The sequence below is a fragment of the Desulfobacter sp. genome, assembly GCA_028768525.1.
Classification (GTDB): domain Bacteria; phylum Desulfobacterota; class Desulfobacteria; order Desulfobacterales; family Desulfobacteraceae; genus Desulfobacter.
Genome location: CP054837.1, coordinates 3,220,001 through 3,277,671, shown reverse-complemented (window position 1 = coordinate 3,277,671; position 57,671 = coordinate 3,220,001). Strand labels below are relative to the sequence as shown.

39 protein-coding genes (2 of these 39 running past the window's edge) are annotated in these 57,671 nt (G+C 57.0%); 15 read left to right on the top strand and 24 right to left on the bottom strand.

The genetic code is table 11. The features are described from left to right. Both HUN04_14630 and ald read right to left on the bottom strand, forming a co-directional pair. On the bottom strand, positions 1-1,079 hold the 5' portion of the coding sequence (locus HUN04_14630; protein ID WDP90859.1) for a sigma 54-interacting transcriptional regulator. It extends 511 nt beyond the left edge of the window; the window shows 1,079 of its 1,590 coding nt (coding positions 1-1,079); its start codon is at positions 1,077-1,079; the stop codon falls past the left edge of the window. Positions 1,080-1,306: 227 nt separating this feature from the next. Next, positions 1,307-2,419, bottom strand: a complete 1,113-nt coding sequence (gene ald, locus HUN04_14625; protein WDP90858.1) for an alanine dehydrogenase — start codon at positions 2,417-2,419, stop codon at positions 1,307-1,309. Positions 2,420-2,999: 580 nt separating this feature from the next. Here ald and HUN04_14620 point away from each other — a divergent pair. Genes HUN04_14620 through HUN04_14605 form a run of 4 tightly spaced genes read left to right on the top strand, consistent with a single transcriptional unit; the run spans position 3,000 to position 9,552 of the window. Further along, positions 3,000-7,145 (top strand): response regulator, encoded by a 4,146-nt coding sequence (locus tag HUN04_14620; protein ID WDP90857.1) that lies wholly within the window; start codon positions 3,000-3,002, stop codon positions 7,143-7,145. Beyond that, complete coding sequence (locus HUN04_14615) at positions 7,142-7,963, top strand: protein-glutamate O-methyltransferase CheR (protein WDP90856.1); 822 nt, start codon at positions 7,142-7,144, stop codon at positions 7,961-7,963. Before HUN04_14620 ends, HUN04_14615 begins: the two co-directional genes overlap by 4 nt. Beyond that, positions 7,960-8,565 carry a chemotaxis protein CheB gene (locus HUN04_14610; GenBank protein ID WDP90855.1) on the top strand — a complete coding sequence of 202 codons (606 nt, stop codon included), beginning with the start codon at positions 7,960-7,962 and terminating at the stop codon, positions 8,563-8,565. Before HUN04_14615 ends, HUN04_14610 begins: the two co-directional genes overlap by 4 nt. After that, a complete protein-coding gene (locus HUN04_14605; protein WDP90854.1) occupies positions 8,566-9,552 on the top strand; it encodes a diguanylate cyclase in 987 nt (328 codons plus the stop codon). Positions 9,553-9,682: 130 nt separating this feature from the next. On the opposite strand, the gene HUN04_14600 is transcribed toward HUN04_14605, so the two are convergent. Continuing rightward, positions 9,683-9,949, bottom strand: coding sequence for a hypothetical protein (locus tag HUN04_14600; GenBank protein WDP90853.1), 267 nt, complete (start codon positions 9,947-9,949; stop codon positions 9,683-9,685). A 601-nt stretch (positions 9,950-10,550) separates the two neighbouring features. On the opposite strand from HUN04_14600, the gene HUN04_14595 reads away from it, so the two are divergent. Next, positions 10,551-11,102 carry a hypothetical protein gene (locus tag HUN04_14595; GenBank protein ID WDP90852.1) on the top strand — a complete coding sequence of 184 codons (552 nt, stop codon included), beginning with the start codon at positions 10,551-10,553 and terminating at the stop codon, positions 11,100-11,102. Between the two features lie 139 nt (positions 11,103-11,241). On the opposite strand, the gene pncA is transcribed toward HUN04_14595, so the two are convergent. Further along, a complete protein-coding gene (gene pncA, locus HUN04_14590) occupies positions 11,242-11,868 on the bottom strand; it encodes a bifunctional nicotinamidase/pyrazinamidase (GenBank protein ID WDP90851.1) in 627 nt (208 codons plus the stop codon). 170 nt (positions 11,869-12,038) lie between these two features. Here pncA and pncB point away from each other — a divergent pair, with 170 nt between their 5' ends. Next, positions 12,039-13,214 carry a nicotinate phosphoribosyltransferase gene (gene pncB / locus HUN04_14585; protein ID WDP90850.1) on the top strand — a complete coding sequence of 392 codons (1,176 nt, stop codon included), beginning with the start codon at positions 12,039-12,041 and terminating at the stop codon, positions 13,212-13,214. A gap of 19 nt (positions 13,215-13,233) precedes the next feature. Here the strand turns inward: pncB and HUN04_14580 are convergent, their stop codons facing one another. Genes HUN04_14580 through HUN04_14570 form a run of 3 tightly spaced genes read right to left on the bottom strand, consistent with a single transcriptional unit; the run spans position 13,234 to position 17,487 of the window. After that, complete coding sequence (locus tag HUN04_14580) at positions 13,234-14,352, bottom strand: MinD/ParA family protein (protein ID WDP90849.1); 1,119 nt, start codon at positions 14,350-14,352, stop codon at positions 13,234-13,236. 2 nt (positions 14,353-14,354) lie between these two features. After that, complete coding sequence (locus HUN04_14575; protein WDP90848.1) at positions 14,355-15,338, bottom strand: hypothetical protein; 984 nt, start codon at positions 15,336-15,338, stop codon at positions 14,355-14,357. After that, complete coding sequence (locus tag HUN04_14570) at positions 15,331-17,487, bottom strand: HDOD domain-containing protein (protein WDP90847.1); 2,157 nt, start codon at positions 17,485-17,487, stop codon at positions 15,331-15,333. Before HUN04_14570 ends, HUN04_14575 begins: the two co-directional genes overlap by 8 nt. Before the next feature lie 200 nt (positions 17,488-17,687). Between HUN04_14570 and HUN04_14565 the strand changes: the two genes are divergently transcribed. Further along, positions 17,688-18,149, top strand: a complete 462-nt coding sequence (locus tag HUN04_14565) for a ferritin family protein (protein WDP90846.1) — start codon at positions 17,688-17,690, stop codon at positions 18,147-18,149. 59 nt (positions 18,150-18,208) lie between these two features. Further along, complete coding sequence (locus tag HUN04_14560) at positions 18,209-19,807, top strand: YdiU family protein (protein ID WDP90845.1); 1,599 nt, start codon at positions 18,209-18,211, stop codon at positions 19,805-19,807. 144 nt (positions 19,808-19,951) lie between these two features. Here the strand turns inward: HUN04_14560 and HUN04_14555 are convergent, their stop codons facing one another. The 4 genes from HUN04_14555 to HUN04_14540 all read right to left on the bottom strand — a co-directional run bounded on the left by HUN04_14555 (position 19,952) and on the right by HUN04_14540 (position 25,015). Beyond that, the gene (locus tag HUN04_14555; protein ID WDP90844.1) at positions 19,952-21,655 is read right to left on the bottom strand and encodes a hypothetical protein; all 1,704 of its coding nucleotides are present in this window, start codon (positions 21,653-21,655) and stop codon (positions 19,952-19,954) included. A 74-nt stretch (positions 21,656-21,729) separates the two neighbouring features. Continuing rightward, positions 21,730-22,695 carry an NAD(P)H-dependent oxidoreductase gene (locus HUN04_14550; protein WDP90843.1) on the bottom strand — a complete coding sequence of 322 codons (966 nt, stop codon included), beginning with the start codon at positions 22,693-22,695 and terminating at the stop codon, positions 21,730-21,732. 36 nt (positions 22,696-22,731) lie between these two features. Then, entirely contained in the window at positions 22,732-24,021 is a 1,290-nt protein-coding gene (locus tag HUN04_14545) for an MFS transporter (protein WDP93298.1), read from the bottom strand. 31 nt (positions 24,022-24,052) lie between these two features. Continuing rightward, complete coding sequence (locus HUN04_14540; GenBank protein WDP90842.1) at positions 24,053-25,015, bottom strand: zinc dependent phospholipase C family protein; 963 nt, start codon at positions 25,013-25,015, stop codon at positions 24,053-24,055. A gap of 281 nt (positions 25,016-25,296) precedes the next feature. On the opposite strand from HUN04_14540, the gene HUN04_14535 reads away from it, so the two are divergent. Next, positions 25,297-26,160, top strand: a complete 864-nt coding sequence (locus tag HUN04_14535; GenBank protein WDP90841.1) for a substrate-binding domain-containing protein — start codon at positions 25,297-25,299, stop codon at positions 26,158-26,160. Between the two features lie 79 nt (positions 26,161-26,239). Here the strand turns inward: HUN04_14535 and nrfD are convergent, their stop codons facing one another. The 11 genes from nrfD to HUN04_14480 form a co-directional block, all read right to left on the bottom strand. Then, positions 26,240-27,412, bottom strand: a complete 1,173-nt coding sequence (gene nrfD / locus HUN04_14530; protein ID WDP90840.1) for a polysulfide reductase NrfD — start codon at positions 27,410-27,412, stop codon at positions 26,240-26,242. Positions 27,413-27,599: 187 nt separating this feature from the next. Next, positions 27,600-30,803, bottom strand: a complete 3,204-nt coding sequence (locus HUN04_14525; GenBank protein ID WDP90839.1) for a hypothetical protein — start codon at positions 30,801-30,803, stop codon at positions 27,600-27,602. 200 nt (positions 30,804-31,003) lie between these two features. Then, positions 31,004-32,857, bottom strand: a complete 1,854-nt coding sequence (locus HUN04_14520) for an acyl-CoA dehydrogenase (protein WDP90838.1) — start codon at positions 32,855-32,857, stop codon at positions 31,004-31,006. Between the two features lie 18 nt (positions 32,858-32,875). Next, entirely contained in the window at positions 32,876-34,027 is a 1,152-nt protein-coding gene (locus tag HUN04_14515; GenBank protein ID WDP90837.1) for a CoA transferase, read from the bottom strand. A gap of 12 nt (positions 34,028-34,039) precedes the next feature. Continuing rightward, entirely contained in the window at positions 34,040-34,477 is a 438-nt protein-coding gene (locus tag HUN04_14510) for a YiiD C-terminal domain-containing protein (protein WDP90836.1), read from the bottom strand. Positions 34,478-34,492: 15 nt separating this feature from the next. Continuing rightward, positions 34,493-35,635, bottom strand: a complete 1,143-nt coding sequence (locus HUN04_14505; GenBank protein WDP90835.1) for an acyl-CoA dehydrogenase family protein — start codon at positions 35,633-35,635, stop codon at positions 34,493-34,495. Positions 35,636-35,644: 9 nt separating this feature from the next. Then, complete coding sequence (locus tag HUN04_14500) at positions 35,645-36,781, bottom strand: acyl-CoA dehydrogenase family protein (GenBank protein ID WDP90834.1); 1,137 nt, start codon at positions 36,779-36,781, stop codon at positions 35,645-35,647. A gap of 7 nt (positions 36,782-36,788) precedes the next feature. Next, complete coding sequence (locus HUN04_14495; protein WDP93297.1) at positions 36,789-38,330, bottom strand: acyl--CoA ligase; 1,542 nt, start codon at positions 38,328-38,330, stop codon at positions 36,789-36,791. A gap of 136 nt (positions 38,331-38,466) precedes the next feature. Continuing rightward, positions 38,467-39,687: an acetyl-CoA acetyltransferase gene (locus HUN04_14490; GenBank protein ID WDP90833.1), complete on the bottom strand. Its 1,221-nt coding sequence runs from the start codon at positions 39,685-39,687 to the stop codon at positions 38,467-38,469. Positions 39,688-39,697: 10 nt separating this feature from the next. Beyond that, a complete protein-coding gene (locus tag HUN04_14485) occupies positions 39,698-42,433 on the bottom strand; it encodes an SDR family NAD(P)-dependent oxidoreductase (GenBank protein ID WDP90832.1) in 2,736 nt (911 codons plus the stop codon). Positions 42,434-42,472: 39 nt separating this feature from the next. After that, complete coding sequence (locus HUN04_14480; protein WDP90831.1) at positions 42,473-44,239, bottom strand: SDR family NAD(P)-dependent oxidoreductase; 1,767 nt, start codon at positions 44,237-44,239, stop codon at positions 42,473-42,475. A gap of 392 nt (positions 44,240-44,631) precedes the next feature. On the opposite strand from HUN04_14480, the gene HUN04_14475 reads away from it, so the two are divergent. Together HUN04_14475 and HUN04_14470 are read left to right on the top strand one after the other, a co-directional pair. Further along, the gene (locus HUN04_14475) at positions 44,632-45,264 is read left to right on the top strand and encodes a TetR/AcrR family transcriptional regulator (protein ID WDP90830.1); all 633 of its coding nucleotides are present in this window, start codon (positions 44,632-44,634) and stop codon (positions 45,262-45,264) included. A 109-nt stretch (positions 45,265-45,373) separates the two neighbouring features. Continuing rightward, on the top strand, positions 45,374-46,105 hold the full coding sequence (locus tag HUN04_14470; GenBank protein ID WDP90829.1) for an amino acid ABC transporter substrate-binding protein: 732 nt from the start codon (positions 45,374-45,376) through the stop codon (positions 46,103-46,105). Between the two features lie 8 nt (positions 46,106-46,113). On the opposite strand, the gene HUN04_14465 is transcribed toward HUN04_14470, so the two are convergent. Next, the gene (locus HUN04_14465; GenBank protein WDP90828.1) at positions 46,114-46,689 is read right to left on the bottom strand and encodes a YkgJ family cysteine cluster protein; all 576 of its coding nucleotides are present in this window, start codon (positions 46,687-46,689) and stop codon (positions 46,114-46,116) included. A gap of 93 nt (positions 46,690-46,782) precedes the next feature. Here HUN04_14465 and HUN04_14460 point away from each other — a divergent pair, with 93 nt between their 5' ends. The 4 genes from HUN04_14460 to HUN04_14445 all read left to right on the top strand — a co-directional run bounded on the left by HUN04_14460 (position 46,783) and on the right by HUN04_14445 (position 54,396). Beyond that, positions 46,783-49,440, top strand: a complete 2,658-nt coding sequence (locus tag HUN04_14460) for a hypothetical protein (protein WDP90827.1) — start codon at positions 46,783-46,785, stop codon at positions 49,438-49,440. Positions 49,441-49,557: 117 nt separating this feature from the next. Further along, on the top strand, positions 49,558-52,128 hold the full coding sequence (locus HUN04_14455; GenBank protein WDP90826.1) for an MMPL family transporter: 2,571 nt from the start codon (positions 49,558-49,560) through the stop codon (positions 52,126-52,128). Beyond that, on the top strand, positions 52,125-53,012 hold the full coding sequence (locus tag HUN04_14450; protein ID WDP90825.1) for an outer membrane lipoprotein-sorting protein: 888 nt from the start codon (positions 52,125-52,127) through the stop codon (positions 53,010-53,012). Before HUN04_14455 ends, HUN04_14450 begins: the two co-directional genes overlap by 4 nt. 13 nt (positions 53,013-53,025) lie before the next feature. After that, entirely contained in the window at positions 53,026-54,396 is a 1,371-nt protein-coding gene (locus HUN04_14445; GenBank protein WDP90824.1) for a hypothetical protein, read from the top strand. 85 nt (positions 54,397-54,481) lie between these two features. Here the strand turns inward: HUN04_14445 and HUN04_14440 are convergent, their stop codons facing one another. Then, a protein-coding gene (locus HUN04_14440; protein ID WDP90823.1) for a class I adenylate cyclase crosses the window boundary here: on the bottom strand, positions 54,482-57,671 show its 3' portion. 659 nt of this gene lie beyond the right edge of the window; only the last 3,190 of its 3,849 coding nucleotides appear in the window; its start codon lies beyond the right edge, outside the window; its stop codon occupies positions 54,482-54,484.

The window sequence follows — 57,671 nt, the reverse complement described above, 5'->3', positions numbered from 1 at the left end:
TCCACCCGCTGCTCAAGGTTCTTGTTGGTGGCCGTGATGATCCTTGCGTTGATGGGGATTTCCTTTGATCCCCCCACCCGGCGCACCGCCCCCTCCTGGATCAGGCGGAGCAGCTTGGCCTGGGAGGCCAGGGACATGTCCGCAATTTCATCCAGGAATACCGTGCCCTCCCGGGCCGTCTCAAACAATCCGGCCTTGCCCTCTTTTTTGCCCCCGGTAAAGGTGCCGCTTTCATATCCGAAGAGTTCGCTTTCCAAGAGGGGATCGGGAAGGGCGGCGCAATTGATGGGCACAAAGCTGCCCGACCGCCGGCTCGCCGTGTGGATGGCCCGGGCGAACAATTCCTTGCCCGTGCCCGAAGCGCCCCGGATGGCAATGGGCGCACCGGTGACGGCCACCTTCTGGGCAAAGGTGATGGCGGCCTTGATCACGGAATTTTTACCGATAATGTCGCTGAAGCCGATCTGGGCGGGTTCGGAAAAGCTTTTGGCCATTTTCTTGATTTCATGCATGTCCTTTGCAATTTCCACTGCGCCGACGATCATGCCCGAGGAGTCCCGCAAGGGGCGGCAGGTGGAGATATACTGATACCTGCCCTGGGAGGTGATCAGGTTCTGCTTGACGTTTTTCAGGCTCTGGCCTTCCAGACTCTCCAGTATGGCGTACTGGGGCAGGTCGATATCCCGTATATTCCGCCCGATGACCTGATCGGGGGAAAGGTTGTACACCTGGGCCGCGACCTTGTTGATGGTGGTGATCCGTCCCTCCCGGTCTATGGAAATCACCCCGTCGCTGATATTGTCCAGCACCACCCGGAACCGGTCCTCCCGCTCTTCCTGGGGCAGGGTGTCGATTAAATTGACCTCCTGGAAATTCGCTGTACCCTTGAGGCCCTCTATCACCGTATCCAGTTCATCCTGGAGCAGCCGGCCTTCAATTTCCATGAATACAACGGCGGTGTCGTCCTTTCGGACCACCTCCATAAACACGATGTTTAATCCGCTGGCGGCAACGATCTGGGAAACATCGGCCACAATGCCGATGCGGTCCTTGTAGCGGAGCCTGAGTTTGAGCTTCATCCGGTTTTCCTTTCGGGCGGCAGCACAGTCTTCCCCCGGCAGAGGCCGGCAGGGCAATTATTAAGGAACTAAAGGATTTAAAGGGATTAGTCAAATATTGGAAAAAAAATTTATCCGGAACGGATACCGGATTTTAAAACAAAGACAAAAAAAGCAAACGCCCGGCACGAAAGGACTGTACCGGGCGCTTTTTTATTCAGGAGCGGCAGATACCGCCGTCAAACAATCTAAAGGAAGTTTTCAACGGGGGTGTACTCAAGGTCAAAGGCCTCTGCAACGGCCTTGTATACGATCTTGCCATTAATGACGTTGGCGCCCAGTTTGATTTCCTTATTGTCCTGCATGGCTTTTTTCCAGCCCTTGTTTGCAATTTCAATGGCATAGGGAAGGGTGGCATTGGTCAGGGCCCGGGTGGAGGTCCTGGCAACGGCACCGGGCATGTTGGCCACACAATAGTGGATAACGCCCTCTTCCTCGTAAACCGGTTCCGCGTGGGTGGTGGCCCGGGAGGTTTCAAAGCAGCCGCCCTGGTCAATGGCAACGTCCACAATAACAGAGCCTTTTTTCATGGTCTTGAGCATTTCACGGGTGAGCAGCTTGGGCGCCTTTGCGCCGGCAACCAGGACGGCGCCGATGACGGCATCGGCCTTGGCGACCAGTTCAGCCAGGATGGCGGGGTTGGACATGACAGGGAAGCAGTTGGCGGGCATGACGTCGTCAAGGTAGGCCAGCCGTTCCAGGTTGGTATCCAGAATATAGACTTTTGCGCCCAGGCCGCAGGCCATCTTGGCCGCATTGATCCCAACCACACCGCCGCCGATGACCACCACAGTGGCGGGCTCGACGCCGGTGACCCCGCCCAGAAGAACGCCCATGCCCCCCTGGGGCATTTCAAGGTATTTGGCGGCTTCCTGGGTGGCCATGCGGCCGGCGACTTCGGACATGGGCACCAGCAGGGGCAGGGACCCATTGTCTTTTTCAATGGTTTCGTAGGCGATGCAGACGGCGTTGGATTTGATCAGGCCATGGGTCTGCTGTTCGTCGGCCGCCAGGTGAAGGTAAGTAAAAACAATCTGGTCTTCGCGGATCATATCGTATTCAGAAGGCTGGGGTTCCTTCACGTGCATGACCATGTCACACTCGGCAAAAACCTGTGCAGGGGTATCCGCGATGGCGGCACCGGCAGCAATGTATTCGGAGTCGGGAAACCCGGCGCCGGCACCGGCATCTTTTTCAACCATTACCTCATGGCCGTTCTGTTTCATGGCGATAACGCCGGCAGGGGTCATACATACTCTTTTTTCCAGTACTTTGATTTCTTTTAAAATACCTACACGCATGTTTTTTCTCCTTGTTCTGATTTCACTTTATGCCGCCCGGAACGGGTGGACGCCTTTAATGCCGACTTAAAGAGTGCAAAGAGCAGGCCGGGCCCGCCAAAAAGGGCAGTTTTCCCACACCGCCCCTCGAAAAGAAATTGATTTAATCTTTAATTTCAGTTAATTACAAACACCTCCCCAATGAAAAACTGACCGTATTCCCCGCGGCGGGGCCGATCCAGCCGGCCTGCCATGGCAGAAAACTGGTAATTTTAATTACCGTTTTATTATTTTATTCAATTTTTTCAAGTACTCAAAGGGCATTCAGAGGCTTGTAACGAAACCAACCATTGGTAATATTTATTACCAGTCTATATATATGATCCGGCACACCCACCAGGGTCCTCCCCCCTGCCATCCGGAGCCAGCCATATCTCCTGCCAAGGCGGCATGAATGACCCTGCGCCAGGGGCCGGGGGACCGGTGTTCCCATATCCCCCTGCCCCGCTTTGATTGCTTGTATTTCCTGAATATTTTGTGTTATGTTTCCTAGGTTTTTGCGGCCGATACCAATAGTGCAATTGAATTTAAGGATATCCACATGCTGTCAAAGCTCAATAACATGCCCATCCGCCCCAAACTGGTCCTCGCCTTCATACTGACCGGCATCCTCCCCCTCATCATCACCGGATACTACGCCTCCACCCTGGCCACGGACGCCTTAATGGAAAAGTCCTTCAGCCAGATGGAAGCTGTGCAGACCCTGAGAAGCGCCTATATCGAAGCCGTGTTTCAGGAACGGTTCGGCGAGCTTAAGCGTCTGGCCAGGAGCAACCAGATGCTCTCCATGAGCCAGAACCTCATCCGCTACCATGACCGGAAAGGGGTTTCGCCTGATTTCATTTCAAGGGTGTATAAAACCACCATCGAAGAGAACCTGGACCACCTCCAGCGTTTTTCAGACGCATTCGGATGCACGGACCTCCTCATCATCGGCCGGGACTACGGACGCATTCTTTTTGCGCTGAATGACCAGAATATCATCGGCCAGCGGATGAACCAGTCCTCCTGGTCCGGCACCCGGCTTGCCCTGGCCTATAAATCGATTCTGACCACAGACCATGGGGTGGTACTGGATTTCCACCCCTTTGAGCCGGACAGGGGCAGGGAAACGGCCTTTTTTGCCGAACCGGTGATTGATGCCGACGGCCGGATGGTCTCCATTGTGGTGGCAAAACTGGCACCGGACTTCATCGAAAAATTCATGGAATCCAGAAAAGGCCTGGGCACCACCGGTGAATCCTATCTCCTTGAATACAACCTCCTTGAAAAAACATTTGAATTGAGAAGCGCCCTGAAAACCATGGGCGACGGCGCCTATGTCCTGGGCTTCAGCCTGGACAAAGTGCTGGATTACTGGACAGATGCCGCTGAGTCGGGACTTGAAGGCGGCGCAGGGATTTACGCGGACTCCGCCGGCAACAGCGTTCTGGCCGCCTACAAAAAACTGAATATCCAAGGGCTGAACTGGTACCTGATTTCAAAAATAGACAAATATGAGGTGGAAAATACGGTCAGAAAAATTCTGGGCAAAACCATGGGCCTTTCCATTGTGCTCATGGCCCTCATCGGGACCTGTGCCTACTTCATTGCCCGGACCATTTCCAATCCCATCATCAAAGGTGTCGCCTTTGCCCAGGACATTGCACGGGGCAATTTCAACACCGCCATAGAGATCCGGCAGCGGGATGAACTGGGCAAGCTGGCCGGCGCCCTGAACCACATGGCCGGCACCCTCAGGGATTCGGACTGGCTCAAACAGGGAAAGGAAGGCCTGGACCGCACCCTGCGGGGCGAACTGGACGAAAGGGAACTGGGCCGGCGGTTCGTCACCTATATCTCCAAACACACCGGAGCGGACCTGGGCGCCCTTTATGTATTTGACCAGGACCGCCTCCATCTCTATGCCTCCTACGCATTTTCCGACCGCCGGGGCAACTTCAACAAACTGAAACCCGGAGAAGGCCTGGTGGGCCAGGCCGCCCTGGAGAAGGAAATTATCATGTTCACCGACGTGGACTCTGAGGCCCCCCCAATCAATTACGGGGCCGGAGAGAAGCCGGCCAAAGCCTACATGGTCGTCCCCCTGGTCTATGAAAACGACTGCCTGGGGGTGGTGCTCCTGGGCGCCCAGACCCAATTCACCGACCTGGCAAAAAGCTACATTGAGCAGATCACAAAAAGTTCAGCCATCCTCCTGAATACAGCCAAATCCCGCCGGACCATCAACCATCTCCTCCAGGAAGCCCAGGACAGCCAGAAGGAACTGGCCCAAAAGAATAAAACCCTGGAAGAACAGACCAATGCCCTCAAGGAATCCCAGGCGGAACTCCAGGCCCAGCAGGAGGAATTGAGAGTGGTCAACGAAGAGCTGGAAGAACAGACCCGGGCCCTCAAGGAATCCGAGGCCGAACTCCAGTCCCAGCACGAGGAACTCCAGGTCACCAACGAAGAGCTTGAGGAGCAGGCCCATGCCCTGGAGGAGCAGAAGGATAGCATCAACGCCAAGAATATCGAACTCCTGGAAGCCCAGGAATCCATCCAGAGCAAGGCCGAAGAGCTGGAAATCGCCAGTAAATACAAATCCGAATTCCTGGCCAATATGTCCCATGAGCTGAGAACCCCCCTGAACAGCATCCTCATCCTCTCCCAGCTCCTGTCAGGGAACAAGGACAACACCCTCACCGAAAAGCAGATCGAATCGGCCCGGGCCATCCACTCCTCCGGAGAGGACCTGCTCACCCTGATCAACGAAATCCTGGATCTCTCCAAGGTGGAGGCAGGCAAGGTGGAACTCATGCCCGAGGACCTGCCCCTGCAGACCCTGATTGCCGACCTGGAGCGGATTTTCAGGAACCTGGCCGAAGACCAGGAGATTGATTTCACCATCAACACCCACGGATCCGTATCCGTGGAACACACCATGTACACCGATCCTTTGCGCCTCCAGCAGGTTTTAAGGAACCTGCTGACCAACGCCTTTAAATTCACGGACAAGGGCCGGGTCAGCCTGGCCATATCCCGGCCGGCAGCAGACCTGTGCAGCCCCCATGGCCTGGACCCGGAGACCGCCCTTGCCTTTGCCGTTGAAGATTCCGGGATCGGCATCCCCAAGGAGCAGCAGGCCGTGATCTTTGAAGCCTTCCAGCAGGCCGACGGCAGCACCTCCAGAAAATACGGGGGCACGGGCCTGGGGCTGTCCATTTCCAGAGAGCTGTCCAAACTTCTGGGCGGATTCATCACCCTGGACAGCGAACCGGGCAAGGGGTCCGTATTCACCGTGGTCATTCCGGAACGGATAGAAAAAACCGGGGACCAGGAGGCACCGGCCCAGGCTCCGCCGCAGCCCGCAGCCCAGGCGGCCCCTGCCCAGGCAACGGACCAGGCAACGGACCAGGCAACGCCCCCGACGCCGGCCCCCCAGACAGCCCCGACGCCGGCCCCCCAGACAGCCCCGACGCCGGCCCCCCCGGTCATCCGGGATTTTGTGCCGGATGACAGAAAAGAGACGGCCCCGTCGGACAAGAGCCTGCTGATCATTGAAGATGATCCCAGTTCCGCCAAGATCATGAGGGATTTCGCCAGGGAGCGGGATTTTAAGTGCATCATTGCCGATGACGGGGAAACCGGACTTCATTTTGCCGACTATTACAGGCCCAGCGCCATTATGCTGGACATCGGCCTGCCCGGCATTGACGGATGGACTGTCCTGGAACGGCTCAAGGCCAACACCGAACTGCGCCACATCCCGGTCCATTTCATGTCCGCCGCCGACGCCTCCATGGATGCCATGCGCATGGGCGCCGTGGGCTTCCTCACCAAGCCGGTGACCCTGGAAAAGGTGGAAGACACCTTTTCCAAAATCGAAAACATCATCACCCGGCCGGTGCGCAAGCTTCTGGTGGTGGAGGACGACGAGGTACAGTCCCAGAGTATCCGGGACCTCATCGGCAACGGAGACGTTGAAACCGATATCGTTCCCACTGGCGCCCAGGCCTTTGAGGCCCTGACCTCGGGCCATTACGACTGCATGATCCTGGATCTGGGGCTGGGGGACATGTCCGGATTCGATCTGCTGGATCAGATCCGCCAGGACCCGGCCTGCGCCGGCATACCGGTGATCGTCTACACGGGCCGGGAACTGACAGAAGAGGAGGACCGTCAGCTTCGCCAATACACGGAAAGCATCATCATCAAAGGGGTGAAATCCCCGGAACGGCTCCTGGAAGAATCCGCACTCTTCCTCCACCGGGTGGAGGCGGACCTGCCCAAGGAAAAACAGAAAATGCTCAAGATGGTCCACGGCAGGGAAAAGGTCCTGGCCGACAAAACCGTTCTCCTGGTGGACGACGACATGCGCAATGTCTTTGCCCTCAGCTCGGTGCTGGAAGAAAAGAACATGAACGTCATCATCGCCCGGGACGGGGTGGAAGGGGTGGAGCAAACCAATGCCCACCCGGAAATCGACATCATCCTCATGGATATCATGATGCCCAAAATGGACGGATACGAGGCCACGGCCGAGATCCGGAAAACCCATAAAACCCTTCCCATCATCGCCCTCACCGCCAAGGCCATGAAGGGGGACCGGAACAAATGCATCGACGCAGGCGCCAGCGACTACCTGGCCAAGCCTGTGGATACGGATAAACTCATTTCAATGCTAAGGGTATGGCTCTACGCATGACAAAAGACAATGAAGCCATAGAAATCCGGCTCCTCCTCGAGGCCATCCACCTCAAGTACGGGTTTAATTTCAAGGACTATGCCAATGCCCACACCAAGCGGCGGCTGAGAAACCGGCTGGAACGGAGCAGCCTGGACAATTTCTCCCAGATGACCCGCCGGGTCCTCTACGACGAAAATTTTTTCAACACCCTGCTCATGGACCTTTCCATCAACGTGACCGAGATGTTCAGGGACCCCTGGTTTTACAAAAAAGTGAGGGAGGAGCTGATCCCCCGGCTTAAAACCTACTCCTTTATCAAAGTCTGGCATGCAGGCTGCTCCGCCGGCCAGGAAGTCTACTCCATGTCCATCCTCCTGGAAGAGGAAAAGATGAAAAAACGGGTCCAGGTCTACGCCACGGACTTCAACGAGATGATCCTTGAAAAGGCAAAGGCCGGGATCTACCCCCTGGATGTGATGAAAACCTATACGACCAACTATCAGCAGGCCGGGGGGACCAAAGAGTTTTCAGACTATTACGCGGCGGACAATGAAAATGTCATCATCCGGCGGTTCATCAGGGATAAAATTCTGTTTTCCTCCCACAACCTGGTCACCGACGGGGTCTTCGGGGAAATGCATATGATCTTTTGCAGGAACGTACTCATCTATTTCAATAAAAAACTGCAAAACCATGTCCTCAGACTCTTTTACGACAGCCTGATCCCCGGGGGATACCTCTGCCTGGGCTCCAAGGAAAGCCTGAAATTCACGGAAATGGCCGATAAATTCGATGTCGTCTGTAAAAAGGAAAAAATTTATAGAAAAAAACGATGATCACCTCCCAGTCTCCATACCGGACCCAATACACGGCCCTGGCAGTCGGCGTCTCCGCCGGCGGGCTCAAGGCCCTGTCCGCCATACTGCCCCGCCTTTCCCCGGCCATGGAACCGCCCGTCATCATTGTCCAGCACATGAGCCCGGATTCCGATGATTTTCTGATCCATCACTTTGACAAATTGTGCCGCCTCAGGGTAAAAGAGGCTGAAGATAAAATGCCGGTGGAAAGAGGCACCATTTACTTTGCCCCGGCCAATTATCATCTTCTGGTGGAAGAGGACTTAAGCTTTGCCCTGTCCACGGAAGCGCGGGTCCAGTATTCAAGGCCCTCCATCGACGTGCTGTTTGAAACGGCAGCCGAAGCATTCGGGGAGGGCCTGGCCGGGCTCATCCTCACCGGGGCCAATACAGACGGGGCCAGGGGGATTACCGCGGTCCGCCGGCACGGGGGATTTGCCATTGCCCAGTCCCCGGATACTGCCGAAGCCGACGCCATGCCCCTGGCAGCCATTGCCGCAGGTGTGGATGCTGTTGTAGATCTTGATGATATTGCACCCTTTATCAACCGGTTGATGTCCGGAGGAGGCAGCCAGGAATAAATGAAAAACCCAAGTATTCTCATTGTTGATGACCGGCCCGAGAACCTTCTCACCCTTGAACAGGTACTTGAATCTCCGGATGTGGATATCATCCGTGCCGAATCCGGCCACGAGGCTTTGGAAAAGACCCTGGACCACGAATTCGCCCTCATTCTCCTGGATGTACAGATGCCCGTCATGGACGGTTATGAAACCGCCACCCTGCTCCGTGGAAACAAGCGGACCAAAAACATCCCCATTATCTTTGTCACCGCCGCCAACAAGGAAGAGGCCCATGTCTTCCGGGGGTACGGTTCCGGTGCCGTGGACTATCTGTTCAAACCCCTGGCCACGGACGTGCTCACCTCAAAGGTAAAAATTTTCCTGGAGCTACACAACCAGCGCCAGCTGCTGGAGGAAAAAACCCGGGAGCTGGATGCCAAGGTGGTGGAGCTGGAAACCCTGAAGCAGGAGCTGGAAGAGTCCAATGAAAAGCTCAGGCAGCTCTCCTCACTGGACGGCCTCACTGACCTGCCCAACCGGCGGTTTTTCGATGAAACCCTGGTCCGGGAATGGCAGCGGGGCCGCCGGCGCAAAACCCCCCTGACCCTGATCATCGCAGACATCGACCATTTCAAGGCCTACAACGACGCCTACGGCCACGTCATCGGAGACGACTGCCTGAAAAAGGTGGCCGCCGGCCTGGACAAAAGCATCCTCAGGGATGTGGATGCCATCGCCCGGTACGGCGGCGAGGAATTTGCCGCCATCCTCCCGGAAACCAACAAGGAGGGCGGCACCCTCATTGCAAAACGGATGCTGGAAACCATCAACAAGCTGAACATCACCCACGAACACTCCCCCACGGCGGCCCACGTCACCATCAGCCTGGGGCTGGCCACCATCATTCCGGGCCGGGAGAGCAACGCCACCCGCCTGATCCAGTCGGCGGACCAGGCCCTGTACAAAGCAAAGGAAGCCGGGCGGAACCAGTTTGTGTCGGATTGATTGGCTCATTGAATTTTCACTGAATATCAAACAACCTGTAACGGTCTAAAACGGCCAGATCCAACACCGGCCCGGGGTGGCCTGCCGCTCCGCAGGGCGAAGCAACGATTTTTGTTGTTTCATCTTTTTGCTAACTGATCGGTCTCTGAGCCACAATACTGTCCAATAATTTTGAAATCGAGAAATGTTCTGAATCAGCTCGGATCGCTTCCACAAAATTAGAATTTTCAAGAATGATGTGAACCAAATTTTCAGAGGTTGTATGGGCATCTGCACCCAACTTTGAGGAAATTGAGTGTTTAATTGTTTCTGCGAATGATGGTTGTAATGTTCTAAACCATGGAAATTTTATTCCTGGATGATCATTTTCAAAATGTTCTATTTTAAACTGCTCCATATCTGCAATATGCTCAATTGGGTAAAAAAAACACTCTTAATTACAAGGATTAATATGCTGATGTGCAAAGTGTCAATCAAGAAAACCTGATTTTTATGGTATTGTTTATATAACAATCTTATAAAAATACAGGATGCGCTCAAATTCCTTTTTCAATTAATCGAACGCTGCAACAAACGGAATCGCTGTTTCGCCCTCTGAGGCCCGTGATGTGCTGCGGCGGAGCCTTCAGGCGGGATTCCGTACAGCCTCTTAATGGAGAGAAGCGGTTAAAAGGAAAAGATGTCTGACCGAAGGGAGTTCTTTTCCTTGAGCGAAACGGAATTTAGAGGCTGTCGGAATTCTTCGTCCTGCGGAGCCGCAGTACATCACGGGCCGGTGTCTGGTATCCCATCAGCCTGATTCCGGCAATTTTACAGCGGTTAAACACCCCATATGTTTTTCTTGGGTTTTTATTCGCCGCCGGCCCTTGACACGGATTCCGTCTTGCTTATCTTAACTGTCTTTTATATGATATAGCCTGAATCCATCGGCATTATTATCAGTTAGAACGAAAACGATTTTCTTAAGTATACCAACCTTTAACAAAGGAGTGATACGCATGAACACCGATCCTTCTCAATTCACTTTGTACACCGGCGGCCACAGGGGCGCTGAAGCGGAATTCGGCAAACTGGCGGAAAAATACGGAGTAAAAGAAGTGACCTTTTCCTTTGAAGGCCATAATCTGGCACGGGAGTCCGGCATCCGGATCCTGAACCAGGAAGAACTGGAAAAAGGCAATATCTCCATGGATATCGTATCCACCCGCCTGAGCAGATCCTTTTCCAAGGGCAATAAAATCCGGAAGGTCATCCAGTCCATTTTCCACATGGTCAACAACGGCTATGACATTTTTACCGTGGGATGGATACTGCCGGACAAAACCGTAAAAGGCGGCACCGGCTGGGCAGTTGAGCTGGGCAAATTGTTCAACCGCCCCATTTTCGTCTACGAACAGGACCGCAAAGCCTGGTTTTCCTGGATAGATAACGACTGGCAGGCGGTGACCCCGGTGATCCACCACAAAACCTTTGCCGGCACCGGCACCCGGAACCTCACCGAGGATGCCATTGCCGCCATGGAGGACCTGTTCAAACGCTCCTTCACCTAATGTCTGAACGAAAATCCACAAGGCTGAAATCCTCGCGTGCAAAAGTACGCTCCGGTTTCAGCCTTGCTTGGCTCTGACCTTTTGGTTACGCCTTGCATCTGGACAATGTTTCGTCCAAACAAGGCATTTCTGTCAAAGGTTAAATTATTTCCACTCCAGCCGCTTGCATTTCCTTTAAAGCGGCCTGGGTGGTTTCCTTTGCCACCCCCCGGCATAGATCCGCGACCAGCCGCACCTCAAACCCTAAAGTAATGGCATCCATGGCCGTGGCCCTGGCGCAGTAATCCGTGGTCAGACCGTAAATAATCAGCTTGGTTATATTCCGGTCCTTCAACTGCTTTTCCAGCCCTGTGGCCTGTCCGCCGTCGTCAAAAAATCCGGAATAGGAATCAAAGGCCGGGTCCGTCCCCTTGGGAACAATGGCCTCAAATAGGGAATTGTCCACCAGTACCCGGGCATTGGCCGTATCCTGGATGCAGTGGGGGGGCCAGAGGACCTGGGGTCGCCCGTTGATCTTTACGATATCAAAGACACCGGCATCCTTATGGTTGGTAAAAAAGGAGATATGGTTTTCAGGATGCCAGTCCTGGGTGGCAAAGACTGGAAATCCAAGCGCCCTCAGCCTGCGGGTTTCTTCTTCCACCTGGTTAAGATAGGCCTGGTCAGTCCCCTTCACCGCCAGGCTCCCCTGCCGGCATTCCATGAAATCCCCCTGGATATCCACCACAATCACGGCGGTATACGCTTCTTTTTTCTCAATGTGCATGGTTGCTGTCTTGTCCCCCGTCTTTGGTCTAATTGGGTTTATGCTTAAGTTTAAGGCGGTTCCCATGGCGATTCAACCCCAAATCACCGGCCGCTCCTTTTATACTTTTACAAATCCGCTGCCACAGGCTATATTCCAGGCAAGATATTGAACACACGGAAAGATACCCCATGATCCTCAGCATCCTTGATAATGATTTATATAAATTTACCATGCAGCAGGCGGTCTGCCGTCTCTATCCCCATGCCCGGGCCGAATATGAACTGACCAACCGGGGGGCCACCCCTTTCCCCCCGGGCTTTGCAGATGCCGTGCAGGGAGAAATCCAAAAAATGGCAGACCTGGCCCTGGACAGCAAACAGAAGAAGTGGCTGGCCCGCACCTGCCCCTTTTTCAGCCCGGACTACCTGGACTTTCTTTCAGCCTATGCCTTTGACCCCGCCCAGGTCTCCATTACCCAGGAAAAAGGTAACCTCTCCGTTATTATCAGGGGACGCTGGGCAGAGACCATCCTCTGGGAAGTCCCGGTCATGGCCGTCATCAGCGAGACCTATTTTACCATGACCGGCCAGCCCCCCGCAGCCAGGGACGAGATCCGCCGGAAAAATATGGAAAAGGCCAAGATCCTGGCTGAAAACGGCGTCTCATTTGTGGATTTCGGCACCCGGCGGCGGTATTCCGCCGCCAACCACCGCCGCCTGCTCAGGGACATGCTCGATGTCCCCGGACACACACTGGCCGGCACCTCAAATGTCCACCTGGCCATGGCATTCGGCATTGCTCCGGTGGGCACCCTGGCCCATGAATGGATCATGTTCCACTCGGCCCTGGACGGATGCACCCGGGCCAATGCCCTGGCCATGGCGGCCTGGACAAAGATTTACCCCGATGTCCTGGGCATCGCCCTGACCGACACCTATACCACGGATAATTTTCTGGAGGATTTCACGGAAGAATGGGCCCGGCAGTTCACCGGGGTCCGCCAGGATTCGGGGGATCCCCTGGCATTTACCCGGAGAATGCTGGCCCACTACCAACGGCTGAATATCGATCCTCTGGAAAAGACCATTGTCTTTTCCGACGGCCTGGATGTGGACAAGACCCTGTCCATCCACAGATTCTGCAATGGCAGAATCCGGGACGCCTACGGCATCGGCACCAGCCTGACCAATGACGTGGGGGTGACGCCCTTAAATATCGTCATCAAACTGAAACGCTGCGCCCCCTGTTTGGATGCCGGCCCGGACACCGACTGGCAGGACACCGTCAAACTCTCCGACGATCCGGGCAAGCACACCGGGGAAACAAAGGCCATCAACCAATGCCTGGCGGAATTGGATCTGTAAAACAGGCGATAAACAAAATTTAATTGATCTTGGAATTTCCTGCCAGCCACCCCTCAAAATCCAATTCAATGGGGCTGGGCTGCGGCGTTTCTTCCACACTTTCCGGCGGCGGTTCCATGGGCACAGGCACGAACACATGGGGTTCAGCCACCACGGAGGCGGCAGGGGGCGGTGTTTCGGCAGGCTCGGGATGCCGGCCCAACATTTCCTTGACCTCGCGCATCTCATCCAGCAGCCGGCCCATTTTATCCTCAATGGTACCCAGGCGGCTTTCCAGGGCCTGCCGCTGGGCGTCGCTATCCTTTCCTGACTGGGAGGCCGGGGAGGCATCGGTGTGGGGACGCTTCCGGTTTAAGAAATCCAGGCACTGGTCCCAGAATGCTTCCACGGGCATGCCTTCCCCTGGATTCTTGACCAGTTTCAAGGCCATGGCCCGGACACAGCGGGATGCCGGGGTATCGGGAAAAAGTTTCATAAAGGGGATCTGGGAGACCACGGCAATGGGCACATTGGGATCCTTGACCAGCACCCCCAGGGGGGCCAGTTTCACTGCCAGGAATTTTTGAACTGTTTTTTTGAGCTTGGAATAGGCCAGCTTGGCGGCCTCTGCCGACTGGACCTGGTTGATCACCACCCGGATCCGGGGCATGCTATTGCTGCGGGCAAGCACCTTGAGCAGGGAATAGGCGTCGGTGAGGGAGGTGGGTTCGGTGGTGGCCACCAGAATCATCTCGTGGCAGGTCCGGCAGAAGGCAAGCACCTGGGCGGATATGCCGGCGGAGGTGTCCAGAATAAAATAATCGTAGTCCGGCAGTTCCAGAAATCCCCGGATCATGCGTTCTGCCTGGGAAGCGGTGAGGTCTGCCAGTTTTTCCACCCCGGAACTTCCCGGGATAATATCAATGCCGTTGAAATTCCGGATCATGATCTCAGCCAGCTTTTTTTCGCCGGTGAGGATTTCGGCCAGTCCGTATTCCGGATACAGCCCGGTGAGGATATTGACATTGGCCAGGCCGAGGTCGGCGTCAAAGAGGCAGACCCGGTATCCGGCCTTGGCCAGGGCCAGTGACAGGTTCAGGCTGATACTTGTCTTGCCCACGCCCCCTTTGCCCGACGCGACGGTGAGCACCTTTGCCATGATTATTCCCCCTTGGTTCCAGGCAGGGCCGTCACCACCGTGCGGCCGTCTTTGTGTTTCAAGGAAAATTCAACGGATCTGCAGTTGAACTTTTCCGCAATTTCCCTGTGGTTTCTCCGGATGAATTCAAAAAAAAGGATCCGGCGTTCCATATTTATATCCGAGTCCATAATCGTGCCCGGGGTGGCGGCGGCCGAGCCCAGCCCGCAGCAGGTTTCATAGCGCTCAAACAGGGCGTTCAGCGCCTCTTCATCCCGGTCGGGGTCAATGACGGTAACGGAAAAATCAAAGGGATCGGACAGTTCGCCGCCCTTGTTCCTGGGCGCCCCGTTCACCGGCTCGGCAGCGGGGTCGGCAGAGAGCCAGGAATCTTTGTAAATCAGTTTATAAAACCAGGTAAATCCGGAAAAAGTGATGAAAACCGGGGTAAACCGGTATTGGGGAAATCCCCGGTCCAGATCCCTTAAAAAAACCAAATTGGCCGGATCCGTGATGCCCATGACCAGATTATTGCCCGACAGCTGCAGGGGGACCATCTTGTGCCGGGCGGCCCGGACCCGGTCCAGGACACCGGCCAGAAGCGTGCGGCTATCCTCGCTGAATACAATATCGCTCACGGACCTGAAGGGGATGTGAAAAAGTTCGAACAGGATCTGCTTGAGCTGGGCCTTGGACAGGACCCCGGCCTCCAGGAGCCCGGAAATAAAAGGGATTTCCTTCTGGGCGGCATGGGCCTCCACTTCTTCCAGCCGGGCCTCGGGGGCAATATTTTTCTGGACAAGAAAATCCTTGACCGAGACCACCTTCTTGTATTTTTCCAGGACGCAGTAATTGTCCATGGGCGTGACCAGGTTCAGGTCGCAGAGCACCTTGCCGAAAAGCCGGTCTTTTGACCGGGAATCTTTGCTCTGGATGGACAGGGCCTGGTCCACATCTTCGGGACAGACCAGTCCTTCATCCACCATGATATCTCCGATTCTAGCCATGGGCCGCCTCTTTTTCAGAACGGGTCACGCCCTGGTCCGGGGCCAGGGGCAGGAAGACGGAAAATGCAGTGCCCCCTCCTTCCTGGTCGTCGCAGGTAATCCGGCCCTGCATCTCCTTGACGATGGAGTGGACAATGGCAAGGCCCAGCCCGGAATTGGTCCCGTTCTTTTTGCTGGAGTTATAAGGTTCGAACAGCCGTTCCCGGATATGGGGCGGAATCCCCGGCCCGTTATCTTCTATGCGGATTTCCACATACCCTGGTATTTTTCTTTTTTCATCAATCATCACCTTGGCGGACCCGGGCAGCAGCCGGGTGCTGATATGAATATCACCGCCTTTCACCATGGCCTCGGCCGCATTTTTCACCAGGTTAATCAGGATCTGTTTCAGGCCGTTGCCATCCATCCGGACGTCGGGGACCTCCTTGTCAAACTGGGTATGGGCGGAAATCTGGCGGGGCAGGAGCAGGGATTTTTTCAATACATCCATCACCCGCGCCACCACCTGGTTCAGGCTGATGACCTCAAGGCCGCCGACCTTGGGTTTTGAAAAGGAGGTCAGCCCTTCCAGCAGGGTTGAAACCCGGTACATCTCTTCCCCCACCACGGAAAGTTCCTCCTGGGCCGGATGCTTGTCCGGCAGCTTGAGTTTGAGGCTTTCCAGATAATTTTTAATAATGGCAATGGGGTTGTTGATTTCGTGGACCACCTTGTCCGTGAGGGCGGCATAGGCTTCCATTTTTTTATCGTTCATGTCCCTGGCATAGGCCCGGTGGAATTCGATATTTTCCAGGCAGATCCCGGTCTGGCGGGAAAACAGCCCCACCACCCCCTGGCTGTTGTTCAGTTCTTCCACAAGGCCCTCGTCCACGCCCAGGGCAATGGCGCCCACGGCGCGGCCCGAGGCTGTGATGGGGATGCAGTACAGCCCCTCGGTTTCCAGCAACCTGATGATCTGGGCATCGGAAACCGCAAGCTCATCCCGGCCGAACCCGGTCTGGACCAGCCCGGTGTTCATGGCCCTGACCAGCAGGCTGGACGTATTGTCCACGGGCAGGGCAATGCTGCGCACGATATTATGGTGGCGGTCTTCTCTGCCGGTGATGCCGGTGAGTATTTTCTTTTCCCTGTCCAGAAGAAAGAAAAAGACCCGGGGCACATGGAAGATGATTTCCAGCCCCTTTTGCACGGCATCCAGTACGGCGGGCACATCCCGGGCCTCCAGCAGGCTGTCCATGGTGCCGTAAAACAGGGACAGCTCCTTGATTTCCCCGGCAACGGCCCGGTCCTGTTCCTGTGTTTCCCTGACCTTGTCCCGGTCGGGTTCTAGGTTGACCCCCAGCTGCCTGGCCATGGTTTCGACCTCGTCTTCGGCTTCGGTGAGGATCTGGCCCAGGCGGAGTTCGGGGATATCTGTAAGCCTGAGGATATCCGGCATCCGCTCCATGGCCCCGGACCCGGCCAGGGCATTGGCTGCATATAAAATTCTGACATGGAGGAGTTCCCCCTGGATCCTGTCCAGGGACTCGTTCATGAACATCACCGCATCGGAGGTCATGGGGTTCAGGTTCCACTGGCCGAAAAGCCAGGCCGAGACCTGGGGGGTATCCACCCCGAACTGGCCGGTTTCGGCATCGCCAAGGGGCTTGCCGGCGGCTGTCTCATGGAGTACGGCTTCATAGGCCTTGGGAAAGGTGCGCATGAGCACCAGGCAGCCGATATCGTGGAGGAGCCCGGCCAGAAAATATTCATCCGGTGCGGTCTGGCTTTCCTCGGCGGCGATACGCCGGGCCAGGATGGCGCATTTATAGGAATGATACCAGAACCGGTTAATGTCAAACCGCGGCAGCGCCTTGGCCATCTTGAAAAAATGCATGGCAGAGGAAGAGATGGCGATGTTGCGGATGGTATCCAGGCCCAGGTAAACCACGGCCGTCTTAATGGTGTTCACCTGCTTGGGCAGGTTGACATAGGGGGAGGCGATGATCTGCAGCAGCTTTGACGCCAGGGCCGGATCTGCGGCAATGATCCGGGTCAGCTCGTCAACATCCGATTTTTCATCGCTGCAGGCCCGGACCAGCTTCAGCATAACCTGGGGCAGGTGGGGCAGATGATTGGCGGTTTTTATTTTTTCAAATATCTTTTCCATATCCTTTGGCGACCCTTTGAAGAGATATCCTTTTCTCTTTGATTATTGTTCTATAGGGGGTTTGTGGTGATAAATCAACATTTTTACTAAAAAAGGACACAATATAACGGGATTTCATGATCAAGTATTTCAAATCCCCTGCCGATTATATATAATTCCCTCGAATTTCATAACCGCCGGACCAGCATAAGGACACCGCCATGTTTACCCTCAACGACCTCTTGGATATTGCAGTTAAAATGGAAGAAAACGGTAAAAGCGTCTATTCAAGGGCCCTGGAAGATACGGACAACAGGCAGCTTAAAGAATTGCTCAAATGGATGGCCCGTGAGGAAGACTGCCACGCCTCCTGGTTTCTTAACCAGAAAGCAAAAATAGCCGGGGGACAGGAGGACCTTGAAGTCATGCTCCCGGACGTGCTCAGGGAAATGATGGGGGACAACACCCTTTCCCTGGATGAGGTGGATTTTTCATCCATCACCACCCGGGAACAGATGATCAAGACCTTTATCATGTTTGAAAATGACACCATCCTTTTCTACGAATTCCTAGAAACTTTTATCGACTCCGCCGGGGTAAAGGCGGGGCTGAAAAAAATCATCGCCGAAGAAATTGACCACGTAAAAAAACTGACCCTCATGCTTCCCCCGGTTGAAGACTGAAAAACCAGTCTTATATTGTTAGGCAACCCTTACAACAAACATAACACCGAGGGACTGCCATGACACCCCACCCGCCCCCAGCACTGTCGTCCATACTGAATTTTGACAACCGGTTTACCCGCTGCCTGCCCGGGGATTCCGAGCCGGGCAATTTCCGCCGCCAGGTCCAAGGCGCCTGTTATTCCCGGGTGCTTCCCACCCCGGTAAAGGCACCGGAAACCCTTGCCGTCTCCGGGGAGGCAGCACAGCTTTTGGACCTGGATGAACAGGACTGCGGGTCACGGGAATTCACCCAGGTCTTTTCCGGCAACCGGGTCCTGCCGGCCATGGATCCCTTTGCCATGTGCTACGGCGGCCACCAGTTCGGCAACTGGGCCGGCCAGCTGGGGGACGGCCGGGCCATCAACCTGGGAGAGGTGGTCAATGCCGCGGGGGAGCGGTGGATGATCCAGCTCAAGGGCGCCGGCCCCACCCCCTACTCAAGGACCGCCGACGGCCTGGCCGTGCTCCGCTCCTCCATCCGGGAATTCCTCTGTTCCGAGGCCATGTTCCATTTGGGCATCCCCACCACCCGGGCCCTGAGCCTTACGACCACCGGCCAGCCCGTGGAGCGGGACATGTTCTACGACGGCCATCCCAGGGAGGAACCGGGCGCCGTGGTCTGCCGCCTGGCCCCCTCCTTCACCCGGTTCGGCAATTTTGAAATCCTGGCCGCCCGGGGGGAGACCGCCCTGCTCCGACAACTCATGGACTACACCATTGAAACCGACTTTCCCCACCTGGCGCCAAAGGATTATACGTCCTGGTTCATGGAAATATCCCGGCGGACCATGGAGATGGTGGTCCACTGGATGCGGACGGGATTCGTCCACGGGGTGATGAACACCGACAATATGTCTGTCCTGGGCCTGACCATCGACTTTGGCCCCTACGGGTGGCTGGATGACTACAATCCCCTCTGGACCCCCAACACCACAGATCTGCCCGGCCGCCGCTACTGCTTTCAGAACCAACCCCGGATCGCCCTGTGGAACCTGGGCCGTCTGGCCGGGGCCATCCTGCCGGTGACGGGCAGTCCCGGGCCCCTCCAGGAGATCCTGGATGATACCGTCAAGGAATTCACCCATACCCACCGCAATATGCTGGCCGCCAAACTGGGCCTCAACCGCCACGACCCGGCAGCTGACGCGGAACTGGTATCCTCCTTGTTCGCCCTGCTCACTGCCGTGGAGACCGACTACACCCTCTTTTTCAGGGGGCTCTCCCGATTCGACCCGGCCAAGGACACAGATCCCGCCACCCTTCCGGACTGGCTGTCCCCGGCCCTCTACCGGCCGGAACAGGCCGGCCCGGATTATCTGGACCGGCTGGGCCAATGGCTGAAAATCTACGGGTTAAGGCTGAAAGAGGAAGGCCGCCCCCCCGAAGAGAGGAAAAAAGAAATGGACCGGGTCAATCCCAAGTATATCCTGAGGAACTATCTCAGCCAGCAGGCCATCGACAAGGCTGAAAAAGGCGATTTTTCACGAATCCACGAACTGCTTGAACTGGTCCGCCGTCCCTACGACGAACAGCCGGACAAGGAAAAGTTTGCAGCCAGGCGCCCGGAATGGGCCCGGAATAAGCCCGGCTGCTCCATGCTCTCCTGTTCTTCCTGAGTTTTTAACCGGGCTGAAAATGCAAATGATCGAATCCATGCCGTCCTGGCGATCCGCTCATTTACACCGCTCTGTCCCTTTACCCTGCCGGCCTGGCCCCCCGGGTTCAACAACCCGGGCCGGCCGGCAGACGGCATTAAATCATTACTCGCCCTTGTGAATAACCATCTGGGGAAAGGGAATTTCCCAGTCATTGAGTGTGGCGGCATCCACGCACCAGCGCTGGATCGCCCGGTTCAGGCGGTTGTACAGGGGGGCCATCTTGCCCTTGAAGTCGGCGATAACCACCATGTCCAGGGAACAGGCCCCGGCTTCGGCAAATTCCACCCTCAGGTTCAGCAGGTCGTCGGTATAGCCCTCGGCCCCAATCTGCTCCTGGATATGGGACTGGAGCAGTTCGGGAATGCGGGATGTGGCCGCTTCCTGGTGGTTATAACTGATGCCGAAGGGGATTTTCAGCCTGAAGTTCACGGAAAGATTCAGGGGCGTCATGCCAAGAAAATCTGCGGTGAGGTAGGTCTTCCGGGCACCGCCCCGGAGTACCAGGTCCACGGTTTCATGGGAAAGGTGGGTCACCCCGCCCCGGGTGCCGTCGGAGAGGATCACCCAGTCGTCCTTGCGGCAGGGGAACCAGGCTTCGGAAGGGTGGTACTCCCGGGAGGTCTTGTTCATGAGTTCCTCGATGGGTACCCGAAGCTTCACCCCCAGGGTGGGATTCTCAAGGATGGAGTAGACATTGATATGCTTTACCAGCCATGGAACGCCCAGGTACATGATCCGCTCCCCCTCCCGTACCGCCCCGATATTGAGCATGAGACGGCTCTGGTGGAGATATTTGGGCAGGGTGTTTTTGGCGGCCCACCCGATGCCCATGAGAAAGATAATGGCCAGGGAGAGCAGTACCCAGTCCTCGAATATATAAAAGACGGCGATGACGGCCAGGAGGGTCAACAGAACCGTCAGAACCCGGAAGAGCAGCTCAACTAACCGGATGTGAAAGGGCCGGTATTTTGATTTATAACCGGGCATGAGCTTGAGGATATTCCGGCTGAAAAGTCTCAGGAAGAGGACAACCCCGATGCAGGCGGCCAGGGCAATGGCCAGGAAGAGTCCCCGGGTCCTGAAAAAATTCTTCACCGAATCCTGGGTGCTGTCGATGACCGAAGCCTCCTCCCGGGTGATTTCCTCCAGCTGCAGCCTGACCAGGTCCAGCTTGTTCTGGATCTGGCTTTCCACCCCTTTGTATTCCGGAAGCAGTTCCTGCAAAGACCTTTTCAGATTTTTATCCTTGGCTTCCGCGATCAGGCCCTCAATACGGGTACGGGCCTTCACTGCAACGGGCAGCAGGCTTTCGTATGAAGAAAATTCATCCTTGAGTTTGGATTTGCGCCGGGCCTTCACCGTCAACCGCTTAATTTCCATGATCCCGGGCTCTGCAAGGGAGAGGACCTCGTTTTTCCAGTTAAAGGGCTCGGCCTCTTTTTTGGCGAAAAGGGAGATATCCACGCCGGTGGCGATGCGTTCAAAGTCCATCACCGCACCGGCCATCTGTTTATCGATCTCTTCCAGCTCGTTTTTCAGTATCCCTTTTTCCGTCTCGGACCCGGCCTTTTTGATCATCTTCTTTTTATCGGCCATCCGTTTTTTAAGGTCGTTTTTCAGTGCCACGATGGAATGGAGCATTTCCAGGGTGCCCTTTTCTTTTTCCCCCTCGGCCTGGGCCGCTGCCTGTTCGGGCGCAGCCTTGCCCCCGTCCTTTTCCTCTTGTGCAAACCCGGCGGCCGCCGGCCCCATTACCAGAATAAACACCAAGAATAAGATTATTTTTTTCACGACCTCACCTTGCATTATGGATTTTCAATATTGATGGAACGACTATACCTGAACAGGTATAACGAAACGGCCCTTTTTGCAAGGGCAAGTTAAATTCCGGCCAGGGAGCTGACCTGCTGTTGAATCAGGTCCCTGGCCCCACGGACACGCTCCTGTTCCCCGGCAGCCGCCGGGGGAATCTCCCAGACGGCCCATGGGGTGAGCCCTTCCGGCAGTTCATCCCGGCGCCCCAGCCAGACCACCCGGTCCCTTTCACCCAAAGCGGTCCTGATCTCATCCCAAGACAGGGCGGTCTTATACTTTATATCCAGGCCAAGGGATGCCATGGCGGTTACGGCTTCAGGCAGGGGAGCCTCCCCGGCCCCGAGCCCGGCCGCCGCCACCCGGAGCCTGCCCTTTGATAGTTCCTTGGCAAATGCGGCGGCCATGGGGCTCCGGCACTGGCCGTGGGAAGAGAGAAAAATCAATTGTTTTTTTTCCATTTCCGGGACCAGCAGGTGGGCGGCCGCCTCCCTGATCTCTGTTTCCAGTTCCGGCCGGACAATGATCGCCCCGGCATCTTCCACCTTCTTATAGGTGAGGGAGCCTGAAAAATCCGCGGACAGGGCATCGAAAAAATACTTGGCCGTCAATTCCACCCCCTCAAAGAGACGCTTTCCCCCTGAGGCGGCCACGGAGAGCAAAAAACCCTTCCGGGAAAACCGGTCCGGGTCCTTGAGCCCCATCTTGTACTTCCGCCCCCAGAACATCTGGCACCGGTCAATAAAGAGTTTGGCCTGGGCCGAGACATTGTAAAAAAAGATGGGGGAGGCCAGCACCACCACATCGGCCTGTTTCACCGGCCCGTATCCCCTGGTCTCCATCTCGTCTTTTATGGGGCAGAACCCTTTTTTCTCGCAGACCACCAGCTCCCTGCAGGGCTGGACGGCCAGGTCCGGGGCATGGATGGTCTGAGTCCGCGCCCCATGGGATTCGCATTCCTTTAAAAAGGATGAAAGCAGATAGTTTGAATTACCGTTTTTCCGGGGGCTTCCCTGGATGCCAAGCACAAACATCGCGGCCTCCTTTTTTCATTATATATTTAAAACCATCTAGGCCTTTTTTCCTGAGGCTGCCATCCCCTTTTCTTCATCCACCCGGGAAAGAATCAGCCCGCCGATGACGAAAAAGAGAATCACCACGGAAATGCCCGCCCGCTGGGAGTCAAAGGCCTGGGTGAGAATGCCCAGGAGCAGGGGGCCGAAAAAGGCCGTGAGCTTGCCGGAAAAGGCGAAAAAACCGAAAAACTGGTTTTCCTTTTCCCGGGGCACGAACCGCCCCAGCAGGGAACGGCTGGCGCTCTGGTTGGGGCCGGCAAAAAATCCCACCATAATCCCGGCCGCCCAGAACAGAGGCTTGCCCGGTGCCAGCACGGCCAGCAGGGCCGCCAGGGCCAGGATGACATTGGAGATCTGGATGGTTTTCTTGCCCCCCAGCTTATCGTCAAAGACGCCCATGACCAGGGCGCCGGCCCCGGCCGCCACATTCAGGACAATGCCGAAAATCATGATCTCCTGGAAGGTGAACCCGAAGGTGCCGGCGGCATAGATCCCGCCGAATGCGAAAATGGTGACAATCCCGTCATTGTAGATCATCCGGGCGATGAGCAGCTTAACGATCTCCGTGTAGGCCCGGATGTCCTTGAAGGTGGTTTTGATGTCAGCGATCCCGGACCGGATCAGCTTACCGGCCCCGCCCGCCGGTTTCTCCGGTGCCGGCCGGGATTTCACAAGGAAAAACAGGGGAAGGGCAAAGAGGCCGTACCAAACGGCCACCAGAACATTGGTGGCCCGGATATGGGCCCCGGTCTCCCTGGCCAGTCCGAACCAGGGCACATCGGGGTTGATGAAGCCGGCCATGGCGACAAACATGGCCAGCAGCCCCCCCACATACCCCACGCCCCACCCCACCCCGGAGATCCGGCCGATGGTGGACGGGGTGGAGATATCCGGCAGAAAGGCATTGTAAAAGACCATGCCCAGTTCAAAGGCCACATTGGAAATCACAAACCAGACCAGGGCCCGGCCCACCTCCCCGGGCATGACGAAATTGAGCATGGCCGTGCCCCCGACGCAGACCAGGGTGGAAAACAACAGGAATAGCTTGCGCAGCCGGCCCTGGTCGGCCACCGCCCCCAGCAGGGGGGACAAAAAGGCCACGGACAGGGCCGTAATGGTCACCCCCCTGGACCAGAGGGCCGTGCCCGAAATCTTGTCCGGGGCAATGGCCGATACAAAGTAGGTGGCATAGATAAAAGTGACCACCAGGGTGGTGTAGGCGGAGTTGGCAAAGTCATACATCACCCATCCGAAAACCTGCTTTTTGTCTGTCCGGCTGCGCATCTCGTCCATAATCTCTCCAGATCTGTACGGGTTAAAAGGGAGGTTCGCATCCCCGGTAAACCAGGGCATGTATATCCGGCTCGCCGAGCCAGGCGGTAAATCCGTTTTCCGGCAGGGCCGGCCGTATCCGGGGCATCCCGGAATGGGACAGGGCATCCTGCACCCGTCCCCGGGCCAGCTCCCCGGCAATGATTGCCAGAACCTGTTTCGCCGATGCCGCGGCCTCACGGATCATGGCGGCCAAGGTGGTTGAAGCGGGCGCCCCTGAACAGGGGTCGCGATAGGCCAGTGTCCCGCTGAAAAAGGGCAGGTATTGGGGCCGCCCAAAGGGATAGACCAGTCCGGCGTATTTTTCCGGCAAAGAACGGTTCATCCGGTTCAGGGCGGTCAGCCCCTGGCGTATCCAGGATGAAGAAAACAGGGCCTGTATCCGCCGGTGCCAATCCAGGGCCGCCAGGGGCGCCCCCTCCCCCGGGCAGGGGCCGGGCCGGTATAAATCAGCCAGGAGCCGGCGCAATTGCCCTTTGGGGATTTCAACCCCGGCCGCCACCCGGTTCAGCCGGGTTTCACCCCGGAAAAGATGCCAGAAGTGGACATCCATGGCGGTTTCAAAGGTCCGGTGCCTGCCGGTGGCCCCGGGGTGTACCCCGTCCATGCCGGCATAATAATAGACCAGGGGGTGGAACCGGGTATCCGCCGCAAGGTGGCAGACCACCCCGGCGGCCAGGGCCAGGGCGGGCCCGGACGAATTCCGGTCCAGAAAGGCCGCCACCGGTTCCAGGGCCCGGCCGTCGGTCCGGTGGAAGGGCAGGCTCAAATCCTCCACCTTTTTCCGGTGCCGTCCCGCCAGATAATAAAAGGGGATATCCGGGGCAATGGCCCCCAGCAAAAACAAATGGGGAAACCGGTGTACCGGTTCATAAAAGGGGGAGCTTGAAGTCAGCGCGCGGGCCAGGCACCCGGCCAGGGCAAAATGGGTCATCTCTTTGGGCATGGACTATCCCTTTTATTTGGCGGGCCCCTTCCGGTCCCGGTCATCATCGATTTCGGTTATGGATATGTCATAGCAAATAAGCGCGCCGGATGCGAGGGCATATCCGTGAAAATTTTTATTTTCACGGATAGTTAACAATGGTTGGTATCGGTTGGTATTGTCTCAAAAATCAAAGATGAGTATTTCATATTGACAAATACACACCGATTCAATAATTGAAATCCCATTCCCTGCAAAGATCCGCAGGTGCATGCCAACAACTTACAAAAAGGAAAGACCCCATGCGAGATTTAAAACTGAAACTGACGATTGTGTTTTCCATCCTGGCATTTGCCTTTTTCACCGGGAACGGGCTGGCCGGCCCGTGCAAAGCCTCCTACGGCACCGCTGACCAAGTTTTCCGACTGGCCACGGGCAGCCCCGGGGAACTGGGCCTGCTCAAGGAACTGGCCGATACATTCAACGCCACCCACAACACCACCATGTGCTGGGTAAAGGCCGGTTCAGGCAAATCCCTGAAGCTGCTGAAAAATAAAGAGGTGGATGCCATCATGGTCCACGCCCCGGCCGCCGAGAAAAAAGCCGTGGCAGATGGCTGGGCCGTGAAACGCTCCCTGATCGGATCCAATGAATTTTATATTGTGGGGCCGAAAAACGATCCCGCCGGTATCGCCTCGGCCACATCCGCCGCCGATGCCTATGCCAGAATCGCCAAGGCCGGAGCCAATTTCCTCTCCCGGGGGGACAACTCGGGCACCAATAAAAAGGAATTGGCCGTATGGAAAAAAGCCGGTGTCCAGCCCCGGGGCGACTGGTACATCATCACCAAGGATTTCATGATGGCCACCCTGAAAAAGGCCAATGCAGTCAACGGCTACTTCATGACCGACTCCTCCACCTGGGTGGCGGGCAAAAAGGGGCTGGACAACCTCAAGGTGCTGTTCAAAGGCGACCCCATGCTCATCAACACCTACCACGGGCTGTGCCAGCCGGCCGGCGCCACCCAAGCCCAGCCGGCGGCTGCCGCATTCATCGATTTCCTGGGGTCTGAAAAGGGCCAGTCTCTGATCCGGGATTACGGCAAAACCCTGTACGGTGAAGCCATGTACAACGACGCCGTTTACGCCAAGCAGTACGACCATTAGAATCTGAAGGCTTCGAGGGGCCGTCCGGCCCCTCGCCCCTGCCAGGTTCTCCATGGCAGAAAAACAAGACGGGCATTGGTTACCCGCCCTGGCCGCCCCGGTGATTCCACACCTTGACGGAAATCGTAATTTTATAGAGAAGGGTGAGAATAAACAGCCCCATGGCGGTGACCCCTGCGGAGATAACAAGTTCATGGCCGCTGGGAAAGTACTCGGTGACATGGTGGAGGGGGGAGGGAACAAACCCCCCGGAAATCATCCCCATCCCCTTGTCGATCCATGTGCCGCAAAAGAGGAAGACGGCGGCCAGGGCCAGCAGGGGCGGGCTCTTCCGCAAAGACGGAATCAGCAGGAGGCAGGCCGCCGTCACCATTAAAAACACCGAGGTCCACATCCAGGGGACCATGCCGTTCTTTCCGTGGAGCCCCGCGTACAGGTAGGTAAAATGGGCCGTGTGGGCGGGAATGGCCGAATAAAAGACCACAAAGACCTCGCAAATCATGAAAAACAGGTTGGCACAGAGCCCGTAGGCTGCAATGACGGCCAGGGACTGGATCGCCTTTTCACCGGCGTCAAAGGGGGTGACCCTTCGGATGACCATGGCCAGAAGAATGAGCAGGGCCGGCCCCGAGGCAAAGGCGGAGGCCAAAAATCTGGGCGCCAGAATCGCCGTGAGCCAGAATCCCCGCCCCGGAAGCCCGCAATAAATAAATGCGGTCATGGTATGGATGGAAAAGGCCATTGGAATGGAGAGGTAAACCAGGGGTTTTACCCAGGCCGGGGGCGCCGTTCCGTTGTACTCGGCTTCAATGACCTTCCAGCCGATGATAATGTTCAGGATGAGGTAGCCCGTGAGCACATTCCCGTCCCAGAACAGCATGGACCAGGGGGTGGGATACAAAAAGATATTCAGGGCCCGGGTGGGCTGGCCCAGGTGGACCAGCAGGTAGGTCAGGCACATGACCATTGATGCCACGGCAAGGAATTCCCCCAGAATGGTAATCCGGCCGAACACCTTATAATCATGGAGGTAATAGGGAAGCACCAGCATCACCCCGCCGGCGGCCACCCCCACCAGAAAGGTCATCTGGGCCGTGTAAAACCCCCAGGAAACGTCCCGGCTCTGGTTGGTGACCATCAGTCCGTGTTCCCATTGGTCCAGATAAAACACAAAACCTGCGGCCATGACCAGAACCAAGCCCCCCATCCACATCCAATACGCCCGGTTTCCCTTCAACGCGAGTTCCAGCATAGGTATTTCCTTTCAATTCTTGTCATCGGATACGGCCTCCGGCTGCCAAAGACCGGCGCCATGGGCACACTTATATGAGACAGGGACTAAATTCAGACTAAATCCGGACTGAATCGGCAGGAAAAAAAGAAGATAAACCTAAAGAAACGGACCTCCGAATGCATCGGACGTCCCTAGGTTGGGGCAATCAGAGTTGACGGGACATGATATCGCTGAAGAGCATCCGGGTTTTGGGGCTCACCCGGCAGTCCATGCTTTCCATTTGGCGGCGGCAGTGTTCATAGCACCGGGCCACCCGGTCATACTGCCCCAGGCCGGCGTATGCGGACATCAGGGTCTGGTGCATGGCTTCGTCAAAGGGGTCCGCCCCAAGGCCGGTCCGGGTCCATTTCACCATCCCCTCCCAATCCCCGCGGTCTTGGCAGCAGCGGATCAACTGCCTGAGAATGCGGCAGTATTCCATGGTCATTGCCTCCCGTTTCCGGTTGCACCAGTCTTCGTAAAGGGTGTCTTCCAGAAAGGGACCCCGGTATTGGGCGGCGGCCTCAAGGCAGTGGCCTTCCCGGGCGCCGGGATCAGCCCCGTCCTGGGTGCGGGCGGCCCCGGCATGGAAAAGAAAGCGCTCCAGGTCGCAGGAGCCCCCCGGCCCCAGGCTGAGGCGGTACTGGTCCCGCCGGCGGAGAATATAGGCGGACCTGGCCCTGGGAGGCAGGTTGGGTTCCAGAATTTTGCGCAGCCGGCTGGTGGCCACATTAAACCGCTTTGCGGTCCGGCGGGCGTCCTGTTCCGGCCAGAGCACCTCCATCAACAGGTCTTTGGGCAGGTAGCCCTTGTCCCGGTGGGCGGCCAGGTATTTAAACAGATGAAGGGCATTGGCGTGGGTCCAGTCGTCGGGGCGGATCTCCCGGTCCCCCACGGCCAGTTGGAACCGCCCCAGCAGTTGAATCCTCAGCCCCCCGGGCTGGTCTCCCGATTCCGGAGCCTTGGCCCGGCAGGCCGGCACCCTTTGGATTTTCTTTTCCTCCTGGAGATCATGGGAGAGGATGCAGCTTTCAGCCCAGTCCGCCCAGCCGGCTTTCCCGCCAAAACGGCGAATGCGCTCCACCGCCATGTCGTATGCCTCGGGGCCGGCTTTTCCCAGGGCAATTCGGCATTTTGCCGTCAGCAGCCGGGCCAGCCCCTGATAATGGGCAGCCTTTTCCAGGGCCGCCTCCAGGGGCGCCAATACCGCCAATGCCCCCTGGTAATCCTTCCGGCAGAACAGGATACGGGCCCGGGTCAGCTGGACGATGGCCATGGGAAAGTCTATGCCCCGGTCCCGGATCACCCCCAGGGCCCGGTCGATGTATTCTTCTGCTTCAGACAGGCGGTGGTGCCGCATGGACAGCCGGGCCAGCACATTCAGGGCATTGGCCTCCCCCCACCGGTTGCCCGGCCCCTGGAAAATCTCCAGCCCCCTGCGGACCAGGGCCCCGGCCCGCTTCCATTGTTCCAGCCCCATGCAGTTTTCCGCCCATGCCAGGTAAATCCACCCCTTCTGGCTGTCCCTGAGGTGGATCTGCTCCGCCGTCCGGATCCCCTCCCGGGCGTTGGCCGCCCCGGCCTCATAGCGTCCCAGGTAATAGTCAGTGGTCGCACTCTGGTAATAGGCCAGGGGCAGGCAGGCGGCAAATCCGGTCCGCTTGCTTTCTTTGACGAGCCATTGGTTCAACCGGGAGGATTTCAGCATTTCCCCGGTGATATAAAGGCGGTAGGTCACCGAGGTGCCGATAAGGATTTCCGCAGCCCGCCGCTGGGGTTCCGGGTAAAGCCCCACCACTTCCCTGGCGTCGGATTCATATTTTTCTGATAATTCAATCTCACCCAGCACCCCGGCGAAAAAAACCAAATAGGTCATGACCAGAATATAGGTGGGAGAATCCGGCCGGATCCCAGAAAGCACCTGCTCCATCAATCCTTTTGCCTCGGGAATGCAGCCCGTATAATAATACTGGGCCCCCAGATCGGCCAGGCATTTTACGGCCTGTTCCGGTTCTTCCTGTTCCAGAAAAAGCCGGCGGGCTGATATCAGGCTCTCAATGGCCCTGTCCGGCCGGCCGTAATAGGAGGCCTGCTTGGCGGACATAAACAGGATCTGGGGCTGGGCCGCCCGTATCCGGGCCGGGATCCGCTCCAGGCATTCCTTGACAAAGGGCATCTGTCCCTTGAGCAGGAACTGGACTTCCAGGTCCGACAGCATACCGGCGGCAGCCGCATAATCCCCGGCCTCGATATAGTGATGAAGGGCCAGGGGATGCTGTTGCCCGGCCAGTATGGTGGCGGCAGCCAGATGGACCCGGCCCAGGGTTTCCGGGCCCAGCACCTCCGCCGCCTTTGCCCGGAGAAAATCCCTGAACAGATGGTGGTAGTAAAATCCGGTTTCGCTGCCGTCAACGGGGAAGACCATGAGGTGTTGAGACGCCATTTCCCTGAAAATATCTCCCGACTCCCGGATCCCCAGAACCCCGTCGCAGAAATCCGTATCCATGAACTCCAGAACGGCAGTTTTGACCATGAATGCCTGGCGTTCCGGGGACTGGGCCTCAAAGATATTCTCTTCCAGGTAATCGAACACATGGGTCCGGGATTCGGGCAGCCGGCCCAAATCCTTGCTGATGTCTTTTAACCGCTGGGTCCCCATGGCACAGGAAAACAGCACCAGGCCCGCCGCCCACCCCTGGGTTTTTTTGTGGATGGCCCCCAGGGCCGACGGGTCCGGGAAACGGCTGCTGCCGGCCTCTGTGAAAAACCGCCGGGTCTCTTCCTCGGTAAAGGCCAGGTCCTTTTCATGGATATCCAACACCCGCCGGCCGGCCCTGAGCCGGGAGATCTTCAATCCGGGCGGCCGGCGGCTGATGAGCATCAGGGAGGTCCCCCGGGGCAGGCGGTCCAGAATAAATTCAACCGCCGTGTTGATCTCCCCTTCAACAAGATGGTAGTCGTCCAGCACGATGACACAGTTTCCGGGGATGCCGGCATCCAGGGCCGCAGTCCACTCCAGCAGCCAGCGTTTCTGCTTTCCGGCCGGCATGGCCGGCGACGGCGGCGGGGGCAGCTTCAGGTCCGAACCGGGAAACGCGGCTTCCAGGGCCTTTGTCATATAGGTCATGAACAATGAAAAATCCCGGTCGAATTCATCCAGGCGGTACCATGCCGTTCTGGTTTCCGATGCCGCCAGCATCTGGGCGGCCAGGGTGGTCTTCCCGAACCCGGCACCGGCAACGATCTGGGTCAGGGTGATATCGTCAGAGGAGATAAACCCATCGGCCAATCTGTTTCGGGACAGGGTATTGCCCGGAACGGGAGGAATTAATTTGGACCTTAGAATTGACATGAACCGGTTATAGGACATTCCGCCGCCGGTTTCAATACGGGTTAGGCCGGATTCACAGGGGAGCGGACCTGTTTTTTTGTTCCGGGCCGGGGCACCAGGATTCCCCCGGCCCGGAGATGCCGGACCAGAAAGGCTGTTTTCGGAAATCCGGCGGATTAATCCCCCGGGGGATGGCACGCCCCCGGGGAATTAATATACTGAAAAAAAGCTGCTGAACATCACGTCCCAAAGGACAGTTCAGGCATCTCCACCACGGCCCCGTCCATGGCCTTGATGGCATCCATCTTCCCCTGGGTCACCGGCAGGATGGACCGGATAAAATACCGGGCCGTGGTGAGCTGGCCCTGGTAAAATGCCGCTTCCTTATTTTTTTCCAGGAAGGCGGCCAGATCGGCACCGGTTTTCTCCCCGGTCAGCTTTGCCAGGGGGGCCACGGCGGTGTTGGCCCGCCAGAGCAGCATCCAGGCGGCCACCACATCCCCCATCACATCCAGGAAGGGGCAGGCATGGGCAAAGGCGGTTTTGAATTTTTCGGACATGGCCGTCATCCCCATGTGCTGAGCCGTTTCAGAGAGGCGGTTCACACAGGCCTCAAGATCGCCGGCAAGGCGGCTGAGCACAGGCACTTCCCTGGCGGAATCGATGGTTTTGCGGATTTCAGCCATGAGATTCATGAAAACCTTGCCCTGGTCGAGGCCCAGCTTGCGGCCCAGAAGATCCATGGCCTGGATGCCGTTGGTCCCTTCGTAGATGGGGGCGATGCGGGCGTCCCGCAGCAGCTGCTCCACGGGATAGTCTTTGGTGTAGCCGTATCCGCCGAACACCTGGATGGCCTGGGAGCAGATCTCCACCCCACGGTCCGTGCAATAGGCCTTGAGCACCGGGGTCAGCAGGTCCAGCAGCCCCTTGTGGTAGGCCTTGTCCTTTTCGTCCCGGGCCAGGTTTTCTTTTTCCACCAGGGAAATCCCGTAGTAGATCATGGAGCGGACAGCCTCCACATGGGCCTTCATCCACAGCAGCATCCGCCGCACATCGGGGTGCTGGATGATGTTGACCTGGGGGGCCTCGGGATCCAGGGCGTTTTCCAGGGCCCGGCCCTGGAGGCGCTCCCGGGCATATCCCAGGGCGTGGCTGTAGGAGGCGGCCGCGCAGTTGAGGCCGATGGCCGCCACCATGAGCCGGGCGTCATTCATCATCTGGAACATCACCTTCATGCCGCGGTTTTCCTCCCCCAGCAGCAGCCCCCGGCATCCTCCTTTGGACCCGTAGGTCAGGGCGCAGGTGGCGGACCCGTGGATCCCCATCTTTTCTTCAATGCCCGTGCAAACGATATCGTTGTCCCCGCCCAGGCTGCCGTCCTCGTTCACCCAGATCTTGGGCACGATGAACAGGCTGATGCCCCGGGTCCCGGCCGGCGCCCCTTCGATGCGGGCCAGCACCGGGTGGATGATGTTCTCCACCAGGTCCTGTTCCCCGGAGGTGATGAAAATCTTGCTGCCGGTGATGGAATAGGTGCCGTCCTCATTTTTCACCGCCGTGGTGGTCAACGCCCCCACATCGGATCCGGCCCCGGGCTCGGTGAGGTCCATGGTGCCCCCCCACTCCCCGGAGTACATTTTTTTCAAAAACAGCTGTTTCTGAAGCTCGGTGCCGAAGACCTCGATCATCCGCCCGGCGGCATGGCCCTCAAACCCGTAAAGGCCGAAGGCGTAGTTGGCCCCGCAGAGGTATTCCGAGGCCGCCGCTGCGATCATCTGGGGCAGGCCCTGGCCCCCCAGTTCCGGATCGGCGGTCATGGCGGTCCATTCGCCCTCCACGAAAAGCTTATAGGGCCGCCTGAAGCATTGGGGCACCCTTACCCGGCCGTTTTCAAATACCGCCCCCGTCTCATCGGCTTCCTGCAGTGTGGGCAGAATCTCCTTCACGGCCAGTTTCCGGGCCTCTGAGATGATCATGTCAAAGGTTTTTTTGTTGAAGTCCGCATATTTTTCATGGCTGCAGATTTCCTGGATCCTGAACTGCTCGTAGAGAACAAAGTCAATGTCCCGCCGGTCGGCGATTACGTGGGTCATGGTCGGCTCCTTATAGGCTTAAATGATGTTTTCCTGTTTGAACTGCTCAATCTCCTCCCGGGTATAGCCCAGTTCCGCCAGCACCGCCTCTGTGCTCTGGCCGAAGGATTCCGGCGGGGTCCGGACAGCCCCCGGGGTGGCGCTCAGTTTCACGGGCACCCCGATGGTGGGGAGGGTGCTGCCGTCATGCCCGGGCAGGTCCACTACCATTTCCCGGGACCGGTACAGGCCGCCGTCCATGGCCTCGGCCATGGTCTTGACCCGGGAGCAGCAGACATCGGCCCCTTCCAGGAGGTCCTCCCAGTGGGCCGCGGTCCGGCTTTTAAACACATCCGAAAGCCAGTCAATGACCTCCTCCCGCCGGGTTTCGTCATACTGCAACGGGATATATTCCGGGGCGTCCAGCAATGTGCACAGCCGCTGCCAGAAAACAGCTTCCACCGCCCCCAGGGCCAAATAATTGCCGTCCCGGGTTTCATAGGTATTGTAGCAGGCAAAGCGGTGGGAAAGCATGCCTTTGGACCGCTGCTGGGGCATGCCGAAAAGCTGCTCAAAAAACTGGGGCAGAATCAGGAACCCCGCCACCCCGTCGGTCATGGAGATATCGATATACTGCCCCGTCCCCGTATTGTTCCGGGCCACCAGGGCCAGGAGAATGCCGATGGCCGCATTCATGGCGCCGCCGGCGATATCCGCCATCTGCACCCCTGGGATGGCCGGGGGCTTGCCCCATTCTCCCATGAGATCCAGGATGCCCGATTCGCAGAGGAAATTCACGTCATGGCCCACCCGGTCCTTTAGGGGCCCGGTCTGGCCGAAACCGGTGATGGAGCAATAGACGATGCCGGGATTCACGGCCCGCACCGCGTCGTAGCCCACGCCCAGGCGGCTCACCACCCCGGGCCGGAACCCTTCCAGGATCACGTCGGCGGTCCTGGCCAGACGAAAGAAAATCGCCTTGCCCCTTTCGCTTTTCAGGTTCAGGGACATATGCCGCTTGTTCCGGTTCACCCCGTTGAAAAAAATCTCCCCGGCCTGCTTTGTCCCGTCCTCAATGGCAATGACCTCGGCCCCGTGGTCGGCCAGGATCATGGAGCAGAACGGGCCGGGCAGCAGCCGGGAGAGATCCAGCACCTTGATGCCGGCCAGGGCGCCTGTAATGTTTTCCATATTTGCCTTCCTTCAGTATTTGCGCAGTTGGTAATCGCCTTTTGTCACGGCCACCACATTCCCTTGGGCGTCCTTCACCTCCCCTTCCAGAGCGAAGTCGGCCTTGCCCGCCTCCCGGGCCCTTGCTTCCAGCCGGGCGGCCCTGTCCTTGTCCATCGTGAACTCAACAGTGACGTCGGAGGTGGCCGGCTTGAGATATTTAATATTCATTTCCCTGACCACCGGGTAAAACCGGGTGCCGTCAAACAGGGTAAAGGCCAGGATCCCGCCGGGCACTTCGGCAAGGGTAAACAAAGCCCCGGCCCAAACCGTGCCCAGGTGGTTTTCATTCCCCTGTTTGGGCAGCATCAGGCGCACCCGGCCCGGTTCAATATCCAGCACCCTGAGTCCCATATTTTTTAAGAAGTCGAACTGGGTTTCCACGATATTTTTCAGTTCTGTGAGATCCATTGATTCCTCCTCCCTTTATAGCCCCATGGTCTTGGCGATGATGGTTTTCATAATCTCATTGGTGCCGGCAAAAATGGAGGTCACCCGGGCGTCCCGAAAGGCCCGGGACAGGCCGCAGCTTTCCAGGGCCGCTTCGGATCCCATGATGTCCAGGCAGCGGGAAGCCATGAGTTTGGCCATCTCCGTTGCCCTGTATTTGGCCATGGAGGTCTCCTTGATCACATTTTTCCCGGCCATGTGGTCGTGGAGGAGGACATAGGCAAAATTTTTCTGGATTTCCAGTTCCGTGGCCATTTCCACCAGGGCGAACTGGACGGACTGGTGTTTGCTCAAGGGTTTGCCCTTGCGGGTCCGGGTTTGGCAGAAGGCCGTCACTTTCTCCAGCATGGCCTCGGCACCGAAGACCCCGCCCACGGCGCAGACCAGCCGCTCCTGCTGGAGTTTCTGCATGAGCATGATAAACCCCTCCCCCGCATTGCCCAGGCGGTTGGCCGCCGGGATCCGGCAGTCGGAAAAAAACAGTTCCGCCGTATCCTGGCTGGCCCATCCCATTTTTTCAAAGGGCGCCCCCTTGGTGAACCCGGGGGTGCCCTCCTCCACCAGGTAAAGGGAGATGGCCTGGTACCGGTTCTCCACCTCGGGGTTCCGGGCCGCCACCACCACCAGGCCGCAGTTTACCCCGTTGGAGATAAAGGTCTTGGATCCGTTGAGGATGACCTCATTGCCCTCCTGCACTGCCGTGGTCTCCATGGCGGCCACATCGGACCCGGCCCCGGGCTCGGTCATGGCCACGGCCGTGATGGTGTCGCCGGAGGCGCAGCCGGGCAGGTATTTTCGCTTCAGGTTTTCCGTGCCGAAGGAGTGGATATAGGGCACCACGATGTCCGAGTGCAGGCCCGCAGCCAGCCCGGTGAAATTAATCCTGGCGATCTCATCCCAGACAATCACCGAGTGGAGAAAATCCAGCCCCGGCCCCCCGTACTCTTTTTCCATCCAGGGGCAGAGGAACCCGTTTTTTCCCATGGCCCGCCACATGGACCTGGGGGTGAGATGGTCTTTTTCGCACTGGTCGATGAGGGGGACCACCTCTGCGGCCAGAAAACCGGCCAGACGCTCCCTGTAAGCCTGGTGTGCCTCGGTGAATTTCAAAATTTCCATGGCCCCTCCTTATTTAACTTTGCCGATGACAGCGCCGGCAATGATGTCCCGGCGCTGATCCGGATTGGAACAGAACAGTCTTAAGAACTTGGCATCCCGGTAAAAATGCTCCACCTCGCCTTCGTGCATATACCCGTAGCCCCCGTGGATCTGGACGGCCTCGTCCGCCACCTCTTCGGCGGCCCGGCAGGCATAGTCCATGGCCATGGCAGGGAGCACCGGATTGCGGTTGTTGTTGTCCCAGGCCCGGGCCGCCCCGTAGGTGATGCCCCGGGCCAGTTCAATCCGGGTGGCCATCTCTGCAATCTTGTGGCGCAGGCTCTGGAAAACGGCGATTTTCCGGCCGAACTGCTCCCGCTCTTTGGCATAGGTGACGGTCCTGTCCATGGCGCCCTGGGCGATACCCAGGGCCATGCCGGCGTTGACCAGACTGGCCTGGTTTAAAAAGGCGGATACCAGTTTACGCCCTTTTCCCGGACTGCCCAGCACCCGGTCCGGTCCGATTTTCACATGGTCCAGTTCAAGTTCGGCCCAGGGGGTCATGGTGTTGCCCAGCTTCCGGGCCATGGGGATCACAGAAAGCCCCGGCGCATCTTTTTCCACCAGGACCAGCAGGCCGCCGGTCTCCCCTTCCATTTCACAGAGTACCGGGTAAAAGGCGGCATCCATTCCATTGGGAACCCGTGTCTTTTTCCCGGTGACCGTCCACAGGTCTCCGTCACGGACGGCCCGGGTCTCCAGCCCTTCCAGTTCATACCCCTTTTCCGGCTCAAAAAAGGCCCCGCCGCAAAGGGCCTCCCCCAGGGCCAGGGGTTCCAGGAACGTTTCCTTTTGGCCACCGGTCCCGGCATCCATCACCAGTTCACCGGCAAATCCCGCCAGCATAAGTGCCGTGCCGCAGGCGGAATCCCTGCGGCAGAAGGCTTCGGCCGTGAGAAGGGTGTCGAACATCCCCAGCCCTCCCCCTGAAAAATTTTCCTCAAAATGGAGCCCGATAAACCCGAGGTCGGCGGCTTTTTTCCAGATGCGTTCAGGAAACCGGCCCGATTTTTCCAGGTCCAGGAGTACGTCCCTGTCGAACTCGCCCCGGGCGAATTCCCAGGCCGCCTTCTGGATCTGCTTTTGGGATTTGTCCAGTTCATACATGGATGGCCTACTCCTTGTTAAGTTTTGTTAGAATATCCTTGCGCAAATCCTTTTTAAGCACCTTGCCCACCGGGTTTCTCGGAATCATCTCAAGGAGTTCGAGGCGCTCGGGATGCTTGTACCTGGCCACCCCCTGGGCCTCCAGAAAACGCACCAGGTCTTCCAGGGTCAGGTCCGCCCCCTCTGCGGGCACGGCATAGACACACATCTTTTCCCCCATTTTGTCGTCGGGCATGCCCACCACGGCCGCATCCTGGACCTTGGGATGGGCCATGAGGTAATTTTCAATTTCCTGGGAGCTGATGTTGAAACCGCCCCGGATGATGATATCCTTGGCCCTTTCGTAAAAGGAAATGCAGTCGTTCTCCTCGATTTTAAAAATATCCCCGGTTCTCAGGAACCCGTCTTCGGTAAAGGCCTTTCGGGTCAGTTCCGGGGCCTTGTAATACCCGGCCATGACGCCGGGGCCCTTGTAGACCAGTTCCCCGACTTCGCCGATCTTGGTCACCTCCCGGCCAAAGGGATCAATGAGCTTGACCTCCAGGTACTTGGCGGCCACGGTCTTCCATGCAACCCCGGGCTTGCCGTAATGGGGAAATGAGGCCGCCCGCATCTCCATATCCGGCACGTCTTCGATGCCGGATATGAATCCGGTGCCCTCGTTCTGGCCCCAGATATTGCCGATGTCGATGTCCCAGCGTTTCTTGAATTCCTGCATGGTCCACACCGAAGGCGGGGCCGACCCCAGGGTAATAGTCCGGAAGGAGGTCAGATCAAACTGGTCCACGGCCGGATGTTTGGCAATCATATTGGCCAGGGCCGGCACCAGGAGGCTGTAGTTGGGCTTTTCCGTCATGATCTGCTGCATGAAGGCGCCGGGATCAAAGGGGTGGTGAAGGACCATGGTCCCCCCCAGCACGATCCAGGGAATCATGATGGTGCCCACGGCCCCCATGTTCACCAGGGGGCCCGCCGTGAGCATGACATCACCGGGCCGGATACCGGCGGCATCCTGGATCAGGGCCATGCCCGCCCAATTGTTGTGGCTCAGGGGACAGCCCTTGGACATGGCCTCGGTACCCGAAGTCCAGCAGATGGTGAAAATATCGTTGGCATCCACTTTAATATGGTCCAGGCTGACATCCGATTCCCTCTGGCTCATGGCCCGGACCTGTTCCAGGCTCAGCACATGGGAAAGGGCCGGGTACTTTGACGCCAGCCGCTTTCCCATGTCCATGTGGGAAAAATGGTTGAATTCATCCAGGGTGATGAACATTGTTGCCCCGGTATGGCCGGCAATATGGGAAAGTTCCGCCTCCCGCCAGAGCACAGGCACAGGAGAGATGATTCCCCCGGCCTTGGATACGGCAAAATAGAGCATGACCAGTTCCCAGGAATTGGGCAGCTGAACCATCACCACCTCGTCCTTTTGCAGGCCCAGCTCCACCAGCCCTTTGGCCGTATTGTCGATGGCGGCCTGGAACTGCGCATAGGTGAGGCGCTCGGGGTCAACCCCGTTGAGTTCCTTCCTGTTGGGCGGATCGGCAATGCAGTTTTGGCCGGCGCCTTTTTTACATGGGCCGCCAGACGGTCCATTAGGGTGAGGTCGGAATACACACCCGCCTGGGTGTAATGATCAATGGTTTCCCTGGATGCTAAAATCATCTTTCCCCCCTTGATTTGAATTAATGATGCGAATCCCCGTATTTACCCACGATGGAAATACTGCAGACATTGGACATGGGAAAGCCCCCGAGGTTGTGGGTCAGCCCCAGCTTGGGATCTTCCAGCTGGCGTTCCCCGGCCCGCCCGTTAAGCTGCAGGTACATCTCATAGAGCATGCGCAGGCCCGAAGCGCCGATGGGATGGCCGAAGCATTTCAGCCCGCCGTCCACCTGGCAGGGCACCCCACCATCACTGTCGTAGAACCCGTCCAGAATGTCGTGGACGGCCCGGCCCCGCTCGGAAATGTGCAGATCCTCCATGGTCACCAGCTCGGTGATGGAAAAGCAGTCATGGACCTCCATCATGGAAATTTCCTTGCGGGGGTCGGTGATGCCGGCTTCTTCGTATGCCTTGCGGCTGCACCGGGTGGTGGTCATGAAATGGTCGCCGTCCCAGTCGTTGTAGGCCATTTCTTCGCCGGAACTCAACGCCAGCTGGAGGGCCTTGACTGAAATAATATCTTTTTTGCCCAGCTTTTTAGCAATCTCCGGCGTGGTAACGATGGCGCAGGCCGATCCGTCGCTCACCCCGCAGCAGTCGAAAAGCCCCAGGGGATGGGCAATAATGGGCGAGTTCATCACCTGGTCGACGGTCACTTCCTTGCGCAGGTGGGCCTTGGGGTTTTTGACCCCGTTGGCATGGCTCTTGGCGGAAATATGGGCCATGGCCCGTTTAATGTCCTTGGCGTCCACCTTGAACTTGGCCCCGTAGGCCGAGGCCAGCTGGGCAAAGCAGCCGGGCGCCGTCATATTGGGAAACCACTGCCAGGTCAGGCTGCCGGCATTGGAGCCGGTGAACGAGGGCAGGCCACCGAACCCGGTGTCCTTAAGCTTTTCAACCCCCAGGGCCAGGCAGATGTCGTAGGCCCCGGAGGCCACGGCGTAGCAGGCCCCCCTGAAGGCTTCCGATCCCGTGGCGCAATAATTTTCAACCCGGGTTGCCGGGATGAAGGGCAGGCGGAGCGTCGTGGTCAGCGGCAAAGCGCTTTTACCCACGGATCCCTCGTCAAAGCAGGTGCCGAACCAGGCGGCCTCGATCTGCTGTTTTTCGATGCCGGCGTCCTCAAGGCACTCCATGAAGGCTTCCACCATGAGTTCCTCCGCCCCCACGTCCCAGCGCTCGCCGAACTTGGTACATCCCATTCCGATGATTGCAACTTTATCTCTTATTCCTGTGGCCATGGCTGCCTCCTTAACTGATCTTAAACAGCTTTTCGATAAGCTGGGATTTCATGATATCCCCTTCGATAATCAATTTGCCCGATGTATAGGCCTGCATGGGGGGAAGGGACCCGGTCATCATTTCGGTGAAGGGCCCTGCCTCCATCTTCAGGATACAGCCGGGGCTGCCGTGCTGGCCTTCGCTGATTTCGCAGGTGTTGTTCTTGATGGCGCAGGCATAGTCCCCGCCGCCGGAACCGGAGATATTGAACTGGAACACCACGTCCACCCCGGATGCCGCTTCAGGATCGAAATTCTCTGCCATCCGGGCAAAAATCTCATCCAAATCCGCCCCGGCGTCATTTCCTGATTCCGCCTCCTTCTTACCGGTATCCGGTTTGGGCGGATTGAGGATGGCCCCCAGGGCCGCATTAATTTCGTCAAATTCCCGGGCGCCTTCCAGGGTATTGATCCGCTCCCAGTTTTCAAGAATCATCTCCGCCGTGGGCGGCACTTTGCCTTCGCCCAGAAGGACCGATGGTCCGGTAACCACGGCGGCCTTGTTGAAATATCCCATGCCCGCATTGAGAATGGCACCGGTCTGGTCGCATTGATCAGACGCCAGATACAGAACCAGGGGCGCCACGAATTCGGGCTTCATCTTTTCAAGCAGATCCGGAGGCAGGATGTCTTCGGTGAGCCGGGAGGCGGCCATTGGGGCCACGGTGTTAATCTTGATATTGTACTTGGCCCCTTCGATTTTCAGGGTATTCATCAGGCCCACAATGCCCATCTTGGCGGCTGAATAATTGGTCTGGCCGAAATTGCCGTAAAGGCCGGCCGCCGAGGTGGTCATGATGATCCGGCCGAAGCCTTTTTCTTTCATGACGGGGAAGGCGTGACGGGTGACGTTGTAGGCACCGTTGAGGTGTACATCCAGGACCGCGGCCCAGTTTTCCGGTTCCATTTTTACAAAACTCTTATCCCTCAGGATACCCGCGTTATTGATGAGGATATCGACGGAACCGAAGGCCTCCAGTGCGGCTTTAACGATGTTTTCACCGCCCTCGGCGGTTGCCACGTTGTCAAAATTGGCCACGGCCCTGCCGCCCAGGGCCTGGATTTCCTCCACCACTTTCTGGGCCGGGGTGGATGAGCCCGAACCGGAACCGTCCCGGGCCCCGCCCAGATCATTGACCAGGATGTTGGCCCCGCGCTTGGCCAGTTCAAGGGCATAGGTTCTGCCCAGACCGGCGCCGGCACCGGTGACGATGGCGGTGCGGCCGGAAAAGTCCAGGTCGGCAGGCCGGTCGGCCGCGCCGGGCACGGGTACCGCCTTCCAATAATAGTTGACCATGCCCCGTTCCTTGTCCACGTTTTTCCGCTTGAATTCCAGGGTCACGGGCAGGCCCACCCGGATCCCCTCCTGGGTGCAGTCGGTGAAGTCGGCAAACATCCGGCCGCCCCCCTCGAACTGGATCATCCCGTATATGGCCGGGGGATCCACGGACACCGCCAGCATATCGGCGGTATAGGATTTGACCTTGGCCGGGATATCGGCGAATTCATAGTCTTCCTGGGATTTAAAGGCCCCGCACTCCGGATTGACGCAGATATCCATCTTGGGATACTGGGCCGTGCCGCATTTAGTGCATTTGCCCCCCACAAGCCCCAGAATCATCTTGTTTTTCCGGTACAGAACCGTCATGGCGGTCTGGGAGGGGGACTCGGCCCGGATGCCCATTTCCGTCTGCATCAATTCCCGGAACTTGAGATATTTATTGTAGTTGTCCAGGGATTTCTTGTTTTCAATGGACCCGGCAAACCCCTTGCGGGGGGCAAGGTTCAGAATATTGTCCGTCACCTTGAAATAAAGGGCGTTGGCCCCCTGGCCGTAGCCGGCCACAAGGATGCGGTCACCGGGTCTGGCCTTTTCCAGGGCCGATACCAGCATGACAAAGGGGTGGGCCGCACCGGTTTCCCCGCAGACCTCATGGAGGTTATCCGTAAGTTTTTCCGGGGTTGCCCCCAGTTTTTTGGCGATTTTCCTATGGTCGCCCTTGAAAAAGCAGGGATAAACCAGGGTATCCACATCCGCCATGGTGATGTTCAGCTTGTCAAAGAGGCCGGTGATGACCCGGGGCAGAATCTTGCCGTATCCCTCATCCCGGCTCCATCTTTCTTCCCAGTAATAATCGAAATCACTGAGCGCCCCCCTGTAATGGTCGGTAAAGTCGGCGGAAACGGAATAGGAGCCAAGGTATTCGGCGATGACATTGTCGTTGCCCACGCTCAGCGCCCCGGCCCCGTCGCCGAACCACATTTCATAAAAATAGGCGGACTTGGTTTCCCGCTTGTCCGAGGCCGCGATCATAATGTTGCTGCGCTCCCCGCTTTTCACGGCCTCCAATGCCGTAATCAATGCCGTGGTGCCCACCTTCTGGGAGGCGGTAAAGTCCGTTGAAATCAATTCTTCTTTCAGGTTCAGGGCCGCCCCGACCACGCCCGCGTTCTGCCGGTCGGAAAAAGGCAGGGTGGTGGAAGCCAGATACAGGGCGTCCAGCTGTGATTTGTCCATGCCTTTGAGGCAGTCCCTGGCCGCTGCCACGGCCATGGTCAGGGTGTCCTCGTCCCAGTTGCACACGGACCGCTCCCCCTGGGATACAGCCATGATGGCCGGTGCAAACCAGCCCATGGACTGGACTATGGAAGACCGGTTCAGTCTCAGCCGCGGAATATATGCGCCGTATGAAGTGATGCCTATCATCGTAAGATCTCCTCTTAAATTTGGTTAAGGTACCGGTCTCTATTTGGCCGGGGCAAACCTGGCCATGACCTCGCCGATCATCTCGTTAAGATGGCCCAGGGGCTTGGCCCCCTCCATGGAGAGGATGCCGTCCAATTGCTGAATGACCTCTTCGGGGGCGGGGATATCCCTGCCGTTGCCGACAACGGCGCCGGGGCCCGTGACCACGGCGGCCCGGTTAAAGCAGCCGGCCCCCACATTGTAAATATTGCCGGTGACCGGGCAGTCTTCCGAAGCCAACAGCACGGTGAAAGGAGAGACAAACTCCGGCTTCAATTTGGCAAACATTTCCTCGGGCATCACATCTTCGGTAAGCCGTGAGGCCGCCAGGGGGGCCACGGTGTTAACCTTGATATCGTATTTGGTCCCCTCCAGCTTCAAGGAGTTCATCAACCCCGCCAGGGCCAGCTTGGCGGCTGAATAGTTGGTCTGGCCGAAGTTCCCGTAAAGGCCGGCGGCGGATGCAGTGAAGACGATGCGGCCGTAGCCCTTTTCCTTCATGATTTCAAAGGCCGGCCGGGTGACATGAAAGGCCCCGTTGAGATGGACATCCATAACGGCCTGCCAGTTATCTTGGGTCATTTTGACAAAGCTTTTATCCCGAAGGATACCGGCGTTATTGATCAGCACATCAATGGTGCCAAAGGCGTTAAGGGCGCTTGCCACAATGCCTTTGCCCCCTTCTGCCGTGGCCACGTTGTCGTAGTTGGCCACCGCTTCACCACCGGCGGCCCGGATCTCGGCCACCACATCGTCGGCCGGTGAGGCGGAACCGCTGCCGGAACCGTCCCTGGCACAGCCGTAATCGTTGACCACCACCTTGGCCCCCCGCCGGGCCAGTTCCAGGGCGTAGACCCGGCCCAGGCCGGCACCGGCGCCGGTGACCACGGCCACCCGGTCATCAAAGCGGATATATTCGTTCCGGGCGTCCCCGTATTCAAAGATCCCGTTGGTAATTATCTCTTCGCGGGTTTCCTTATTAATGGTTTTCCAGAGGGCCCGGCCCTCCTCGCCCTTCCATATATGGGTTTCAATGGGTTCGCCGGGGTAAAGGGTCTTGGAAAACCGGCAGCCCATGCGGCGGGCCTGTTCCGGAGCCCCGGGGATAAGGCTGCCCACCAGGGCCCGGCAGGCGTAACCATGGGTGCAGAGCCCGTGCATGATGGGCTTTTCAAACCCGGAGGCTTTGGCAAAATCCGGGTCGGCATGGAGCTGGAAGAGATCTCCGGAGAGACGGTAAAGCAGGGGCTGGTTTTCTGTGGGCCGGCCGTCCACCACAAAATCAGGCTCCCGGTCCGGAAAGACCACTTCGGCGGCCGGTGCCCCGGGACCGCCGAAATTCCCGTCCAGGCGGGAAAATATGGTGGCGATGCTGGTGAAAAGCTTCTGTCCGTTGGAATGGAAGGTGTCGAATTCCGCCACGACCAGCGCCCCCTTGTCCCCCTTATCGTACATGTGGGTAATCTTGCCCTCGGTGGTCAGGGTGCCCTCAACCGGGATGGGATTATGGAAAATCAGCTCCTGCTCCCCGTGGAGGATGCCGGCCAGATTGAGGTTGGCCGACTGGGCAATGGAAGAGAGAAACCCAAAATCCGCAATGGATGCGAAGGAAAAACTGGGAATGACCTTGAGGTCCTTTTCGTAACAATACTCCAGATCGGAAAAACCTGCACCCACGCCCATGGCATACAGGACCACATCGTTCCACGTGTAATCCCGGGTATGGGGGCCGATTTTCTTTCCGATGGATTCCAGATTGAGCGCCATGGCTGTCTCCTTTTTTTAAAAAACGAGTTCATGTGCTTGGAAAATCGATAAATGATATACGTAAGTAACACTTACTTACACTAAAATCCGATATCAGAAAGCCGCTTTAAGTGTCAAGCAAAAAATTCAATATTTTTATTCAGGCCCAATAAATTTTATTTATAAATAGCCTATTGAATGGCGCCATAGAAGGGGGACGGCCGTCCCATGCCACAAAGGTGTCGCACCGACATCCAAAACAAAATTAAAAAAATGCCGGCATTGACAGCAGTGCAAGTAAGTGTTACTTGCATTATAAACCTCCATCAAAAGCCGGCCCTTAAATTAGCGTCGGCACGGAATTGACCGGCTGAGTTTTTCCAGGTATATATACCCTCCGGAGGATATGAGTTATGGATCTTGATAAGACGATAAAATTGAATCTGGCAGCGGCCAAACAGAGTGAGAACACCCTGCCCCCCAGCATGATCAAACTGGCCGACGCCCTGGAGAAACTGCTGGGTGAAAAGGATTTCAACTCCATTTCGGCGGCGGAAATCTCCAGGACCGCCGAGGTCAACGAATCTCTGCTCTACAGGTACTACAAAGACAAACGGGGGGTGCTCCACTTTATTCTCCACAATTACATGGTCGCCTTTATGAGCGAAATCGGCCGCCGGGTCAAGGAAGCAAAAGGGGCACTGAACAAACTCCAGGTGCTGGTCCGGGGGCATATTGCCATGTACGACACCAACCGGGTATTTGCCAAGATCCTCCTGCTGGAAGTGAGGAACTTTCCCGGATATTTTGAAAGCGACACCTACGAACTGATCAAAACCTACGGCCGGATCATGACCGCCCTCATCAGCCAGGGCCAGGAAAGCGGGGAAATCAGAACGGATATTCCCATTTCCAGAATCAGGAACATGATTTTAGGCGGCATCGAACACACCTGCATGGCGCCGGTCATCTTCGGCCACAGCATTTCCGAAGATTCCGTGGACGATATGTTCAAACTCCTATTTGAGGGGATTTCCAGAAAATGACACCCTAGGGACACTCCCTTCCGAATTATTAGAATTCTGTTAGCACGCGACATTTGTTGATTAATGGGGTAAACTTCCCCTATCATCGACCCTTTTCCCGGAAAGACGAATGAAAAAACATCAACAATTTGCACTTTTCGCAATACTTCTTCTGGTTCTGCCGGTAACCGGCCAGGCCCAATGGCACCTTGTCACCCACATCAATTATCCCCCCTTCAACTTTGAAGACGCTGCCGGAAACCCCTCTGGGCTGGATACTGAACTGGTCATTGCCGTCATGGACTACCTGCACCAGGACTACACCATCACCTTTGTCCCCTGGAAGCGGGTGGTGGTAATGGTGGAAACCGGGCAGGCGGACCTGGCCTTTCAGTTCAAATCCACCCGGGAACGCCGGGCCAAATACCTTCTTGTGGGCCCGCTGAGAACGGGCAGAACCGTATTTGCAGCCAAAGAGACTTCGGCGATCCCGGCATACACCGACCTTAACAGCCTAAAGCCTTACACCATCGGCATGAACCTGGGCTATTCATACGGCGAGGCCTTTGACAGGGCCGACTACCTGAAAAAAGACGACGGCGCCGGCACAAGCGAGCAGCTGGTACAAAAGCTGATGCTCAACCGGGTGGATCTCATCATCGGCGACCGGATCATTCTGGCCTGGGCCGCCCGGGAACTGGACGTGCACAACCAGATCAAGATCATAGGCACCTACAACGAATTCCCGCGGTACGTGGCGGTGCCCAAGGACAAGGCCCATATCGCCGGATGGTTCCAGCACGGGCTCAATGCCATCCGTGAAAACGGCACCTACGACAGAATCATTTCAAAATGGAAATAGGAGCGGCATCACCCCATCATCCGGTTGATGCCGATGTGGTGGGATTTGCCGAATTCCATGACCTCGGTGGGTTTAAATTCCCCGTTCATATAAACGTCCAGAAAGGCCGGCACGGAGAGCATTAAAAGGATAAAGGACATGTGACCGGAGTAACCGGTATCGTCCAGCTTCTGAAGTTCGCCGATGGTTCTGCCCGCCGCTTCCATGACCTGGCGGCTCACGGCCGGGGGATTTTCCTTGGCGCAGACATGGACCGAATAAATCCTGCGGCAGGAAAAGGGACGGACCTCATAGATCATGCAGGCCTTGTTCTTCATTAAAAAGGGACAGGGAACCACCTCTTTGTTTTCCCGGGCTTTAATCTCTTTGCGGAAGGCACGGGTCAGCGCTTTCTGCCTGGCCTTGGGCATCTGGGCCATGGCCTGACGGATACGCAGCCCCTCCAGGGTGGTGATATCGATGGAACCGGCCGCCTCGCAGCAGAAGCTGCACCCTTTGCTGCAGGCCTTTTCCGCTTTCAGTTCCCGGGTCTGATCTTCAAACCGCTGATAAATCTCTTCCAGTGCGTCTATCTTATTTTCCATAATTTCCCCCTTGTAAAAAGAGGGCCATTATGATGAATTTTCTCTTGTCCTGCAAGGAATTCTTAAACAAGAAAGAAGGCTTGCAAATTTTGCATGAAAAACGGTATGGTCTCTGCCATGGAAACGCCGGACACCCAATTCCATATCCCTTCATTGTCGGCGGAGGTGAAACGGCCCCGGCTGCTGAAAAAAATGGGCGGCCCCGGGGACCGGCGCCTGGTCCTGGCCCAGGCGCCGGCCGGCTTTGGCAAGACCACTGCGCTCTCCCAATGGATCCATGCCGGAGAACGGGCAAAGGATACGGCATGGGTCTCCCTTTCCTCCCGGGACAACAGCCTGATCGGGTTCTGGCAGACCGTGATCCGCTCCTTCGATACCATCGCCCCCGGTCTCTGCGAACCCGCAGACCGGATGATCCGCTCGGGCCAGATCCGGTCCGGGGAAGACCTGGCCCTCTGCGTCATCACCTGCCTGGAGCAGGCCGGCAGGGCGTTCATCCTGGTTCTGGATGACCTCCACCTCATATCCGATGCCCTGATTTATGACGGAATCAATTTTCTCATCGACCATTGGAACAGCGGGTTGAAACTCATGATAGCCACCCGGAAAACTCCGCCCCTTGGGCTATCCAGGCTCAGGGTCTCGGACCGCCTCCTTGAGGTGACGGAAGCGGACCTGAAATTCCACTGCAGCGAAATCCTGGACCTGGCCAGGCTGCTCACATCGGCCCCCCTCAGTGAGGCGCGTATTGACCGGCTGTCGCAAAAAACCGAAGGCTGGGCCGCCGCCCTGAAACTGGCCATCCTCTCCCGGGAGGAGGGCGGCCTTTCCCTGGACGGGATATCCGGCAAAACACGGGTGATCCGGGAATATTTCATGGAGGAGGTATTTTCCCGGCTGCCCGGGGGGATAAAAGATCTCATGGCCGGCCTGGGTATTCTGGACCGTTTTTCCCCCGAGCTGATCAACGCCATGGCCCAAAAATGCCCCGGCCAGATGGCCGGCCTTCCCCCGGACCCCCTGGCCTATATGGAGGGCCGCCACCTCTTTTTAATCCCCCTGGACCATACCGGCCAATGGTACCGGTTCCACCATCTTTTCCAGGAGTTCCTGCTCAGAGAGCTGGAAAAATGGCAGACAGAAGAGGTTGCCGCCCTCCACCTGACAGCCTTTCACTGGTTCGACCGCCGGGAAGAGGCTGACCCGGCCTTTGACCACGCCCTCAAAGCCGGCCGGCCGGATCTGGCAGCGGCCGTGCTGGGACGCCATGCCCAAAAAATTTACGACAGGGACGGAGACCTGAGGCTGGCCGCCTATATGGACCGCCTCCCCCTTGACGATATAAAATCCGTCCCGGCCCTGGCCTGCTATTATTACGGGCACCGGGTCTTTAATCTTGACTTCTCCGCCATTGACGCGTTTGCCCAATGCCTGGACACCCCCTGCAGCACTGCGGAAAGGGACCTGCTCAGGGGCTGCGGCCATACCTTTACCGCCTACCGGGACTTTTTCTGTACAGGAGACCTGGATGCCGTCATTAAAGGCGCAGAAAAGGCCCTGGCCCTCATCCCCGACTCCCACGGCAGTCTCCGCTCCATGGTGGGGTTTATGGCCACCTTGAGCTATCGGCTTACGGGGCAGCTGGGAAAGGCCCGGATCCACGCCCTGCCGGGCAGGGGAGAAGACCTGCTCGCCTCGGCCCTCTCCGCCATGAACCGCAGCCACCTTGAACTGGAAATAGGAAATCTGGACGGGGCAAGGGCAATCATTGAAGCAGAAATCCAGGGGGTGGAAAAAAGCTTCGGAAACAACCCGCCCCCCATGTACGGATTCCTCTACATCTCCATGGCCATGATTCTCCGGCAGGAAAACCGGCCGGAGCTGGCCCGGGCCATGTTCTCCAAGGGATTTGACGCCATGGGGGAAACAAGTTATCCGGAATTCGCCATTATTTCCCTGGGGGAATTTGCGGCTTTCCTGGGGGAGACCGGGGAATTTACCCGGGCGCTGCAGGCCGCCGACCAGGCCATGGCCCTTGCCGCCCTGGGCCCCTCATGGATCGAACGGCTGATCCTGGCCCAGAAACAGCAGATCCGCATCCGCCAGGGCCGGCCGGACCTGGCTGCCCACTGGGTGAAGGGGCTGTCACCCCAGGAGATGCAGGCCTTCCAATACTACCCGGTCCAGCTCACCGCCGCCCGGTATCACATGGCAGTAAAAGACTGGTCCCGGGCCCTGGCATGTATCGATCCGGTCATCGCGGCAACGGAAGGGGCCGGCTGTTTCAGGCCTCTGATGGAAGCCTGCCTCCTCAAAGCCGGCATCCTGGCCCTGTCCGGGGAAACCGGACCGGCCGGAAACTGGCTGGCCCAGGCCCTGGAACTGGCCGGCCCCAAAGGCTATCCCGCCCTGTTCATCTCGGAACTGCCCGCCACAGTCCCCCTTTATAAAACGCTGCTGGCTCAGGGGCGGATTTCCGAGGCCACCCTTCACCCGGATCTCATCCAGGCCCTTGAAAGCGATAAAAAATCGGCCCAGGTAAAGGTGAACGACATCCCCGAATCCTTCAATAGCCGGGAACTTGAAATTTTAAATCTTTTCCGCCAGGGCGCCTCCAACAAGGAGGCGGCCGAAACCCTTTTTCTCTCGGTCAACACCGTACGCTGGTATGCCGCCAGGATCTTTGCTAAACTGGGGGTAAAGCGCCGGGGACAGGCTGTTTCAGAGGCCCTGCGGCTGGATCTGATCTGATTTTCAAACACCCGGTTATCATTTTCCCGTCCATTTCCATCCTTTTGGATGGTGACAGGGCCGCTCCGGCGCGGTAACCATATATCCCATATAGTTCACCTTATTTTGGAGATGAATATGGAACTTGCCATTGTACATATCAACGGATTTTTCCAGGCCCTGCCGGGGCGGTTCCGGCAACGCAGAAAGCTGGTCTGGCTCTTATTTATAGGCTTGACCCTTTTCCTGGCCCTGGGGGTTAAAAATGTGGTTATCGACGAATCCCTGGCCGCCTATTTCCACAAAGAGGATCCGGTCAAACAGGCCTATGACCGGTTCAGGGCCGTATTCGGAGGGGATGAATACCTGTTTATCATTTACAAGGCCAGGGACGGGGACATCTTTTCGGCCCCCTCCCTCTCCGCCCTCAAGCGGCTGCACAACCGGCTCACCAACTACCGCCTGGCACTCGACCCGGACGCAGCCTCTCCCCTGGACCATATCAGCGAGGTAAAAAGCCTGATCAATGTCAAATATATGGAGGGCGGGGAAAACACCCTCTTCTCCAGGAGTTTCATCGGTGACCGGATGCCCCGGGACCGGGATATGCGGGAGGCATACCGGCGCAAGGCCCTGGACCATCCGGACTTTCCCAGGGTCTATCTCTCCGAAGACTGCCAATACGGCGGGGTGGTGGTCCGGACGGATTTCAACGCCCGGAAAAAAGGGGCCCTGTCTGCACCTGCCCCGGGTCCCGCAGGAGCGGCTCCCGGCCGGGAGGGTTTAGAACTGGACAACTCCGGGCTGGATAGTTTTGTGCTTGATGAGATGGAACAGGATGATCCGGCAATGGAGACCGGGACCGGTGCCGCCGCCGAAGACGCCGAGTTGATCCAGACCGACATCACCGCCTACCCGGCATTCATGGCGGAAATAAACAAAATTCTGGCGGCCCCGGAGCTTGAGGGCGCCCTGGAATTCTATCCCGTGGGACATCCCACCCTCATGGATTTCTTTGCCACGGCCGTTATGGAAGACATGGGCCGGCTCATGTCCCTGGTGCTGCTTCTGATCACAGTGACGCTCTGGATACTTTTCCGCTCCTTTTCTGCCGTGGTCTGGCCCCTGACCATCATCGGCATGACCATCATCTGGATTCTGGGCATCATCGGCTGGGCCCATATCCCCATGTCGGCCATGCTCCAGGTGATCATTTTCCTCTCCCTTTCCGTGGGGGTGGCCGATGCCGTCCACATTCTTTCGGGATATCTTTTTTTCAGAAACCAGGGAAAGCCCCACAGCGCGGCCCTGGAAGCGGTGATGAAAAAATCAGGACTGGCCTGCCTGCTGACCTCTGTGACAACGGCGGCCGGGCTCCTGGCCCTGACCCTGGTGCCCTTAAAGCCCATTGCCTCCTTCGGCCTCTTTGCGGCGACGGCCGTCCTCATCGCCTTTATCCTCACCGTCTGCCTGCTGCCTTTGATGCTGGATCTCTGGGCCCCGGTGCCCAAACACCGGACAAGTGAAAAAAGCCATCCGGTCCAGCACCTGCTCAAGCGGGTGGACACCCTGGGCACCGGTCGCCCCGGCCTGGTCATCGCCCTCTTTTCCATTGCCGGCATCCTGCTCTTTGCCGGCCTGACCCAGCTGAAAATCGATTCTAACTTTGTGGAAATCATCAAGGAAGGATTCCCCCTGCGGGATGCCTACACCATTGTGGACCGTGAAATGGGGGGCACTGGCCGCCTGGAGGTCATGCTGGATTTCAAGCGGCCCGACGCCCTGAAAGCCCCCAGGGTGCTGGCGGCCATGGAGCGGATCCAGGATTATATGGAAACCCACGAGGGCAGCCCCGTGATCACCACCTATTCCCTGGTCAATGTGGTCAAGGAATCTTATAAGGTCCTGAACGGGGACAATCCGCTGTTCTACGCCGTTCCCTCCGATCCGGCAGTGCTCTCCCAGGTGCTCTTTCTTTTTGAGAACGCCAATCCCGCCGACCGGACCCGGCTGGTAACCGGGGATTATTCCCGGGCCCGGATCGGACTGAATTCATCCAACATCGGCTCCATCAAGGCCATGGACCTGCTGAAAACCGTACAGGGTTTCATTGACCGGGAATTTTCAGGGTTAAAGGCCGATTATCCGGATATGGAGGTCACCCTTACCGGGCACATGGCCCTTCTGGCCATCATGCTGGACTATATTGCCTGGGCCCAGGTCAAAAGCTTCGGCCTGGCCCTGGCTGTAATTTCCCTGATCCTTCTGCTGGTTCTGGGCTCCTGGAAGGCCGGGCTTGTGGCCCTGGCCCCCAACCTTTTCCCTGTGCTGGCCGCATTCGGCCTCATGGGCTTTTTCAGCATTCCTCTGGATGCGGACACCCTGCTCATTGCCCCCATCATCATCGGCCTGGCCGTGGACGATACCATCCACTTTATGACCCATTTCCGGGCGGCCATGGCTAAAACAGGAAATCTGTGCAATGCCGCCAGGGAGTCCATCCGGGAAACAGGCCAGGCCATATCCTTCACCTCCATCATCCTCTCCACGGGTTTTCTGGTATTTATTTTATCTTTCCACAACGGGCTGTCCCGGTTCGGCATTTTCGCCGCCCTGGCCATCCTTGCAGCCCTTCTGGCCGATATCTTTCTGCTGCCGGCCCTTTGCCGGGCTGTCAACCTTAACTTCAATGGGAGGCGCCTATCATGAAATCCCTTATTATCAACCTTGTTTTCATCCTTACCCTTTCACTAGTATATGCGGCCGGTGCGGCAGCCGGGGCCCCAGACAATGACGCCAGGGAAATCATCCGGGCCGTGCTGGACAGGGATGACGGCACCACGGAGGTGGGCCGGGCCAAACTGTCCACCTGCAATATTGCAAAAAAAGGAAAAAAACTGGTCTGCACGGGACGCCCCCGGGTCAAGGTCATGGACATCATCCGCAAGGACTACGGCCCCCGGGAAAAGGATCACAAAACCGTGACCATCCTCCTGGAACCGGCGGCGGAAAAAGGCATAGGTTTTCTCCAATACGATTACGAAGAAATTGGAAAAGAAACCGACCAATGGCTCTACCTATCCGCCCTGGGCAAAGTCAAGCGTATTGTTTCAGGCAATGAAAACGAACCCAAAACCGGCAGTTTTTTCGGTTCCGAACTGAGCTACGAAGACATGGAAAAAAGGCAGATCGACGAATTCACCTACACCCTCATGGGCAGGGAAACCTATAGCAAAAGGCCCTGTGCCGTCATCCAGGCCATCCCCACCCCGGAGCGGGCACCCAAAAGCAATTATTCCAAAATCATCTACTGGGTGGACACCGAGCGGCATCTGACCCTGAAATCCATCCTTTACAGCCGCCAGGGCAAAAAGGTCAAACAGATCTATTTTACCCGGATCACCCGGGTGGACAATATCCTGGTGCCCATGAAGATCATTGTCTTCAGCCTGGAAAGCATGCGCCGCACGGATTTCTCCTATGAACGGATCGCCCTGAACCGGCCGGTGCAGGACGAATTTCTCACCCAGCGGACCCTGGTGGACGGGGCCTTCAGGGAGATGAACCTGAAAACATACCAGGCCGGCTTTTAGCGGGAGGCATTTTGTGAAACCCTTGGCGCTCATATTGTTCCTACTGCTCTGCACCGGCCCGGCGCTGCCGGCCCTGGCGGAAGGGATTGACCCGGGTGAAGACCTTGTATTCGAAGAAGAGATGATACCGGAGGGAGAAACCGGGGACGAGGGGAAGACCGCCCCCGGCCAGCCCGGAGGCGGCTTTCTGGATGCCTCCACCTTTTTTCTGGGGTACCGGGCAGCCCTGGGTACCGGCGGTGATGCGGATCTCATCGACAACCACCTCTTTTTCCGCCACACCGCGGAATCCCTGTTTGCCGATTCCTGGTTCTACCGGCTGGACTGGCGTGCCAGGCTATTTCCCAAATCCGATCACAGGGCCGATGACCAGGGCCAGGGTATGGATGCCGACCTCCATATCCGGGAGGCCTATATCCTCTCCGGCCACGACCGGTTTTCATTTAAAATCGGCAGCCAGATCAATGTATGGGGAAAGGCGGATACCTCTGCCGTCACCGATGTGCTCTCTCCCAGGGACAGCTCGGATTTCATATTCCAGAAACTTGAGGACAGCAGATTCGGGCAGGTCATGGCCTCTGCCGACTGGTATTGGGACCAAGGCGGTTTATTTGCATTTATCGTCCCGCGGCCGGAAACCGACCGGCTGCCCGATCCCGGCACCCGCTATTACAGGGACCCGGTTTCAGACCGGAACGCCCCCCTTCATATAAACGAGCAAAAACCCGAATTCGGTGACATTGAAACCGGTTTCAGGGTGACCCACCGCCGGCAGAAAACGGAACTCTCCCTCATGGCCGGCCGCTTTTTCGCCAATGCCCCTGTGTACGAAGATCAGGCGCCTGCCGGTACCGGGGTCCGGCAGATTGACCGGATCTATCCGGCCTACCTCATGGCCGGCGGGGCCGGGGAACATGTCTGGCAGAACTGGTTATTCAAACTGGAAGCCGCCTTTAAAAAGGATTTTCCCCTCCAGGGCATCCACGGGCCGGGCCTGCTCCACGGTGGGGATTCAGATATCACAGACCTGGCCGCAGGGATTGAATACAATGCCAATGATGCCTGGCAGGCCAGCCTGGAGATCTCGGGACGCCATATATTCTCAGATACCGCTTCCCTGGCGCTGAAGCGGACGGATACGGCCTCCCTATACTTCACCTGGTCCAAGGATTTCTACCACGACATCCTCAACCTTGAATATAATTTCTACTGGCATTTCCAGGAATATAGCCGTTTCCACAACATCCGGCTGACCTGGGATATCTCCGATGCCCTCCGGCTTGAGCTTCAGTACACAAGGCTGGATATCATTGATCCCCAGAGCCCAATGTGGGCATACAGGGACGAAGACCGGGCCGCCATGGAATTGAGATATGCCTTTTAATCGTCACTTGCTCCCCATTTACCTCTTTCGCAGTGCTGGAATGGTAAGGATTTTCAGATACGCAAAAACGACCAGGCATCATAAGTCATGAAACCTTGCCCCGGGGAAAATAAAATTCCGTATTTACCGGAAAGGTCTGGGTATCCAGGGCGGCCAGTATATCTTTTTTAGCCATCCCCAGATTGTCAAAAATAGTCCCCTGGGCAGAGGGGCGGCAGAACATTTCACCCCAGGAATTGACGTATACCACACAATAATCCTCCACCACGGACAGGGGCCGGTCCGCCTCCAGGTTTATGGTGACGAAAACTGAAACGATGGTGGGCAGGCTTTCGGTAAAATCAAAAAATACAGAGGACGGGTTGAAATCCAGGCTGAAAAACCGCTTCATGGCCTTGTACAGATTCTGGAGATCAGTATAGCCGATGCTGGTGGGGTTGGGCACAAGGCCCAGGGGGGTACCGTTGTTATAGAGGCGGTTATAGAGCAGCCAGGCGCAGATATGTTCCACCCGGTCGGCCCTGAACAGGGGAGATTCCAATACCCGCCCCCCTTTTTCATTTTGCTGGAAGACTTCCCATTTGCCGGTCTTTTCACCGCCGCTCAGATATTTCATGCTCAGATTTGAAAAATAGTCGTCATTTTCAGCGATGAGAAAGAGTTTTTTGATTTTATAAAATTTCTCCTTGTACACCACATCAACCTTCCGTGTCAGCCGCTCCCTGTCTTTGTCTGAAATCAGGTGGCCTTTACGGGAATGGTCTTTAAAAACCTGCTTCACCTGGTCGTATCTGGCAAACATAAAGTCCTCAATGTCGGCAGAAAGGCTGCGGACCTCCTCATAGGACCAGCTGCGGTACCGGCCCAACTCCAGCACCCGTTTTTCATACCATCCCCATTTGCCCAGCATCCGCTCCAAAAGGACTTTGCGGATGCCAAAGGGGGTGGCCTCAAGCTCCTCTTTATCCTGAACCTCAAGCTTGAGAAAAAAGCAGGTGAGAATAATGTCCATGGACGCCTTATCGTCACTGGTGCGGTAATGGGCCAGGAGCTTATCCAGAATAGCGATATAGGAATCGTTGCGGGCAAATCGGAGCTGTATGCCGGCATTCATCCACTCGTCTTTATAACGGTTGCACAGCAGGGGCTCTTTGCCGAAGCTTTTGGCGTAAATTTCAAACAATGCCAGCTTAATCACGGACTTAAACGGGCTTTTCAGCCATTTGAACATCTGCCAGAGAGAGGCCCCGAAATATTCGTTTACCGGTACGGAATGGACATCCCCCAGGTCAATATACCGCCTGGAGTTCGTATTGCCGCTCACCCGTTTAAAAATGAGATTATAAAAGTTAAGACTTATGCCCGTTGGCACCACGGCCCACAGGGGGATTTTCCCTGCAATGTGGATCATGGTCCTGTAAAACTCTTCCTTTAAGAGCCTGGCCTGGGCCGACCCGGAGCTTTCCTGGGAAGTGCCGCCGAAATCGTTCCGCCTTACCTTCTGAACATCCACGATAAAAAAAGTCACGCTGGTATCAAAAAGATCCCCAGCCAGAATTTCAAGCATCCTGAGCTTCTGCTCCAAAAGGGCCAGCCCCTCCTTTGGTATCCTGTCTCCGTCGATGCAGACCCAATAGTCAATGTCGGATTCCGGGGTCTGGGCCAGGGAGCCGATACTGCCCATGGTATACAAGGCTTCAATGACAGGGGCAGCATCCATGCCCGTACCCCGCACCGGCGCCTTTGAATACTTTTCAAGCACGGCCACCCCCTGGCGCGGGGGGGTGAAATCGCAGATGCCGCAGGGCGTTGCCGGGTCAATGGGGTTGGAGCCCCTCAGTTCAATATTCCGGTGGAGCAGCATGGGAACGATCTGGAAAAGCTCTGTGCGGCCGGGCTTGAAAACATCAAAGGCCGCCAGGAGGCTCTGCCTGTTCTGGATCTGAAATTTTGTTCTCCCGTAGCGGGTGAACTCGCAAAAAAGCATTAAATTGATTTCGGCAAGGGCCAGGGGAGAAAAATCAGGCAATCCATCTCCGGTCAGCAGATACTGGCGGGCATTGAAGTCCGTCCCCTCTGTCCGCAGGGTAGAACCGGTGTCCCCGGGCAGCCGGACGAACATGGCCCTGGCAGAGGAAAAATCGGCATGATCCAGGGAAGCCCGGACAAAGGATTGTCCGGAGAGTTCCCCATGGGCAAAAGAGGCAAAGGAAAGGTCGGCTTCCTTAAATTCCGTCCTTGATACGGCAGCACCGGTGAAGAGGGCGTCGGACAGGTCGGCATGGCTGAAATTTGAATTAATGATTTTGGCCCCGCGGAAACTGCAGTTGTGGAATACCGCCCCCCGGGCCCTCACATTTCTCAACAGGGCATTGTCAAAGCAGACATTTTTAAACCGGGCGTTGCTCAGATCAACGCCATAGAGAATACAGCCGTTAAACCGGGCGCCGGACATATGCGCCCCGGACCAGTCCCCGCCCTTGACCACGGAATGGTTAAAATATATTTTTGCTGCGGCAAATTGCCCGTCCCTGAGGTCCAGTTTTTCAATGACCCGGTTCTGAAGGTTGAGGGGGCCTTTGGCCTGGCCTCTTCCATCTGCCAGGGCCAGCAGGCTGTTTTTTTCGTCTTCCCTTAGTTTTGAATACCGTATCCGGGACGAAAAGGCACCTTTGAGATCAAACCGGGCGTTGACGGATTCGGCCTCCTTTAAGAGAAGGTTATTTATCGTCTCCACGAATGCTGTACTGCCATGGCTCCCCTTTTCGGTCTTTTTGAGAACTTTGAGGATACGTTCAGGCCGTTTCCTGATCAAGCCCAGGATTAAGGCCCGGCTGATTTGGGGATGCGCTGCCGCATACCTCTCCCTGTTCACGGCCATGTCCTGAATAAAAATAAAGGCGATCCTGGATAATTCAGAAATTTCCTTGAATATACCCGACGGGATATTCGGGCAGTCGGCCTTGATGCTATCCATGAGGCGGTAAGCCGGCTGGCTGCTGCAAACCACCAGGGCCCGAAAAGCGGCCACCGCTTCTTCCGGATCATCGGCGCATGATCGGCACAAATTCTGCCAAACCGGTTTATAAAGACTGGGATATCCGCCGGTGGCACCATGCTCAAGAATGGTGTAAACGGCCATTCGAATTTGCTTGGCATTCTGGTCCCTTAAAAGCGCCTTCAGCATCCACGGGGGAACTTCTTCCATGAGCATGGACATGGCCTTTAATCCGACAACAATGCGATCCAGGGACTCGGATTCAATTTCATTGGCC

What these genes read in the sequence shown, in the direction of transcription:
- ald (WDP90858.1), bottom strand. Translation starts at nt 2,419, where the DNA reads ATGCGTGTAGGTATTTTAAAAGAAATCAAAGTACTGGAAAAAAGAGTA.
- HUN04_14620 (WDP90857.1), top strand. Translation starts at nt 3,000, where the DNA reads ATGCTGTCAAAGCTCAATAACATGCCCATCCGCCCCAAACTGGTCCTC.
- HUN04_14615 (WDP90856.1), top strand. Translation starts at nt 7,142, where the DNA reads ATGACAAAAGACAATGAAGCCATAGAAATCCGGCTCCTCCTCGAGGCC.
- HUN04_14610 (WDP90855.1), top strand. Translation starts at nt 7,960, where the DNA reads ATGATCACCTCCCAGTCTCCATACCGGACCCAATACACGGCCCTGGCA.
- HUN04_14605 (WDP90854.1), top strand. Translation starts at nt 8,566, where the DNA reads ATGAAAAACCCAAGTATTCTCATTGTTGATGACCGGCCCGAGAACCTT.
- HUN04_14600 (WDP90853.1), bottom strand. Translation starts at nt 9,949, where the DNA reads ATGGAGCAGTTTAAAATAGAACATTTTGAAAATGATCATCCAGGAATA.
- HUN04_14595 (WDP90852.1), top strand. Translation starts at nt 10,551, where the DNA reads ATGAACACCGATCCTTCTCAATTCACTTTGTACACCGGCGGCCACAGG.
- pncA (WDP90851.1), bottom strand. Translation starts at nt 11,868, where the DNA reads ATGCACATTGAGAAAAAAGAAGCGTATACCGCCGTGATTGTGGTGGAT.
- pncB (WDP90850.1), top strand. Translation starts at nt 12,039, where the DNA reads ATGATCCTCAGCATCCTTGATAATGATTTATATAAATTTACCATGCAG.
- HUN04_14580 (WDP90849.1), bottom strand. Translation starts at nt 14,352, where the DNA reads ATGGCAAAGGTGCTCACCGTCGCGTCGGGCAAAGGGGGCGTGGGCAAG.
- HUN04_14575 (WDP90848.1), bottom strand. Translation starts at nt 15,338, where the DNA reads ATGGCTAGAATCGGAGATATCATGGTGGATGAAGGACTGGTCTGTCCC.
- HUN04_14570 (WDP90847.1), bottom strand. Translation starts at nt 17,487, where the DNA reads ATGGAAAAGATATTTGAAAAAATAAAAACCGCCAATCATCTGCCCCAC.
- HUN04_14565 (WDP90846.1), top strand. Translation starts at nt 17,688, where the DNA reads ATGTTTACCCTCAACGACCTCTTGGATATTGCAGTTAAAATGGAAGAA.
- HUN04_14560 (WDP90845.1), top strand. Translation starts at nt 18,209, where the DNA reads ATGACACCCCACCCGCCCCCAGCACTGTCGTCCATACTGAATTTTGAC.
- HUN04_14555 (WDP90844.1), bottom strand. Translation starts at nt 21,655, where the DNA reads ATGCAAGGTGAGGTCGTGAAAAAAATAATCTTATTCTTGGTGTTTATT.
- HUN04_14550 (WDP90843.1), bottom strand. Translation starts at nt 22,695, where the DNA reads ATGTTTGTGCTTGGCATCCAGGGAAGCCCCCGGAAAAACGGTAATTCA.
- HUN04_14545 (WDP93298.1), bottom strand. Translation starts at nt 24,021, where the DNA reads ATGCGCAGCCGGACAGACAAAAAGCAGGTTTTCGGATGGGTGATGTAT.
- HUN04_14540 (WDP90842.1), bottom strand. Translation starts at nt 25,015, where the DNA reads ATGCCCAAAGAGATGACCCATTTTGCCCTGGCCGGGTGCCTGGCCCGC.
- HUN04_14535 (WDP90841.1), top strand. Translation starts at nt 25,297, where the DNA reads ATGCGAGATTTAAAACTGAAACTGACGATTGTGTTTTCCATCCTGGCA.
- nrfD (WDP90840.1), bottom strand. Translation starts at nt 27,412, where the DNA reads ATGCTGGAACTCGCGTTGAAGGGAAACCGGGCGTATTGGATGTGGATG.
- HUN04_14525 (WDP90839.1), bottom strand. Translation starts at nt 30,803, where the DNA reads ATGTCCTATAACCGGTTCATGTCAATTCTAAGGTCCAAATTAATTCCT.
- HUN04_14520 (WDP90838.1), bottom strand. Translation starts at nt 32,857, where the DNA reads ATGACCCACGTAATCGCCGACCGGCGGGACATTGACTTTGTTCTCTAC.
- HUN04_14515 (WDP90837.1), bottom strand. Translation starts at nt 34,027, where the DNA reads ATGGAAAACATTACAGGCGCCCTGGCCGGCATCAAGGTGCTGGATCTC.
- HUN04_14510 (WDP90836.1), bottom strand. Translation starts at nt 34,477, where the DNA reads ATGGATCTCACAGAACTGAAAAATATCGTGGAAACCCAGTTCGACTTC.
- HUN04_14505 (WDP90835.1), bottom strand. Translation starts at nt 35,635, where the DNA reads ATGGAAATTTTGAAATTCACCGAGGCACACCAGGCTTACAGGGAGCGT.
- HUN04_14500 (WDP90834.1), bottom strand. Translation starts at nt 36,781, where the DNA reads ATGTATGAACTGGACAAATCCCAAAAGCAGATCCAGAAGGCGGCCTGG.
- HUN04_14490 (WDP90833.1), bottom strand. Translation starts at nt 39,687, where the DNA reads ATGGCCACAGGAATAAGAGATAAAGTTGCAATCATCGGAATGGGATGT.
- HUN04_14485 (WDP90832.1), bottom strand. Translation starts at nt 42,433, where the DNA reads ATGATAGGCATCACTTCATACGGCGCATATATTCCGCGGCTGAGACTG.
- HUN04_14480 (WDP90831.1), bottom strand. Translation starts at nt 44,239, where the DNA reads ATGGCGCTCAATCTGGAATCCATCGGAAAGAAAATCGGCCCCCATACC.
- HUN04_14475 (WDP90830.1), top strand. Translation starts at nt 44,632, where the DNA reads ATGGATCTTGATAAGACGATAAAATTGAATCTGGCAGCGGCCAAACAG.
- HUN04_14470 (WDP90829.1), top strand. Translation starts at nt 45,374, where the DNA reads ATGAAAAAACATCAACAATTTGCACTTTTCGCAATACTTCTTCTGGTT.
- HUN04_14465 (WDP90828.1), bottom strand. Translation starts at nt 46,689, where the DNA reads ATGGAAAATAAGATAGACGCACTGGAAGAGATTTATCAGCGGTTTGAA.
- HUN04_14460 (WDP90827.1), top strand. Translation starts at nt 46,783, where the DNA reads ATGAAAAACGGTATGGTCTCTGCCATGGAAACGCCGGACACCCAATTC.
- HUN04_14455 (WDP90826.1), top strand. Translation starts at nt 49,558, where the DNA reads ATGGAACTTGCCATTGTACATATCAACGGATTTTTCCAGGCCCTGCCG.
- HUN04_14450 (WDP90825.1), top strand. Translation starts at nt 52,125, where the DNA reads ATGAAATCCCTTATTATCAACCTTGTTTTCATCCTTACCCTTTCACTA.